Genomic DNA, 57,671 nt, shown 5'->3' with positions numbered 1-57,671 from the left:
ATGGTTACTTTATTTGGATGTTCTTTCTCCGATACGGCATACAGTGTAAGAACACCCGGCTCTAGACGCATGGAAGCCTCGATCTCTTCTTTCAGAAAGGCGTTATAACGCTCCAACTGGGCGGGATCGACCGTGATCTTGGATAGGCGGACTAAGTTCTTCTCTGGGGCGGGTTGAGAAATATCTTGTGCGAAGGCTGGTATGAAGCCTAGCAGGAAGAGTGCGATTGCTTTTGTTTTCATGAGGATATCGTTATTGTTTGACATCACAAAGATATTCGGATTTATCTCAAGTATATGTATATATATTACGGATCTTTGTATCAAAATTACCGTTCGTAAACGGAGCTGATCCGGATGACAGCTGGGGTTGAGCAAACGAATAAAGCGCCTGCGATTCCCTTGCGGGAGACACAGACGCTTTCGTTCAAATAAATATTCTTATAAAGTACGATCCGGATATAAGGCTTTCCACCATTCCGGCTCGTCTTTCAGCCATTTGGCGAACCATGCGTAGATGGTATTTTGCCAGCCTATACGCTTCTGATAACCTACGATACCATGATTCTCGCCATCCACCTGCACGAATTCCACGGTTTTCCCTAGGATCTTCAAGGCGGCGAACATCTGGATACTTTCCCCGATGGGTACGTTCGTATCGGCGTTGCCGTGAAGCAACAGGAGCGGGGTCTTGATCTTATCGGCGTTGAACAACGGGCTTTGCTTGGTAAAGAACTCCGGGGCGTTCCAAGGATAAGTGCCGGCATTCGCTACGGAGCAATAGCCATATCCCCAATAACCTTCTCCCCAATAGCTACTCAACGCGCTAATACCGGCATGGCTGATAGCGGCGGCGAAAATGTCCGTACGGGTTTGTAGGTATTGTGTCATGAATCCGCCGTAGCTGGCACCGATGCAACCGATCTTCTTCTCGTTCACGAAAGAATGCTCCTTGCAGAACAGCTTGGTGCCTTGGATGATCTCATCGGCGGTCTTCAGGCCCCATGCGTTCACGTGGCGGGCGGCGAATTCCTGTCCGAAGCCCGTTGTTCCACTCGGATTCAAGGTGTAGACCACGTATCCGAGAGCGGCGTACATATGCATGGAATAACGCATCTCCAGCGCACGGTTCGTCGGGGAAGTACCGCCATAGTAATAAACGATCATCGGATATTTCTTATTCGGATCGAAATGAGGCGGTAGGTAATAACGACCTTGGATCGTCGTACCGTCATCCGACTTGAAGTTCCAGTCGTGTACCTCGCCTAAGGCGATATCTTTTAATTTATCTTGCGAGAGATCATACACCAAGCGGTTCTTTCCTCCTTTCAGGTCGTAAGCGTAAAGGCGGTTGGCGTTGGACGCGCTCTGTCCGTAATAGAAGAGAACCGGAGCGTTGTCGGCCAACGCATACGACATGATAATATCCTCGGAGGCGGCTACTTGCTTGATCTTTCCATTTGCCGGGTCGCACGTATAGATCCGTTGGTAATCCTCATCCTCACAGAGGATATAGATTTGCCCGTTGAAGCGGTTCCATACGGCATCGATCACGTTCGGATTGAAGTCCTTGGTGAGCGGGGAGGCTTTACGGCTTGCCAGATCGTATAGGAATAACTGCCCGTCGTACGAGTTGGAGATCTGTCCTTGCTTGATATTTCGTCCGATCCCGTCGAAAGCGTCGCCTGCCCCGGCTACCAATAACTGTTTACCGTCGGGCGAGAAGGCGGCTTGGTTTACGTACGGGGCTTTTTCCCAGATCGTATCGATCGCCATGGTCTGCAAATCCAATTTATAAAGGGAGCCCAGGGAGTGCGGCAAGGAGGTGTACACCCGGTCGCTGGTACTGAACAATAGATAGCGGCTATCAGCGCTGATATCATTGATATAAGTGTCCGTATGCCCGAAAGTAAGTTGCTCGTACAAACCTGTTTTTAAGTCATACCGCCAGATAAAGGAGCGGTCACGGAAACCCGGGATGCGGTCTGCCGGCTCTAATACACGGATCAAGTCCGTCCCTTCCTTTGGACCTTCCTCTTCTACGGTATAGAGAAGCGTGGACTCATCGGGGGTGAATACGAACCGCCCTTTCGGAAGGTTCGGGACTAATACTGTTTGTTGGTAGGTCGCCGGATCTACGGTTACCAACTCCGTACCGTCCAGACCGGTGCGGGTGTAATACAATCGATTGCTTTTAGGCATCCATTTGGCGGTTGTCAAGAAACCTCCGTCTTGCAATAAGACCCGTCCCGTAGCGGCATCCATCAATTGCCCGTACGATTCGCTCTTGCCCTCCGGGAATCGGTTGACGTATTTTACCAAGGCATACTTCCCGTTCGGGGAGACACTTACGCCTTGGAAATCCTTTCCTTCTAGGATATTCAGAAGGGTGTAGCGTTTCTCCGGGTTCAAGGAAGCTACGACTTTCGCTTCCGCCTCGCTCTTGAAGGTAGCCTTTAGGCTGGGAGGACAAGTGTCTGTTTCCGCTGTCAGGTATTTAACGACTACTTGATAGCGGCGGGGGTCCATCACCAACTCGGAAGAGGCTCCTACCGGTTTATCATTGACGAATACTTCGAACGCCCCGGGACCCGATATATCGAGCGTACCTTTTACGTACCGGTCGCTGTTCAAGAAGAAAGAGAATAGATGCAAGGCATATCCCTTTTGCGGGGCGGCGAAGGTGATCGCGCCTGCCGTGTCAGCGTCGAGTACCGTGGCGTTCGCAAGCGTTTGCTCGAACGGTAAGGTCGCTTTTAATAGATTCTTTGCCTCGAAAGGCTTGCCGTTTACGTTGAGGCTGTCCGCTAGGATCGGCTTGTTGACCGTGAACGGGCCTGCGTGCTGGAATTGCGTTACTTTCACGTCTTCCATGGCGTAAAGCGAAAGGGCGGAAAGAAGCAATGCCGGAATTAAGTTAGTTTTTCTGTTCATATATAATTAGTTTAGGATAAACGTTTTCCGCAAACGATGTAAAGCTGTTCGGTATCCTCTACGACGAGCGGAAGAAGATAAGGCTCCATCAATGCCGCCACCTCTCGGGCCGGGGGCAAGGGCAGCGATAATCGATCGGCGTGCCGATGGTGGTGCGTATTGATCTTTTCCTTGCTCTCGCTGTGGCAGATAACCAATTTACCGCCGGGCACGAGCAAGTCGCTCATATGCTTGATCAACCGTTCCGGCCGCATGAAATGCGGGTAGGCGCTATACAGGATAATATAGTCGAATCCTTTCCCCTTGTAGCTCATAGCGTCCTCTTGGAGGAACTCGATGAGCGGATGATCCGGATATTTCACGCGTGCTTTCTCGATCATTTGGCCCGCTATATCGATAGCTACGATTTGGCGGGGTTCGTACGGCAGCAGGTAACTTTCCAATATCCCCGTGCCGCAACCGACATCGAGGATGCGAGCGTTCCGCCGCAGGTTGGTACGATCCAATATCGTCCGGATTTTTTCCGGATCATGTACGCAGACAGCGTCCCAGCGTTCCGCCATCGTATCAAAAAAAGTCTCTATTTGATTCATGACAATTGTCCTTCCCATAGAAAACAATCGCTGAACAGGGATTGTTCCTTGAAATGGGTTGGTTTTTCGAACAAACCGAACACGGACGATCCGGAGCCGGACATGGCGGCATATAAGGCGCCTCCCTCGTATAAGGTATCCTTGATCCGCTCGATCACGGGATGTTTCGGGAATACGCTCCGCTCGAAATCGTTCACCATCCGCTCTTTCCATTCGGATACCGGTAGCCGGATGATCTCTTTCAAGGAGGTCTCGGGCGTGGCGGGTGTTACCATCGAATAGGCTTCGGGGGTGGAGACGGCTACATCCGGTTTAATTAAGCATAGATAATAATCCTTTAAGGACAAGTCCACGGGCTCGAATTGGTTTCCCGTGCCGGTCGCGAATACCGGCGTGTTACGGATAAAGAACGGGCAATCGGCTCCGATGGTGGACGCTATCGCCTCCAACTCATCCGGGTGAATATCCAAACCGCAGAAATCATTGACCAGCTTCAACATAAAAGCGGCATCGGCGGAACCTCCTCCAAGCCCGGCGCCAAAAGGTATCGCTTTCAACAAATGGATCTCTAGCGGGGGAATCTCGTATCTCGTCTTTAGGGCGTTCAGCGCTTTTATGACGAGGTTCTTCTCTTGGGGAGCGTCTACCGGGATTCCGGTCCCGGTGAAACTGGGCTGATCCGAGGCGACGATCTCGAGGGCATCCTTCACGGGGATCGGATAGAAGATGGTCTCTATATTATGATAACCGTCCGGACGTTTGCTTACCACGTTCAGACCTAGGTTTATCTTGGCATTCGGGAAACAGATCATAGTATTTAATGTTTGTTTTATATGATACGCGAAGATAATGTTTACCGATCAGAATTACCTTAATCTGATGGGCAAATAGGATAATCACACCAAAATTTCTCCATAAGTGTCATACCGCCAGCGACCTGTTTCTCCATATCCATTAGGATGCCCATAATTAAATGCCTGCTTAAAAGAAAATCCCTCCGACCCGCCCTCATTCTCTTTATAGTCAGTATGCGGTAGTAACAATGCAACCTGTGGCTTGAGCTTGTAACAATACTGAGCATTACGATTCTTTTTGCGCTATGCTCCGCTCTCGCTTCCATTCGCAGTAAGTTCGACAATTCATTCTCAATTGCCAGAGATATACTCGCCCTATTTAAAAAGAACTACCTGAATTATGCTTTATATCAGTTCCGTCAACCAATTTAGCTGTTGGATCTTCACGTCCAATTCACGTAATTGCTTGGAATATGAATCTATTTCTTTTTGTAAATCTGCCACATTTATTGTGCGGACATAACGGATTTCATTTGCCGAATAACGTTCTAAACTGCCCGTTGCCGATTGTGTGACGGAACGAAGGACGGAGATGCGCAATGCTAAGATATCTTTCTTTGCGATCATTTCCGTAAGGCTTGTACCTTCTGCAAGGGTAGCCATGTTGGTTCGGTTGATTCTGAAAATCAGTGTCTCCAAATCATTCAGATTATTATTCAACTCATCCATAAGCCCCCGTGGATCTTCTGCGGGCTCTTCACCTTCTTGAATCCGGGCATTGTTTTTTAGCCGGACTTCCAGTTGTGATATTCTTTTTTGTAAATCAGCTCGTAAGCTGAGAGCTTCTGCTAATTTCATAATTCGGTATGTTTTTAATGTTTGCTGTTCTTGCTCTTTTGGAATTGCATACCCGATCATGAAGAGGGCTGCTTCCAGAGAACGCATGTCTTTAAATTGGCATTTTGGGAAGTTTAATACTTCTTTTAATAGCCAATTGGCTTTAAGGTTGCATTCAATATGGATTTTTCCTCGATCAAGTTTAGAGAATTTGTAAATGTCGCTGTTAGGATTCCGATTAACCTCCGGATTTCGGGCATCACCATAGGCGAATTTTAATAAAGAAGGGACACCGCCTTGTTTCTGCTCTATACAATATAGTTTCACCAAATAGCATAAAGCGGCTCCTACACGACTATCGTAGATGATAAAATCATTTATATATAAAGAATAAATCTTGGTGAATCCTGAGTTCATAATAATTATCTCATCCTTTATATCTAAAGAGTCACGGGTTAAGACCCCTTCTGCCTTCATTAGATAATTCACAAGGTTGGTTTGTGCCTTGATCCTTTCTTGATTTTCCCGTATAACGCCTCCCCATTTTAATATATCGAGGCAAGCATCTTGGCAAGCTTCGTTGTCATTATTTCGGATACTCGCTTTAAGTCGTTTGGCATAACTTTCCAATAAGGCATTGTTTTCCTCCCAATTTAGACCTCCCCATTTATATTTGTGGCAAGCATCATAAAAAGAGGTACATTGCCATTCCTCCTTCTCTTTCTGATTGTAATATGAATGGGTGAAATTAGATAGTTTATCACGAAGCCACTGGATAAATCCAGATACATACTGATCGTTTAGGAATTGTTCTTTTGTCATAACAACAGATTTTGTGTAAAAATAAATATTTTATTGTATATAATAATGTTGTAAGTATATTTTTGAGTTTAATTTTAGTTTTCTTCTTGCGGGCATAGCTGTAGGCATCACGCGTAAAAGAGTAGGTTTGACGTTTTGACATTCTGTAATCTAAACTTCCGGAGAAGCGTTTTTTCCGGGCTAAGGTACGCCTTGCTTCCGAAAATGGCATAGAATAATAGCATCTGGTTGTCTTGTAGTGTTTTATGGAAATAGGCCTTTTTATTCTAGCGAGATTAATTCATCGTATCTCATATTTTTAGGTGAAAATAGCCATTTTATACGGGTGTATCGATCAATTCTATAGGATGCGAGGGCTGTTTCTTCCGTATGTATCGCCTAATACATACGGTTGCGTTACCTAATACATACGGTCGTGTTGCCTAATACAGCCTTTTGTGTTACCTAACTCTATTACTTTTGAGTCCAAACAGGGGTATTTAGGCAAGAAAAAGAGGGAAAACGTATGATTTCATCATAGGTCTCTCCCTCTTTTTCTCTATTTGTAAAAAGGTCTTGACATCGTTATTCTGTTATTTCGATCATAATGTCAAGATTATCTCATTTTCGCTTACGGTCTCTATAATCGATACTTATTTATCCTTTATGATTTCATGGAGCATGGCAACCTTTTCTTGCTCGGCCTTTAATAATCGTTCGTAAAGCTCGACTATTTTATCGATGGGATTGAAAGTTTGATTTTGAATGCTTCCGGCTGCAGTTGCGTTATCTTGCCATGTGCCAGAATAAATATTGATAAGCGCTCCTTCATTAAGCTCCGTGATCGCCTCTGTCGGAATATCCAAAGCTTTAGTTATCTTTTCCAATACTTCAGGTTCCAATTCGTCTTTTTTCTCGTAGCCGGATAAGGTGGCTTGTGATACCCCTATTTTGTCGGCGAGCACTTCTTGTTTGATGCCTCTCCATTCTCTCCAACGTTTTAAGTTGGCTCCATGACTATTTCTTCTGGTAAATGTTGTTTCCATGTCAGTTCTTATTGATCCTGTCACAAAAATAAGTATTAAATCTGAGTTATCTTACTATTGTATCAGATATCCAGAGCAACCGCACCTAATTTTATTTATAACTACAAATTACGATGGGCATTGTTACCGACCGTAAATACGTAGTCAGATATATCATTTATCTCTGTCATCTGATAATATTAGTCGTGACATTGATATTTTATCAAGGGGATTGATGGTATATCAGCAGGCGGTAAGCTTATTTTGTCTGCGAATGATAAACACAGAAATCAATGGAAACTCAAAATCAATATCCTCAAAAAGATTATTCCGAGATGATTAGCTTAGCCCATCAAGTAATTGATCTGCCGGTAAGAAAGGCGCAGATGTTATTGAAGGATCTGGATTTATGTACGATCACTTATACGTGGAATGACGTAAGTCAGATTACATTGGAAGTCCTATTCAAGACCTCCACGCTCACTTGCCTTTTTAATCAAAACGACATTTGTGAAGCTGTATATCTATTCTTAACTGATAATAAGGATCTAATGAAATATATAAGCCACTGCGTTAAGACCTATACATATGATTTCCTTTTGGATGGCTGGACCACGGATAAATGCCACATTTCAATATGCCGTTCCGAAAATCAAGGGTGCTTTTTATTAATATTACCGCTAAAAAAGATTTTATGAATAAGGCATATTGTAGTTGTTTCGCTACTCCTCTTTTTCAAACGAACTTTTTGTGTGTTCCAATGACGATGGTTTTCAGTCATCAAAAAGACAGGCGCGGTAAATCAAGTTTACAGCGCCTTCCATTTATTTAGGGTTATGAGCTTTATTAAGGCTCCGCGATCATCTCTTTAGCGATTATCTCGGCCTCGGCTTTATCGGCGTCCTTTTGGATGTTCGGCAATTCAAGGCCGTAGCCTTTGATCCGGTCCTCACGTTTCAACATCAAGGCGATGAAGAGGGCGAGTACACCGAAGCAGGTGAAGACTGCCATCGGTATCGTATAGTCGTAAGCCGGTTTGCCCGTACCATTGTCTATTTTACAATACGTATCCAATATCCAGCCGATTAATAAGGGAACCATACTCAGACCGATATTCTGTACCCAGAAAATCAAGGCATAAGCCGTGCCTAATTGCTTCTCCGGGATAATCTTCGGAACAGATGGCCACATCGCCGATGGAACCAAGGAGAAAGCGATACCCAATACGATCATCACGATTGTCGCGAACCACCACTGATTCAAGATCGGAAGTGTGAATAATAAATGCACGCCGATCAACATCAAGGCACCATAGATCATGATCGTCGCCCCTTTACCCTTGCGGTCGTATAAGTTACCGAAGAACGGAGTCAGAAGAATCGTGCCGAAAGGTAAGATAGCCGGGATGTTTCCCGCCAACTCCGGATCTACGTTATATTTATTGACCATCAAGTCCGTAGCGTATTTCAAGAAGGGGAATACGGCCGAATAGAATAATACGCAAAGCAGAGCGATCAACCAGAAACCCTTATTGGTAACGATCAATAAGATATCTTTCAAACGGAAAGGCTCTTCCTCCTCGGCTTGCTCGATAGCGTCCATCGAAGCGTCCAGCTTGCGATCCATCACGCAAAATACGAGGAAGGCGATCAAACCGATACACAACATACAAAGACAAAGCAAGATAGGAGCGGAGATACTACCGAAGTACTTGGCGGCGGGAACCGTGATAGATAAAGCCAAGGCCGTACCCAAACGAGCCGTAGCCATCTCCAAGCCCATAGCCAACGCCATCTCTTTTCCCTTGAACCACCGTACGATAATCTTAGATACCGTGATACCGGCGGTCTCCACGCCGACACCGAAGATCGCGTATCCGAGGGCGGCCACCATCACTTGCGCTTTCCATCCGAAAAGCTCTCCTTCCATCGTAAACGCGTCCGAGATGGCGTAATATTTAATGGAACAACCGATAATCATCAAGATACAGGAAGCGACACCCGTGAAACGGACACCCATCTTATCCAGAACGATACCACCAATAATCAACATGAAAAGAAATACGTTGAACCAACCGTAAGCGCTGGTGAACCAACCATATTCCGTACTCGTCCAGCTTAGCTGTTCTTCCAACATCGGTTTAAGCGGAGCCATTACATCCGTAAGGAAGTATCCGCAAAGCATCGTGAATGCCGCCAAAGCGAGTACACTCCAGCGTGCGACTTTCGAGTCACTTAGTTTCTGATGAATTTTTTCTATCATGATATTTGTTTTATAGAGTTATATTATTTGTATTCGTCTTCTTTCATGAACAAGGGGAGAGCGTCCGCTACGATAAAGGTGCTTCCGCCGATAAAGATCAAGTCATCCTTGCCGGCACTTTTTAACGCTTTCTCGACCGCCTCTTCCACCGTTTCGCAAAGGACTCCGGGCAGTCCCTTCCGCATGGCTTTCATGGCGAAATCCTTTACGGGCATCGCTCTCTCCACGGAGGCTTGCGTGAAGAAATAAGAAGCATCTGGTGGCATCAAGGATAATACGCCGTCGATATCCTTGTCGTTCACCATACCGACGATCATATAAATTTCGCGGAAACGGCTTCTCATGGCATTCAGGTGTTCCGCTATGTGTTTCCATCCACCCACGTTGTGCCCGGTGTCGCAAATGACGGTCGGTTTTGTCCGCAAGGTTTGCCAGCGGCCCATCAAACCCGTCAGTTGGGTCACGTGCCCGAACCCTTCATGGACGGCCTCGGGCAGGATGTCAACGCCGCACTTCTCGCGGAGCAGGTGCAGGGCGGAGAACACCGTGATGGCGTTGGCTTGTTGTACCTCTCCGGCAAGCTCGCCGATCACCTCGCCGTATTCTACGGAGGGGAACTTCCAGTGTACCATCGACAACCCTCCGGTCCCCTCCAGCATTCCCATGCTCAAGGCGTAGTGGAAAGGTGCTCCTGCCTTTCTCGCCTCGTTCTGGAAGAGGTCGAAAACGGAGCGTTTCTCTGCCTCCCCCAGAAGGACGGGTACGCCTTTTTTGATAATGCCGGCTTTCTCCGCCGCTATCTTCTCCTCCGTATCTCCCAAGAATTGCGTATGATCCAGACTGATATTCGTGATGATACTCAAGATCGGAGTGATAATGTTCGTACTGTCCAAACGACCGCCAAGCCCGACCTCGATAACCGCGTAATCTACCTGCTGGTCGCGGAAATACTCAAAAGCCATACTGGACGTCAGCTCGAAGAAAGAAGGATGGAGAGGCTCGAAGAAAGAACGATGACGCTCGACGAAATCGACCACGTAATCTTGGGAGATCTTTTTCCCGTTCACCCGGATGCGTTCCCGGAAGTCCACTAAGTGGGGAGAGGTATAAAGCCCGACCTTGAAACCGGATTGCCGGAGAATGGCCGCCAATAGATGGCTGACCGAGCCTTTGCCGTTTGTCCCGGCTACATGGATGGTCTTATAGGCTTTATGCGGATTTCCCAGATAATCATCTAGGGCGATACTTGTACCAAGACCGGGTTTGTAAGCGGAAGCTCCGCTGTGTTGGAAGACCGGGATGCTGGTATATAGATAGTGTAGCGTTTCCTCGTATGTCATGTTTTTGTAAATTAGATGCTACAAATGTAGTTAAATTTATTTATACCTTTGCGACTCGTTTATAAAAAGGAGAGAAAAAGAAAATGGAAACACGACGTATAACCTATACGCCTCAAGGAGGCGTTTGTTCTAAGTTGATGGTGATCGACGCGAAGGAGGACGTGATCGAGAATGTGCAGATTGTAGGAGGTTGCCACGGTAACGGGCAAGGCATGTGCGCCTTATTGAAAGGTATGCGCATCGAAGACGCTATCGGCCGTTTGTCTGGCATCGATTGTCATGGAAGGGGAACTTCATGCCCGGACCAGATGGCACAGGCATTGAAGCAATTCAATCGATGATCAGCTTATATCCGATTCCCCGGATATTCAAAATCTTGATAGACTCGTCTTTCGATAACTTATGACGTAGCTTGGTGATAAAGACATGCAGGCTGCGTGCGTTGAAGAAAGAATCATCTCCCCAAAGGTCTATCAAGATCTCTTTCATCGGTAATACTTGGTCCTTATTGTCGCAAAGGCGCTTCAATATCTCGGATTCCCGGTTGCTGAGGAGTTGTTTCTCTCCCCGGTAGACCAATGTCTGCGTGATGGAATCGAACGTATAAAGCCCGATACGGAAAGAGGTGGCTTCCGGTCTTTGGACGGACACCTTATGCAGTAACGCCTTGATGCGCACGATCAATTCCGCCATGCCGAAAGGCTTTTTCAGGTAATCGTTGCCGCCTGTCTCGAAGCCCTCTACCACGTCGTTGGCCGCGGAACGGGCCGATAGGAATAGGACAGGGGTGTGCGTATCCGTCTTACGGATCAATTTGACCATCGTGAAACCATCCATCTTGGGCATCATGATATCCGCTACGATAATGTCCGGGTTGATCTCCGCATAACGGGAGAGGCCCTCCTCGCCATTCGCCGCTAGGGTGATATCGAACTCGTTCCCATCCAGCGTATCCTTGATGATCATGGCCAATGTAGGCTCGTCTTCTACTAGTAGTACTTTTATCTTTTCCATATTTGATACTTGATTTTCGGATTATTATTTAAAATGCAGGGTAAAGGTGGAGCCTTTGCCGGGGACGCTTTCCACACGGGCTGTTCCTCCATGTTTACCCATCATGTCTTTTACGTAATATAATCCTAGGCCATAACCTTTCACGTTGTGGATATTCCCGCTGGGAACCCGGAAGAACTTGTCGAATATCTGCCGCTGGTTGGCTTCGCTGATACCCGGGCCGTTATCGGTTATGGAGATTGTCGTTTCGTGATCGTCTTGCCGGGCTGTCGCTTCGATGCGGCAAGGTTCCTTGTCGGCGTATTTGATTGCGTTATCGATAAGGTTGCTCAACATATTATATAGGTGGGTACGATCGGCCACCAATTCTATATCCTCGGGGATGGAGTAAGTAAACTCCACGGGTTTGCTCGCTTTCAGTTTGTATTGCTCGATGAGGGAGTTCACCAACTCGTTTAATGAGATGGTTTCGGGGCGCAAGCGGAAGGTACTGCGGTTCTCTACGGCGAGTGTCAAGATTTGTTCCACCAATCCGGTAAGATGGATAAGTTGGTCTTTAACGATCGTCAGGTATTTCTTCTGTTTCTCGTTGACGGGATCGCTAAAGTTCAATAATGCGTCTACGGCGGCATAGCTGACGCTGATCGGGGTTTTCAGCTCATGCGTCATATTGTTGGTGAAATCGGTCTTCAATTCTTCCACGGTCTTTTGCTTTAAGATGGTGCGGAGTAAGTATATGAAAGCGCAAATGATCAGCAAAAGTAATAGGAAGGAGGAGATCAGGATGCCTTTCATCTGGGTGAGTATCACGCTAGCCGGCGATTTAAGGAACAGGCGATATTGTAACGTGCTCTCGTTATGGAGCGGGTAATCGAAATGCACGGGGTTTTTCCACGTAGTGAATCGTTCCGGCTTGTCCAGATGCATCCAACCCTTCTCGTCCCCGTTGTTTGGTTTATAAATCGTTACCAGCTCATGTTCCGTTACGATGTTTCTTGCCTCCAGCTCCGAGGTTAATAATTTGTTGTAGGTCTTGAAATCAATTGGTTTTATAGAATCTATATTCGCGTGCATCGCTTGCTGCACCATGTCCTCCACCTCGCCGATTACATATAGGTAATCCGTTAGGGTAGAGTCTATCGAGCTAAAGTCCTCCTCATCCCCGTAATCGATATGTAATTTCATGTGTGAGTCGGGATTTGCCGTCTTGAAGATATCTTCCCGGTTAAGGTCAGGATCTTCTTTCTGCGGATGGATCGAAGCTTTTGCGTCCATCTTCTGCTTATTAGACGGATCTAGCTCTGAGCTGAAGTACACATCTTGGGTTTGAGGTCCCAGCGCTCCCTGTTCTTTTTTGATAGATCGGATGCGCAGGAACAACTCCTTATAGTCGGCGATCTTCATCGCTTCCTCTATATTGATCTCCATCTGTTTATATAATGTATCATATAAACCTTTCAGCCAGTATCCTTGGAAAACCAAAAGCCCGGCCAGCGATAGGACGATCAACAAAGCGATTAACTTAAAACGAAGTCTGATGTTCATGAAGTCTCTTTATGCTTATAATCGAATTGATCGCTAAAAATAGACAATTTTATTACATGAACTTTTAATACGCAAGATAAACTTTATGCGGGCGCTTGTAAATATTTACTAAGGATGCCCATCAACGCCCCAATATCAATCGGTTTAGCCAAATGATAATTCATGCCCGCTTTGATAGCGTTTGTCACGTCTTCGGAAAAAGCGTTGGCGGTCATGGCTATAATTGGCATATGTGCGATATCCCTTCGTTGGAGGGAACGAATCTGCCGGGTCGCCTCATAACCGTCCATGATAGGCATCTGGATATCCATCAGTATTATCTGGTAAAATCCTTCTTCCGATTGGGAGACTTTATGTACGGCGTCGAGCCCATTTATCGCCGTATCGATAGTGATACCGGTGCTGCCGATGATCTCTACGGCGATCTCACGATTTAACTCGTTATCCTCCACCAGCAAGATGCGCTTGCCGGAATAATCGACGTTTGATAACTTGAATGGGCGGATCGGTTCCGGCTGGTCTCCTTCGTCAAGGAAAGATCTCAATACTTGGAGTAGCTTGGACTTATAGAGAGGCTTGGTGATGAATCCATTGGCCTTAACCTCCTTAGCCTCTGCCTCATATTCCTCAAGATCGTATGCGGAGAGAATGATGATCGGTACGTCCGCTCCCACGAAACGTCTGATTTGCCGGGTTGTTTCAATGCCGTTCATTTGAGGCATCTTCAAGTCAATGATCACGGCGAAATACTCTTTCTCCGCTAAATGATGCTGTCGTACTTTTTCTATAGCTTCTCTACCTGAATATACGCATTCACTGTTTATCCCGATCTCTCGCAAACAGCTAGACGTGTTTAGACAAGCGATCTTATCATCATCTACCACAAGAACCTCTAAACCTTCTACCTCTATCTTATCATCGGGCTTCTGATCCCGGCAAACCAATGGCATGTCGATGGTGAAGCGGGAACCTTTGCCATATTCACTCTCCACCTTGATATCTCCTCCCATCATCTGAATGATCTTATGGCTGATCGACATCCCGAGGCCAGTACCTTGTATCCTCTTGATCTCATCATCGCTCGCACGCTCGAAAGGCTCGAAAATCTTATCCAGAAACTCCGGTTTCATACCTCTTCCGTTATCCTCAAACACGAATTGATAATTTCCGATGCCATTATGAGGGGCCTTCTCGTAGATCTCTATCGTGATTCGCCCATTCTCCGGCGTATACTTAATTGCGTTCGAGAGGATATTCATCAATACCTGCTTGATACGCTGCGTATCGCCTTTTACATTCTCATGCCTCAGGTTCTTGACGTGTATATTTAAAGTTTGTTGTTTGTTTTTGATCTCCGGTTGCATCATAACGACCAAGTCTTGCAAGAGCTCACCCACATTGAACTCATCCTCCGAAAGAATTAACCTGCCACTCTCGATCTTGGACATATCGAGAACCTCATTAATCAGACTCAATAATAATTTAGAGGCTCCATTGATTTTTTCCATACAATCTAGTATTCTTTCATGTTCATCTACATGGGCTTTGGCTATAGTCGCCATTCCCATGATGGCGTTCATGGGTGTACGGATATCGTGGCTCATGCGGGCGAGAAAATCAGATTTGGCTTGGTTGGCTTGTTCCGCCGACTTTAGTGCTTCTTTAAGTTGCTTTGACTGTTTCTCCAGTTTCTTTTGCAACTCCCTCTGTTCGGTAATGTCGGTGATATTGATGTAAACGATAAGATAGATAGGCTCGTCACCTTCCCAGCCAATACATTCCCCGTTCAACTGTAGCCAAGCGTCGTTTCCGTTTTTGTCTTTCGACTGGATAACGAAATGTACAGGTTCCCCTTTTAGCATACAGGAGATATGTGCGTTCATCGTATTACGGCTTGTTTCATCTAAACGGGAGAAAGGACTGAAAGATAAAAAAGAATTTTTATCGATACCAGAGAAGTCCATATATTTATCATTTGCCTCCAGCAATGTAAAACTGCCGTCTTTATGTACTTTATGCTTGGATATGAAGCCGGGGATATTATCATAAGTGATCGTTTGCTCGATCCGCCTTCGCATTACGTCCTCTACATCGGTCATTACCGTATAGGAGATAGGGATGCCGTCTTGTAGTTGGTCGGTAAACGTTGAGGTGATTTTAGTCCATCTTTTTCCTTTTCTCGTTGGCATCTGGATAACGGTTTCGTAACCGCTGGCTTTATTAGCTATCGTCTCGTAAACATTCTTGGATAATATATTCCAAGCTTCATCATAACCTTTAAAATACAAATCGGGTTTATTGTGGAAAAGAGCTTCATATTCTTCTTTGGGGTAACCTATCATATCGTAATAGAAGTCATTTGCCCATAAAAGTGTGAAATGCTCATCCAATAAATGTTTGCTAACGCTAGCTCCCGTAAGCCCCATCAATAAGTTGTATTCTAGATCCGTCTCTCGCCCTTCCATCGTATGTCTTTTTATATTATCCTACAAAAGTAAAAATTATAAAAGGTACCCTTGAAATTCTTCTTTTTGATAATATGTTCCGTTTTTGCTTTCGGCTAGTCGGATGTTTTCTGGTAACAAGAATAGGTATACGATTTACCCCTGTATTCTTGTGGAGTCATGCCTACATTTCGACGGAAGAACTTATTAAAGAACGATAGATTATTAAAACCGAGGTCCATCGCTATGTTCTTGATTTCTCGGTTGGTCCCTTTCAACTGAGCCTTAGCGTCTATGATTATTGTTTGCGTGAGGATCTCTTGAGGAGTCTCTCCGATCGCTTTTTTGATGGATGTCGAGAAATAAGAGAACGTGAGGCCCAACTTCTCGGCATAAAACGATACGTTATGCTCTTTCGTATAGTATCTCAATACCATATTTAGGAACTCTTGATAGATTTGTAACGGACGTGTAAGTTCCTGTTTCTCTAATGGGTAAATTTTACTGTATATTTCTATGATACCTTGACTACACATCATGAAAATGGCCTTTATCATCTCTTTATTGTTCAAGATATCGGGATATACGGCATATTGATAGAGAAGCTCGTAGAAGTTCGTGATCAGGTTGGCCCTGTTTTGGGATATTTTTATAATCGGATACCTGTAAATCATCAGTAGATAACCCATCGTGCTCTTGATAAAATTGGTGTAACACATAAAATCGAAAGAGAACGCTATGAAATAGATCAAGATGTCGGGGGATATCTCATGTATTTGTATGCGACTATTGGGCAATAGCGTTACAACATTGAGTTTCGAAGTGGTCAATTCTGACATATTGATAGTTGAGCGTATTTGCCCTTCCATGCAAAGGATAAAGACCCCAGCTTTTATCTTACAAGGAATATTTATAAACTCCTTGAGTTCGTCGGCGGATATGTATTTACCAACCATAAAGTCCGTAGGTGAATCAAGGCAGAGGAACTGTTTATCCATATTGTAAGATTTTTGACGTCAAATATAAATATTAATTGAAACTCAAATGTTGTAAAAGGAAATATGGAACATATTATCCCAAAAAATAGTTAGCCAAGACTAAATAAGATCCTTTACACCCATAAACTTGAACGGTTGCGCCGGCTTAAAGTCTTGTGCGACCAGTCGCTACCATCCCGTTTGTTCCCGAATAAACTACTCTTGTACACATGATTTTCAACTTTTAATAGGTTATCTTCAAATATTTGATTGATATATCAACAGTTAGAACCTCTTAATGTTCAGTTTACGTTTTCGCGTCAAAGAGTACGGCGGCCTTGAAACCTTTTTCCTGCAATTCCCTTAGGTGAGATTTAGCATAAAGGATACCACTCATACTACTTTTCCGAAGGTGTTTTCCAGATTACCTTGTTCCTCTTTGTTGGGTTTGATAAATGGCGATAAGACTAAATAACATTCCTGATAAGACAAGGTAAGACTTCGTAAGTGAGTGGTAACATAGTTTCTTTTAAGAATACGTTTCTTTTGTATGAACGAAAAATGATAAAAACAAACCGATATGAAACGTACTATTTACTACATGATTTTATGCTTGCTGATGAGTCTCGGTGAGATTATGGCACAAGGTATTTCCGGGAAGGTGATGGATGGCAAGGAACAGCCGGTAGATGGAGTGGCGGTGATTTTACAGACCCTCGACTCTGTATATGTGGATGCCGTGGTTACCGATACGCTTGGGGATTTTCGATTGAATCATCCGCTAGACCAGTCGTATCGACTTATTTTCCAACACATCTTATATAATATGGTAGAGAAAGAGATAACTACCGCCAACGTAGGTACGGTGGTGCTGGAGGAGAAAGATTATCAGTTGGCCGAGATTACCGTAAAGGGAGAACGCCCGCAAGTGAAACTGGAGGGAGGCAAGCTGACGTATGATGTCCCTCAACTGATGAAGGATAAGACTGCCACGAACGCTTTTGAGATCATCAAGGACTTACCGGGGCTTATCGAGCGGAATGATAATCTGGAGCTGGTAGGGGCCAGTCGTTTGAATATAATCTTGAATGGGCAGTTGACGACAATGTCGGCAGATCAATTAATCCAGTTACTGAAAACTATGCCGGCCTCAAGGGTCGAAAAGGCTGAGGTGATGTATAACGCTCCAGCTAAATATAATGTCAAGGGGGCGTTACTCAATGTCGTATTGAGTAAGAATGAGTCCGAGACTCCTTCTTGGCAAGGTGAAACGGGTGTGGATTACACCCAATATCGCCATGCGGGGGGAGATGCGCATGTGAATTTACTTTATACGAATAAGGGCTTTAGCATAGATTTCCTGTTGAATGGTAATAAGAGACGGGATGTGATGGGGGAGGATATGTTGGCCCGCCATACATTAAATAGTGGTATGACGGAAATAAGCCAACATAATCGGGCCCTTGTCCATGTAAATAGAGGAACGGTTCGTCTGGGAATGGATTATACGTTCGCGAATGAGGATAAACTCTCTTTGGCATATTATCTGAAGGGAGATAAAGTCTTATCGGACCGTGATGCCTTTACCTCATATCTGGATCTGTCGAAGCCGGAAAATAAAAGTGAGAGTACGAGCTTGGTCCGTGATGACGGGCACTCCGCTATTCATAATATACGTTTACAATATGACGGACATGCCGGGATATCGGCAGGAGCGGATTTCACCCGTTATCATTCGCCCTCGGTACTTGATTACCAGGATACGAATACGAATGGTTCCCGGACTGATATGATAAATAATACGAGACAGGATGTATCCCGCTGGTCCGTATTCCTAAATAAGACACATAGTTTCGCTTCCGGGTGGGGATTGAATTACGGCGTGCATGGAGGTTACGCCTCGTCGAAAAACTATTCGGAGTATTTATATGAGCAAGGTGCTGGCTATGAGATGGACGAGGAAGCGTTGGAGGATAATACACAAAAGGAATACATCGCTGATATTTTCGCCGAGGTATCGAAAAGCTTCGGAGAGCGTTTCTCTGCTACGGTCGGGCTGAAAGGGGAGTATTTTAAGTCTGACTACGCCTCTAGCCGGGAAAATATGAACCTATGGAATGAGGGGGCGTTGTTTCCCACCGTATCCCTGAGCTATACGTTTTCTCCCCGACATATTTTACAATTCGATATAAGTAGCGATAAGACCTATCCCGGTTATTGGCAAGTCTCCCCGCAAGTAACGCCTCTAAACTCTTACTCGGAGGTGGCGGGAAATCCCTTGTTGAAACCTTATCGCACGTATGAGGGGCAGATAGTCTATATCTTCCGCCAAAAGTATATGCTGGTAGCGTTCTGTGAATACACGCCGGATTATTTCGCCCAACTTCCTTATCAAAGCGATACGGAACTGAAGACCGTTTTTCGTTTCGAGAATATGGATTATAGTCTGGAAGCGGGATTGGCGGTGATCATTCCTTTTAATGTGGGTCGTTTTTGGAATAGCCGCATCACACTGCGAGGTTGGAGGATGCAAGAGAAGAATGATAACTTCCACGGCATCTCATATAACCGTGAGGCTTATCTAGGATTAGCGCATATGAGTAACACATTTAACCTATGTGATAAACCGAATTTAAAAATGACGATAGACGGCCAATACGTGACTCCCGGTGCCATCCAAGGTATATACGACTTGGGTTCCATGTATGAGATATCCGCTGGATTAAAATGGACTTTCTTGAATGACCGTGCCAGCTTGACACTTAAAGGAGACGATATTTTCGCCAGCAGCATTCCACGTACCATCAAGATAAACCAAGGCAATCAATGGAGCCGGATGAGGAAATTGAATGATGAGAGATGTCTGAAATTATCTTTTGTCTGGAAGTTTGGTGGTTACAAGGAGAGGGAACATGATTCGATAGACACATCCCGTTTCGGAAAATAATAGATGCCTTGTAGTTTCATCCTAATGAACTCTTTGTTTCAATAGGATGAAACTGGATACTCTTCTAAAGGAAATCCTATATTGCTTTCGTACTCGCTTCTATCTGTTCCATTAGCAGGGTGATATTGCTCATGAATAATTTTACGGATATCGCCAATAAAATGATACCGAAGAATTTACGGATCAAGTAAATACCGCCTTTTCCTAAAACCCTTTCCACCTTCCGTGTCATACGAACCACGAAATATACCCATAGCATATTCAGTATTAACGCCACGATAATATTCACGCTGGCATATTCCGCACGGAGCGATAATAAAGTGGTGAACGATCCCGCTCCGGCTAGCAACGGGAATACCAGCGGCACCAACGTAGCCTCCTTGATTGGCCCTTGATTCTTGAAAATCTCTATGTCGAGAATCATCTCTAAAGATAGGAGGAAGATCACAAAAGCGCCGGCCACGGCAAACGACTCGATGTCCACATGGAAAAGCCTGAGCAATATATCCCCGGCGTAGAAGAACCCTAATAACAATAGAAAAGAGATTAGGGTTGCCTTCAACGCATTGACATCCTTGCCTTTATCCTTTAGGTCTATGATGATGGGAATAGCTCCGATTATATCGATAACAGCGAATAATACGATAAAGGCGCTAAGTATTTGCTGGAAATTGAAATTTGTGAACATGATGTTATCCTCCTGTGTTTTTTAATCCTCGTAAAGATACATATTTTCTTTGAATTGGTCAATATGACGAAATTATTGGTGTGTGTAACTAATTTTAGCAGGCCTGAACTATCAACGTGTCAGAATTGTTCTTATATTAGAAGCAATAATCATTAAATCGAAAGGCCATGGGAGCAAAGAAGAATTTTGTGTTGGACACGAATGTCATATTACATGACTATAAGTGCATCGAGAACTTTCAGGAAAATGATATCTATCTACCCATCGTGGTATTAGAAGAGTTGGACAAGTTCAAGAAGGGGAGTGAGCAGATCAATTATAATGCCCGTGAGTTTGTTCGGGAGCTAGACTTATTGACCAGTAATGACCTGTTCTTGAAAGGCGCCTCACTAGGACCGGGAAAAGGTACACTCTATATCGTGACCGGTGATAAGTACAAGGAGAAAATAGCGCATTCTTTTCCGGATAAAACGCCAGATCACCGTATTTTGTCTTGTGCGTTGACGATCGCCGAGAAGAATCCGAAGATCAAGACAACCTTGGTCAGCAAGGATGTGAACCTTCGTATGAAGGCTCGTTCTTTGGGTATTCCCGTTGAGGATTATATCACGGATAAGGTCGTGAATGTAGATATTTTCGAGCGTGCGCAAGAGACCTATGAGAATATAGACCCCGATTTGATCGACAAGATCTACAGCTCTCCGGAAGGCGTGGACGCAGATTCGTTGGATATCAAGTCTAAGCTCGACCCGAACGAATGCTTTATCTTGAAAAGCGTACGTAATAGTGTATTGGCTCGCTACAATCCGTTTACGGATAAGATCAAGAAGGTGGATAAAGGCACGAACTTTGGTATCCAGCCCCGTAATGCCGAGCAGAGTTTCGCTTTCGAGGTGTTGAACGATCCGAATATCAAGCTGGTGGGGCTGACCGGAAAGGCCGGTACCGGAAAGACGTTGTTGGCGTTGGCCTCTGCCTTGAAACAAGCCGGCACGTATAAACAGATACTTTTGGCCCGTCCGATCGTCGCTTTGGCGAATAAGGATCTCGGTTTCCTTCCGGGTGACGAGAAGCAAAAGGTCGCTCCTTATATGCAACCTCTATTCGATAACCTGAACGTGATCAAGACTCAGTTTGCCCCGGGTAATCCCGATGTCCGTAAGATCGACGATATGCAGAAGAACAATCAGTTGGTGATCGAGGCGTTGGCCTTTATCCGGGGTCGTAGCTTGTCCGAGACTTATTGTATCATCGATGAGGCCCAGAACCTCACGCCGCATGAGATCAAGACGATTATCACCCGTGCGGGAGAGGGAACGAAGATGGTCTTCACGGGAGATATCCAACAGATTGACTCCCCGTATCTAGACGCCCAAAGTAATGGCTTGGTCTATATGATCGACAAGATGAAAGGACAGGACTTGTTCGCCCATATCAACTTGATAAAAGGCGAGCGAAGCGAGTTATCTGAGTTAGCGTCAGATCTTTTGTAATTAATATAGGGAATTGAAGATTGAAAATAAACGCTTATGTGAAGCTTGATTTTTAATCTTCAATTCTTAATGATTAGTCATTTACACTCGGGCAGACATAAATTTTCCGGAAACTACCTTTATAGGAAGGGTCTCCCATATCTTTGATCTCATTCAGATGTTGTTTAAGATGGGCGGTTTCGCCGTGCTTTTGTAATTCCCCGTCGTTTTTCCAAGTCTCGGCGATAAAGAATTCGGTGCTATCGGTGAGGGACTGGTACATGCCGTAGTCGATACATCCCGGTTCTAGCAACGTGCTTTCCTTGCATTTCAAGAATGATTCCTTTAAGGCGGAGACACATTCGGGTTTTACTTTCCGTTTGATATTCAGTACGACTTCCATGGATTCTTTATTGCTTCCTCCATTCGTGCAACCGGATAGAGCGATTAATACGCAGGCCATTGAGATAAACACTTTCTTCATGATAGATTGTTTTTAAGTATTTGATACGACAAAAGTAGTGAATTTTTGATCTAAACACAGGAATCGAACATCTGATATTAAATTATTGTTGTTAGTGGAAGTTGGAATGGATATATTTGTGATAATATTAATAGCTATTTATGTTAAATTTAAAACAAGAGTCATGAGAAAGAGTTTGTTGTATGTATTTGCCGTGATTTGCACGATGGGTTTTTTTACGGCATGTGGTGATGATGACGATTCAAGTTCTTCCGGTAACTGGCAAGATCTGTCGAAAACGTACGAGGGTAAGAGCGTTAATCTGGTAATGGGTGAAGTGACAATCCTTGTTGACGGTAAATCGGTCGTGATTGCCGCTTCTTCTGCGGAGAAGGCATCAGTAACCTTGAACAATATCATCCCCGAAAATAAGTCGGTCGCTATTGATGCCGCATTGAAGGAAGCGGACGGCACTTATACGTTTACCGGCGAGAGTACGGTTGGCGATTGCGTGGTATCGGTAAATGGTACGGTGAAAGGGGGCGTAGCTTCTGTTGTTTATACTCGTAAATTAACTTCTTCTATCGTAGGTAATTGGAGCTTGAAAGCGGGCGTGGAAGCTATCTATGCGAATATCGTTACCGGAAATTCTACGATCGATGATCTCGTGCGTATGATAAAGCCAGTTATCAGTAACTTGATTTGGGGCAAAGTAAGCGTTGTAAATGTTAACTTACCGGAAGATGGAATCTTCGATGTTTCTTGGAGACCTATAGGGGCTTCTGAGGATAAAGGAATCGGTGAGATCACGAAAATGGCAAGTATCCAATATTGTGTGGTAGACGGGAAATTTATGGTGGCTGTGGATAAAAATTATGTGACAGTCTTGACTACTTTATTACAACAGGCTGCTGGTGACAAATTGGAGGCCGCTGGTATCTCTATTGACGAGATCATGAAGCTTTTGGTTGATTTAGGAGGTTATTATGGTCTACCTCTTAACATGAAGGTGGATGGAAGTAAGGCTACTTTTTATGCGGATAAGGATTTAATCGTACCGGTTTTGACCATGATAGCTCCTATCTTGAAACCGATGGTTCCGGAGAATTATCAGCAAATGGTAGATATGGTATTGCAACTACTTCCGAACGCAAAAACGTTAGAGTTTGGACTTAATTTCACGAAATAATTGAAAATCCTAGGTTGTAGAGACGGGGCACACCCCGTCTCTACAACTGGATGAAATTTGGCAGAGTTATACCAATATAGGAGTTAATCAATTACCTTGGTGCTTTCTGATATAAGAATATCGCTATAAATGTATAAACTATATTCGGTATCCAGGCCGCTACGGCAGGACTCACATAACCATTAATAGCGAAGGTGGAAGTAACCGTCATAAACAGGATGTAAGAAAAACTCAACGCCAATCCGATACCAATATTCATACCCATACCTCCCTTTATTTTCCGGGAAGACAACGACGCTCCGATAGAAGTCAAGATAAACGCCGCCATGATCGTGGCGAAGCGCTTATGATACTCGATCTGGAAGGTCTGTATATTCCCGATACCTCTTTTTTTCTGTCGGTTGATATACGTATTTAGCTCGGGCGTTGTCATCGTCTCGCAATCATTCACGGAAATCAGGAAGTCCGAGGGCACGATGGTCAAGGTCGTATCCTTACGGGAGCCTTGGGAAATATGTTCCCGCATGCCATCGAAATCACGGATCATATAATCGATAACGGTCCATTGATAAAGCGAGTCGTATTTGATTGACTTGGCGGTCAGACGGGAGATCAATTTCTTATCCTCGAAATGCTCCAGAGAGAAACGGTATCCCATGTTCGAGCGAGCGTCATAGCTATCGAAATAAGCGATAATACCCGGCTCGATCTCCAATTGGGCGTTCTTTACGTAGTCCACCTTCTTGTTGCGGATATACTTGTTCTGGAAATCGATACGAGTCTCATTCGCCGGGGGAATGATGTAAGCGTTCAGGATAAACGTCACGATAGCGATAATCGTAGCCGAGACCGCGTAAGGAAGCATTAACCTACGGAAACTCATACCGCTGGCAAGCATCGCTATGATCTCCGAACGATCCGCTAGCTTCGACGTGAAGAAGATCACGGCGATAAATGTGAATAACGGACTGAACAAATTGGCGAAGTAGGGGATAAAGTTCAAGTAATAATCCACGATGATCGCCTTCAAGGGGACATCCGGATTCAAGAACTTATCGATCTTCTCGTTTATATCGAAAACGACGGAGATAGAGATAATCAAGGCGATAGCGAACACGTACGTGCCCAGAAACTGCTTGATGATATACCAATCGATCCGTTTTAGTTTAAATTTCATCTGTCTCGTTTTTTATAACCGGTTCGCTAATTGACGGACCATACCACTTTTCCATGTAGTAAAATCGCCAGCGATGATATGTGCCCTCGCTTCTTTCACCAACCATAGGTAGAAAGCGAGGTTATGGATAGAAGCGATCTGTAAGCCAAGCATTTCTTTCGCCTTGATCAAGTGGTGCAGATAAGCCTTGCTATATAAGGTATCCACGTAGGAATGTCCGTCCGGATCGACTGGCGAGAAATCGTTCTCCCATTTCTTGTTACGCATATTGATAGTACCGAAGCGGGTGAACAGTTGGCCGTTGCGTCCGTTACGGGTCGGCATGATACAGTCGAACATATCGATGCCTCGTTCGATCCCTTCCAGCAGATTGATCGGGGTACCTACGCCCATCAAGTAACGAGGCTTATCTTTCGGCAAGATCTCGTTCACGACCTCGATCATCTCGTACATCTTATCGGTAGGCTCGCCAACGGCCAATCCCCCGATAGCGTTTCCGTCGGCGTCTTTTCGGGCCACGTTCTCCGCCGCCCTCTGCCGCAAGTCCGTATAGACGCATCCCTGTACGATCGGGAAGAGACTTTGCCCGTAGCCGTATTTCGGCTCCGTGCTGTTGAAGCGGGCGAAACAACGATCCAGCCAACGCTCGGTTAGGCCCAGTGATTGCTTGGCGTAATTGTAGTCGGCATCTCCCGGGCAACACTCATCGAAGGCCATGATGATATCCGCGCCGATAGAGCGTTCGATATCCATCACCTTCTCCGGCGTGAACATATGCTTGGAGCCGTCGAGATGCGAGCGGAACTCGGCTCCCTCTTCATGCAGCTTACGATTGTCGGAAAGGGAGAATACCTGAAACCCCCCGCTATCGGTCAATATCGGGCGATCCCATGTATTAAACTTATGCAAGCCTCCGGCCTGCTCCAAGATCTGGATACCGGGACGAAGATACAGATGGTACGTATTCCCCAAGATGATTTGTGCTTTGGTATCTTCCTTTAGCTCGGTCATATGTACACCCTTTACCGTACCTTGCGTACCCACGGGCATAAAAATAGGCGTCTCGATTACCCCGTGATCGGTGGTAATCAAGCCCGCCCTAGCGTTCGATTTCGTATCGTTATACTGTAATTCAAATGTCATGTATCAAAAATTTGTGACAAAGGTAGCATTTTTCTCTTAGAATCCGAAGTCATCTATTTCTACCTTTTTCACCTCTTCCTCTTTGGGCTTCTCCACGAACTTGTGTACCTCGTTTGCCTTGATGATGATCGCTCTCATCGGGCGTACGGGACAGATCGATTCGCAGCCGCCACAACCGATGCAAAGATCGGGGTTTACTTGCGGGATGGTAAGCGTGCCCTCGTAAGGAACCATATGCACGGCTTGGGTAGGGCAGTGCTCCGAGCAGGCCCCGCAGTCCGTCCCCTCCGTCTTTACGATACAGCGGTTGATGAAGAAGGTGGCGATGCCCACTTGCGTAGTAGCTTTCTCCTCCTTGGTAAGCGGTTTTATAGCGTGCGTGGGGCAAACCTCCGAGCAGACCGTGCATTCGTAATTGCAATAACTGTCGATGTAAGCGACACGGGGTTTCAGCATATAATCAAAGCCGTACTCCAGTCCCGTGGGACGTAGTACATGACTCGGGCATTGGGTCACGCAAATCTGGCATCCGGTACATACATCCTTGAAACGTTCTAAGCTGATCGCTCCCGGCGGTACGATAGGGGGCCATTTCTTGCCGTGCTTACCTTGCCCGTGCTGCCCTTTGCCATGCCCTTTTTCCATTCCTTGGGCAATGGTGGATACGATCGGGAGGGAGACCGCAATGGTAGCCCCTGCCGAGAGAAATGTACGGCGGCTGTTCGGAGCGGTAGCCTGTTGGATCACGTCCGTTTGTACGCGAGCTGTTTCGGCTTCTTTCTTGAAGGAAGGCTTGAAACGATATTGCAATCCTCCTTTAGCGCACGAGGACACGCAGTTGAAGCAATCTACGCAACGGGAGGTATCTACGGTGAGGTTCTTGCTGTCGATCGCCTCCGCCTTACAAGTATGCTCGCAATTACCACAATGCGTACAGGCTTCTTTGTCAAAGGAGATCCGGAAAAACGAATACCGGGAGATCAGGCTCAACAGCGTTCCTACCGGGCAAAGCGTATTGCAGAACAACCTTCCCCGGAATACGACCATGATGATGAATACGAGCAACGCGACCAAAGCGGATACCACGCCGAATACCGTCACGTTGCTGATCGTGACGTGATAAAGCGTATAGTTATCCATCCGTGTCAATCCGTCGGCCAGCAGGTTATTGACCCACATGACGACCGGACGGAACAGGTTGCTCGCTATACGGCCGAAGTTACTGTACGGATCTAGCAACGTACATAATTCGATCATCCCGAAAACAGCCAGTACGAATGTAAGCCCGAGAATAGAGTACCGTAAGATATTCATTGGCTTATGATAGCTGAACCTGCGTACTCCTTTCTTTTTCTTCTTTCCGATACAGAAAACTCGGTTGATAATATCTTGCAATACGCCCGCCGGGCAAATAACCGAGCAATAGATCCGGCCGAGCAATAAAGCCAATACGAATTGGAAGACTACCAACCCCGCCATTCCCCCTAAAATAGCGGGCATGATCTGGAGATGCAACAACGTGTGCAGGTTGTCCGGCAATACATCGGCGAAATCAACGAAGAATAAAAGTATGGGTACGAAAATGAGGATCGCGAGTACGACCCGCAATCCTTTTAAGTAATTAGGCTTCTTCATCCTCGATTATATCTTAATACGTTTGATCGTGACATTATCCAGATTCGTCGTACCCAGCTTTAAAGCCTCGCCTTTACCGATATGACCTACGGCGGCCATATCCAGCTTCTTCACTTGGTTGAACAGGCGAAGGGCGGCGGTGTCTATAGCGACGATATTGGTGGAGGCGATCAAGGATTTCAAGGTAGCCACATCGGCCGCGCTCTTTCCTTGCGGGCCGTTTTGGTGCATGATACGATAAGCGTCCACGATGTTCAATACCGGATTCTTTTGCCAAGTGCAAATATCGGCGATGCATTGTTGCAAATCATTTTGATGGAAGAAACGGCGATCCCATACGATTCCCATATAGTTCTTCATGGCGCAAGTCATCTTCGCCCCACCATGGTTCTTCAATACGGGGACGTTGATCCATGCGTCCGCCTCGATCAGGGCCTCATGGATCTTGGCGCTTTTCAGGTTCACGCCACCCGGGATGGATACTTCCTTGAAATATTTCTCATCGTTGGCAGGCATGATGATACCTCCGGCCTCTTTTACGGCCTCTGCGATCCCGCTCGTCTCATAGCATTTCTGCCAGTTATCGCAGGTGTGGTCGAATACGGTCACTTTAGAGGCGCCGGCCTCCAAGCATTTCTTGACCAAGGCTTTCACTAATTTGGGGTTCGTATTACCGGCCAATTCAGGAGAGCGGTCCCAACCGATATTCGGCTTGATCACGATCTTTTGTCCTTTTTTTACGAAGTTTCCGATACCGCCAAGGGCTTCCAAGGCTTTATCTAGCATCACCTCCGGCTCTCCACCCATAACGGCTACCATATCGGGAGCCTTCTCTACGGCTACGGTGTTCGTGGAAAGGGCCGCTTGCAGACCTTCAAAATTTAAGGATAGAGCCGCGCTAGCGATGACACTGGTCTTTAAAAAATCACGACGTTTCATAATTGTATACTATATTGGTTTATACTTGATTTACGGTACGGTCTTTTTTTACTCGCTTGTTATTCCGAACAAAGATAATGATTATTTTGATATGCGAGTCAACTCCTTTTACAAAGTAGAACTGCTTTTTACTGCAACCCGGGTTGCAGTGATCTTGCGTAATAAGATAAATTCTTGTCGGAAGGCATATCGGTTCTGATAATATTTTTCTACCTTGCGGGGCAAAAAACAGATTGTATGGTTTTATATTGTAGAGTATCATTGAACGCTTTTGTCGAAAGCTTTCGGACTACCTCGGGGCCTGATTCCTTTTTCACGCTTCCGGCGAAGGGGTTGATGCATATCGTGCCGCAAGAGGAGATCGAGTATGGGCTTTCCTTGCTTAGGGAGTCTATCGGCTTGTATGAGGAACGCAAAGGGATACCTGTGGAAAAGAGCAAGAAGGCGATGCCCTTTTTCAGACAGGACAGCCGGATGCTGGTGGGGCCGGAGATAGGCATGTACGTGATCCCTTTGTATGAGAAACCCGGTGAGCCGGCCCGCTCTGCCGAGCCTTCTCTGGTCCTTGAGCTGGACTATCAGTCGTTGGGCGAGCTTTGCCTGTTCGAGAATTATTCCCTGTTGTCCTGCAAGTATGAGAAGGAGCCTATCTTGAACCATTTTACGGCACAATTGGAAAAGGAATACGATACCTTCTTTTTTGATGAGGAGCACACGGGCTTTACGCCTGATTCCCGCTTTTTCTCGATGCTGTGTAACGCCTGTCTGGAGGTGAAGCAGCCTTCCTCGGTGGGGGATAAGGAATGGCGGTTGGCCTCGCTGCAAGCTACGGACGAGGTGCTCTATCGTTATGAGCATGGAAACTTGATCCCATACGTTCCGGTATCGATGCCGGTAGACTGCCTGAAACGGGTTTATCTGGAAGATTTCCGGCGGCAGCCCTTATTATTCGGGACTTTGAACGGTTTCTTGAAAAGCAAGGGACTTCCCGCCGAACAATTACTAAACTTATCATAATGAAGACAGTATCAAATCAAGAACTAACGATCCGTGTCTCCGAACATGGAGCGGAGTTGAGTAGTATCGTGGCGAACGCTACGGGAAAGGAGTATCTCTGGCAAGCGGACCCCGCTTTCTGGAAACGTCATTCCCCGGTATTGTTCCCGATCGTCGGGAGCGTATGGAAGGCCGAGTATCGGAACGAGGGAACCGTGTATCCGCTGTCGCAGCACGGCTTTGCACGGGATATGGATTTTACGTTGATCGATGAGGCGGAGAACGAGTTGCGTTTCGCGCTGGAAAGTACCCCGGACACGCTGAGAGCCTATCCGTTCCCTTTCCTTCTGGAGATCGGGTATCGTTTGGAGGGCAATAAGGTGGAGGTGCTTTGGCGTGTGAAGAATACGGGAGATAAGACGATGCATTTCCAGATCGGCGCTCATCCGGCTTTCCTGTACCCGAATTATGAGGTGGATCAACCGGATCGGGGGTATTTCGCTTTCGATGTGAAAAAAGAGCTCGTATACCGTGCGCTGGTGGAGAAAGGGTGCGTAGGGGACGTGGTTCGTCCGGTACCTTTGGATGCGGACGGGTTGCTGCCGTTGAATATCCATACGTTCGATATCGATACGTTTATCTTGGAGGACAGCCAGATTAAGCGGGTGGACTTATTGGATGTGGAGAAACATCCGTACCTTTCGCTAACCTTTACGGCTCCGGTGGTAGGCTTATGGTCTCCGCCTACGAGAAACGCTCCGTTTGTCTGTATCGAACCTTGGTATGGGCGTTGCGACCGGGTGGATTATACGGGTGAGTATAAAGACCGGGATTGGGTATGGCATTTGGAACCGGGAGAGGTCTTCGATGCCTCCTATACGATAGAGATAGCGGGGGCTTGATCGCTTCGTTGATATTTGCCGTAGGCAGACGACGCTGATTATATCGTGATCGTCTGCCTATGTTTTGTTTTAGATGTTGGCTATTTTATTCAATAGCTCCATCTTTCCGAATAAGATCAGCAGATCATCCGTCTCGATCATCAATTCCTCGGTGATACGGCTGATAACCTTGTATTCTGTCTGTGTGAGCCCGATCAGGTTCTTTTTCTCGTAAGGACGTTCGATCGCTACCAGATGGATGCCGAAATTCTCCTCGAAATCGATGTTCTTGATGGTTTGCCCGACAAGAGTGGCCGGTGTCTTGATCTTATAGAGATGTTCCGTGTCGGTTACTTTATACCAATGCCGGAACAGGCCGCCTAAAGAGGCTTGGGAGGTGTACATCGTAGAGAAATCCTTTTCCGGGGTAATAATCTCGCTTACCCCGATCGCACGGATCACCGTCTCATGGATCGAGGAGATCGCCCGCACGATCAGTTTGCCCGCATCCAGACTTTTCAATAAAGCGACGGTCTGAACGGAAGTCCCGAAATCCTTACCGAATGTTACGATAATGGCATCCATCTCACTCAATGGCAGGGTGCTCAATGCCTCTTTGTCCGTAGAGTCCAAGGCGACCGCCCCCGCTATGTCGTTCTTCAGCATATCGACACGATGCAGATCCATGTCTACGCCGATCACCTCATTGCCGACACGTGTCAAGTCTTTCGCTATCGCACGTCCTAAATTCCCTAATCCGATTACTAAATATTTCATGCTATCTTATTTTTACATTAATATATTTTCTTGTGGATATGTGTAGTTCTTTTTCGTGTATTCCTTGCAGAAACTTACGAGGAAGGCCAATACCCCGATACGTCCGACCAGCATCGTGCTGATAATGATGATTTTCCCGATAGGGGTGAGGTGAGGGGTATAATCGATGCTCAAGCCTACGGTACTCAAGGCGGAAACAACCTCGAACAATAGGGAGAACAGCGGCGCCCCTTTTTCCGTATAGGATAATACCCACGTAGCGATCGCCACCCACATGAAGTACATCATGATGATAGCGAATGCCCGGCGGATGGCGAATGGGGCGATCTCCCGTTTTCTCACTTCCACTTTATCTTTCTCACGTGCGGCGTTCAAGGTCGTAACCAGAGCTACGAAAACGGTGGTCACTTTCAATCCGCCGCCGGTGGACATAGGGGCGGCTCCGATTACCATAAGGATCAACGTCAGCATTAAGGTCGGAGGGGCCAATGTAGCCATATCCGCTACGTTGAATCCTGCCGTTCTAGGCGTGACGGCGCCTAAGAACGCATTTGCCAGTTTCCCCCGCAGGGGAAGGTCGCCCAAGGTATTGTCATACTCGAAAAAGAGGTAGAAAGCCGTTCCGGTAATTAACAGGATCAAGGTAGATATAACAACAATGTACGTATGTACATTAATAATACGGGGCGTATGGATATAATGCTTTTGCTTACCGATCAATATCTTGATACCATTCATCAGCAAGTGATGCAAGAGTTTCAGGTAATTGAAGACGATCGGGAAGCCCAAGCCTCCGAATATAATCAGCATGGCTATCCAGAAATGGAGGTTGTACTTATCCGCCACTAACGGATCGTACATATTGCCGCTCAAGGTAGAGATCCCTGCGTTACAAAAAGCGGACACGGCATGAAACATTGCGTAGAATAATTCCTGCTGCGTACCTCCCGGCAGGCTTCCCCGTACGTCCATATAAATAAAATAGGCGCCGATCCCCTCGATAAACAAGGTCACGAAAAGAATGTTTAAGATGACCCGGAACAACCCTCCCGTCCGATCCTCGTTCAGCATATCTTTCAGCATCATCTTGCTCGTAAAAGAGGATTTCCCCATAAAGGAGAGGGCGAAGAAAGAGGTAAATGTCATGACCCCGATACCGCCGATCTGTATCAAAATCAGGATGATAATATGTCCGATATGCGTGAAACTGGTGGCTACGTCGACGGTGGTTAGTCCGGTTACGCATACCGAGGTCGTGGAGATAAACAAAGCGTCGATAAACGGAATCCGGTGCGTAGTGGCGTTCGGCAACGATAGCAACCCGGCCCCGACCAATATCACGAACACGAAACTGAGCAAGAAAAGCAACGAGGGCTTGATCCGTGTCTGCATCAGCGTGAACGTCTGCCGGGATAAGTGAATCGTGCTAAGCAGCAATAATAAGACATATACGAAGAGAGGTTTCGTAAGGAAAGACAAATAAGGCAAAGAGTGCGCTATGGCATCCTTGAAAAATATCTTGCTGGATAATACGGCGAATAAAAGGAAATAGATGCTGATATCGAGATACAACATTTTCTCCTGTATGATTTCTTGGAACCTCACCACGTACCGGAGTGTTATGCCCGTGAAAAAAGCTAGCAGGATGAATGGGCGGGAGCGCTCTAAGATATGGACGGAATCGGGAGTCTGTACAAAGCCGAATTGGTAGATCAATACGAAGAAAGAGGCTAAGGAGGCGAGTAGGATAATCGCTTCCGCTATCCCGTTCAATAATCCCTTCATTTTACCCCAATAAATCAGCCAAGAGAAGTATATGTTTTTTAGATTCATGTCCGATGTTTTATAAATATAACAAATGTAGGAAATAAAAGTTAGAGGTACGTGAAAGCGCCTTCATTATTTGTTCTCATACTAATTGTTTTACTTACATTATGTGTTGTATAGCATATTGTATGATGTACAATACTGAAATATCAGAAAAATAATCAATTAGGAGGTGCAAAAAAGACCTTTTGTAATTGCTTTGTTTAGAAAAATACTTATATTTGCGCAAATCTAATTACTGATATCATGGATACACAAAACGAGAATAGAGAGATGCTGTCCCCTTATGTTTCCGTAGACTGTGTTCTTCTCGGCATCAATGATGACAAGCTCACCGTGCTGTTGGCGGAGCGAAAAAGTGAGGAAGGCGAGTTGATCGGCTATAAATTACCCGGCAGCCTGATCTATGAGAACGAGGATTTAGATGACGCCGCCTATCGGATACTGAATGATTCGACCGGCTTGAAGCGTGTCCAATTGAAACAATTCCGTTGTTTCGGTTCCCCCGCCCGTACCTCGAACCGGTTGGACGTGATGTGGCTGGAGGCGACTTCCAAGGTGAAGATCGGACGGTTGATCACGGTCGCTTATCTCGCCTTGTGCAAGAATAGCAGGAAGACGTGTCCGGCCGATAAATCCGACTCGATCCGTTGGTGCCCTATCGACGATCTTCCTCGCTTGCCATTCGATCATAAAGAGATTATCGAGGCTGCCATACAGGAGATCCGTAATTGGGTAGAGAAGGAGCCCGCCATCATTTTCGACTATATGCCGATGAAGTTCACGGCGTTCCAGCTTAGGCGCACGTACGAGGTGATCTATAACCGTGAGATGGACGTGCGCAATTTTCATAAGAAGATGAATTCCTTGGATTACGTGGTGCCCACGGACGATATGCAAGATGGGGTCGCCCATCGTGCCGCCCGGTATTATCGGTTTGATAAGGTGAAATATAATCAACAACGTTCGAAGTTTAATAAGATATAAAACCATACGATTATGTGTCTGTTAGGATGTGACATTGGAAGTTCTTCCATCAAGGTCTCTATCGTCGATGAGGAGACCGGGTTAACAATAGGTGCGGATTTTTATCCCAAAGAAGAGGCCCCGATCAAGGCGTTGCGCCCGGGGTGGGCGGAGCAAAATCCGGAGGATTGGTGGTCGTACGTGAAGATCGCTATGAAAGGTGCCATGAGCAAGGCGAAGGTGAAAGGCGAGGATATCAAGGCGATCGGTATCTCGTACCAGATGCATGGCTTGGTGGTGGTGGACAAGAAGATGGAGGTGCTTCGTCCATCTATTATCTGGTGCGATAGCCGTGCCGTTCCTTATGGCGAGCGTGCGTTTAAGAATATAGGCGAGAAGCGATGCCTTTCCCACCTATTGAACTCGCCGGGTAATTTTACCGCTTCCAAGCTGGCTTGGATCAAGGAGTACGAGCCGGATATTTACGACCGCATTCATAAGATTATGTTGCCGGGAGATTTCATCGCTATGCGCCTGACGGGGGATATCGTGACTACGGTTTCCGGTTTGTCGGAGGGGATTTTCTGGGACTTCAAGAATAATGCCTTATCGGAGGATTTGATGAATTATTATGGATTCAGTAAGGATCTGATCGCCGATATCCGTCCGACGTTCGGTTTGCAGGGCGAGGTTACCGCCTCGGTCGCGGCCGAGTTGGGACTGAAGAAAGGTACGCCGGTTACCTATCGTGCGGGTGATCAGCCGAATAACGCTTTATCATTGAATGTATTGAATCCGGGCGAGATAGCGGCTACCGGCGGGACTTCCGGAGTGGTGTATGGCGTGAACGGCAAGGTGAATTACGATACGCTTTCCCGTGTGAATACGTTCGCCCACGTGAACCATACGACGGAGCAGACCCGCTTGGGTGTCTTGTTGTGCATCAACGGGGTCGGTATCCTTAATTCTTGGATCAAACGGAATATAGCGCCGGAAGGTATCAACTATAATGAGTTGAATGATTTGGCGGCTACGGTTCCCATCGGCTGCGATGGCCTTTCGATCTTGCCGTTCGGAAACGGGGCGGAGCGTATGTTGCAGAATAAGCAGATCGATTGCTCGGTGCATGGATTGAACTTCAACATACATACCAAGGCCCATATGGCTAGGGCGGCGCAAGAAGGTATCGTGTTCGCCTTTAAATACGGTATGGATATCATGAATGAGATGGGGATCGATATTCAGGTAATCCGTGCGGGGAACGCGAACTTGTTCTTAAGCCCGATCTTCCGGGATGCCTTGGCGGGCGTGACGGGTACGGTGATCGAATTGTATGATACGAATGGCGCGGTAGGCGCGGCCAAGGGTGCCGGTATTGGCGCCGGTATCTACAAGAACGCGGAAGAAGCGTTCGCTTCCTTGAAGAAGATCAACGTGATCGAGCCGGACGGTTTCAAGGCGAATGCTTATTGCGGGGCGTTCGAGATTTGGAAGGAACGATTGGAACAATCTATTTAACGGCTGAATTATTTACATTTTTAATATATATTATTATGAGTTACTTTAAAGGAGAGAAAGAATTTTTCCCGGGAATCGGACAGATTCAGTTTGAGGGACGTGAGTCAAAAAATCCGTTGGCATTTCATTATTATGACGCGGATAAGGTAGTAATGGGTAAGACACTAAAGGATCATTTACGCTTCGCTATGGCTTATTGGCATACCTTATGTGCTGAGGGAGGTGATCAGTTTGGTGGTGGAACGAAGACATTCCCTTGGAACGACAGCACGGACGCTATCACCCGCGCGAAGTACAAGATGGACGCCGCTTTCGAGTTTATGACCAAATGTAATATTCCTTACTATTGCTTCCACGACGTGGACGTGGTGGACGAGGCTCCTACGCTGGGCGAGTTCGAGAAACGTTTGCAGACGATGGTGGAACATGCCAAGGAGCATCAAGCCGCTACCGGAAAGAAGCTTCTATGGTCTACCGCGAACGTCTTCAGCAATAAGCGTTATATGAACGGCGCCGCTACGAACCCTTATTTCCCGACCGTGGCATGCGCTGGCACGCAGATCAAGAACGCTATCGACGCTTGTATCGCTTTAGGGGGCGAGAACTATGTATTCTGGGGCGGCCGTGAGGGTTATATGAGCCTATTGAACACGAACATGAAACGAGAGAAGGATCATTTAGCCATGATGTTGACGATGGCCCGTGATTATGGCCGTAAGAACGGTTTCAAGGGTACGTTCCTGATCGAGCCGAAACCGATGGAACCGACGAAACATCAATATGACGTGGATTCGGAGACCGTGATCGGCTTCCTTCGCCATTATGGATTGGACAAGGATTTCGCCTTGAATATCGAGGTAAACCACGCTACCTTGGCCGGACATACATTCGAGCATGAGTTGCAAGCCGCCGCCGACGCCGGCATGTTGTGCAGTATTGACGCAAACCGTGGCGATTACCAGAATGGTTGGGATACGGATCAATTCCCGATGGATATCTATGAGCTGGCACAGGCTTGGCTGGTTATCCTTGAGGGAGGTGGCCTAACTACCGGAGGTACGAACTTCGACGCCAAGACCCGCCGTAATTCTACGGACTTGGAGGATATCTTCATCGCTCATATCGGTGGTATGGACGCTTTCGCCCGTGCCTTGATGATCGCCGCCGATATCCTTGAGAACTCAGACTACCGCAAGATGCGTGCCGAGCGTTACGCTAGTTTCGATGCCGGCGAGGGCAAGGCATTCGAGGATGGCAAGCTTACGCTGGAAGATCTTCGTACGATCGCTTTGCGTGACGGCGAGCCGAAACAGATCAGCGGTAAGCAGGAATTATACGAGATGATTGTAAATCTGCATATCTAAATAATTGAAAATCGAGAATTGGGAATTGAAAATTATCGTGCGTAAGCCCTAGTTTTCAGCTCTCAATTCTCAGTTTTTAATTAATAAATCTATTCCATGAAAAGTAACAACACTTATATTTTCGCTCTTACCTTGGTCGCTACCTTGGGAGGTCTGCTGTTCGGGTATGACACGGCGGTGATCTCCGGTACGGTAGAGTCTTTGCGTAAGTTCTTCATCGAGCCGCAAGGGCTTCCGTTGGATCAGGCGAACGCCTTGGAGGGCTTCGTGGTAAGTAGCGCGTTGATCGGATGTATCCTCGGCGCCTCGTTCGCCGGGTGGATCAGCCAGCGTTACGGCAGGAAGCCTACATTGATACTGGCCGCTATCCTTTTCTTGCTTTCCGCTATCGGCTCGGCTTGGCCGGAGCTGTTTATCGGCATGCCCGGAAGTGGCGATCATACGTTTATGTATGCGTTCGTGGCTTATCGTATTCTGGGAGGTATCGGCGTGGGGCTGGCCTCCATGGTATCGCCGATGTATATCGCCGAGGTGGCTCCGGCCGATCGCCGGGGGAATCTGGTGGCATGGAACCAGTTTGCCATTATCTTTGGTATGCTGGTGGTATATTTCGTGAATTATACGATCGCCCTTCAAGGAGATGCCGCTTGGCTGAATACGATCGGCTGGCGTTGGATGTTCGCTTCCGAGATTATTCCGGCGGTATTGTTCCTCTCGTTCTTGATGTTCGTGCCGGAGACGCCTCGTTACCTCGTGATGCGTGGGCGTACGGAGAAGGCGTTGGGCGTCTTGAGTCATTTGATGGATCGGGCGGACGCTGGCCGTGAGCTGGAGGACATACGGAATAGTTTCAAGGAGAAAGCTCCGTCGATGAAGCCTTACTTCCGGTTTATGGGGACTTGGCTGGCGCTGTTCTTGGCCGGCTACGGGTTGTTGTCGTGGGCAGGTAATACGAACGCGTTGGAGATCGCCTTGTTGGCTAGCTTCTGTATCGCCTTGTTGTTCCCGATCCGGTCGTTTGGCGTGCTGATCATCTTGGTGGGCGTGCTGCTCTCCGGTTTCCAGCAATTCGTGGGGATCAACGTGGTGCTTTACTATGCCCCGGAGATCTTCAAGACGATGGGAGCGGCCACGGACGCCGCCCTTTTGCAACAGATCGTGGTAGGGGCGGTGAACCTGTCGTTTACCGTATTGGCTATTTTCACGGTGGATAAGTTCGGACGCCGTCCGTTGATGATTATCGGGGCGCTCGTCATGGCGGTATCTATGTTGATCTTGGGAACTACTTTCTATACCCATTCGGTGGGTATGGGATCATTGGTCTGCATGCTGGTTTATACGGCGGGATTCGCTATGTCGTGGGGCCCGGTCTGCTGGGTGCTGCTGGCCGAGATCTTCCCGAACTCGATCCGCTCCACGGTGATGAGTATCGCCGTAGCCGCGCAGTGGATCGCCAACTTCTTGGTATCATGGACATTCCCAATGCTGGATAAGAATCAATACTTGACCGATACGTTCAATCACGGTATGGCCTATTGGATCTATGGCGTGATGGGTATATTGGCGGCGTTGTTCATCTGGAAATTTGTCCCCGAGACGAAAGGAAAGACGCTGGAGGAGATGGAAGGTTATTGGAAACGGTAACCAAACCTGAGACAAGATAATATATGAGTAAAAAAGGACGGATCAATCTACCCGTCCTTTTTTCGTAATGAACCTTAATGCCCCAATTTAGACGCCGGATTTGCCATCGCCGCCCGATAACTCTGGAAAGTAACCGTAGATACGGTCAGTGTCATTATGATTACCAAAGCCACTAAAAATACCCATACGTAGATCGGCGTTTTATAAGCGAAACTTCGTAACCAAATATGCACCCCGTAGTAAGCAAGCGGGATCGAGATAATAAAACAGACGAGCGTGATCCGGAGGAAAGACGAGTTCAGCATCCAAAGGATCTGCCGGACCGTGGACCCATGTACTTTCCGCACGGCTATCTCCTTTTCCCGTCCCTGTAGCTCAAAGATAACCAGTCCGAATACTCCCACGAGGGATAAAAAGACGGCCATCAGGCAAAGGGCGGTAATCAGCGCTCCCTGCCGCACACTTTTACTGTAAAGCTCCTCCAGCGCCGTATCAAAGAAATGGATATCGGCCGGATAACCCGGGATCAATTCATCCGTTACCTTCCGGATGTGCTCGATAGCCGTCCGGGGATTTCCGCCGGCGATCTTGACATAAGCGTATCTTTCCGGCACCGAACGGCGGTAATGATTCTTAGCCGAGGTCCAAAGTCCCATCGGGCGTAACTCTTTATACAGGGATTCATAATGGACATCCTCAAAGATACCGACAATCCGTACCGGTATATCATTATCCGTGATGCTTGTCCCTACCAAGTCCGATAGGTCGTCCGGTTTCTCGGGGGAAACACCCGAGGCGATCTCCCTCGCTGCCGTCTCGCTAAGGAGGCAAACGGCCTGCGTGTTATCCGCCGCCTCATCCGTCGGCCGGAACTTCCTTCCGGCGATCATCTTTACATCCATTAGCTCCGGGAAATTGGCGGATACTCCCAGCCAGCTCATATAGTAATGTTGGCCTTTGTAATTATACCCGATGAAAGAACGTGATTCGTCCGAGACAAATTTGAACTCACTAAAGGAAACATCACGGATAGCGGGGCTTTCCAAGAGACGTGCCTTGAACAATTCGCCCTTTTTCAAGGCCGCCCCCATGCTTAGTCTTACCTCCAGTACGTTTTCTTTATTGAATCCCAAGTCCACGTTCCCTATATATCTGTTTTGCAAGGAGACGAACAACGCTCCGACAATCAGCGTGATCGAGATAACGAACTGGAACCCTATAAGTAACTTGCGAGTGTTCTTGGCCCGGTCGCTAAGGGTAAAAGACTTATTCAGCGCTATGACAGGAGGAAACGAGGTGATATAGAAAGCGGGATACAAACCGGCCAGTATACCGCCGCCTGCGACAAGGAAGAATGTGTACGCCGGAATCTTCCAGTTGGCATACAGATCCAACGGATGCCCCACCATATTCGTGACCCATTGCACGTTATTCAAAAATAACAGGAAAAGCAAGGCGAGGAAGAAGGCGACAACCGAGATTCCCAAGGACTCCAAGACCAGATACTTCCGTAGCGTGGCGTCCGAGCTTCCCAGCACTTTCTGGATGGTGATCGACTTGGTGCGTATCGGCGCCAAGGCTATCGACAGGTTGATATAATTGACCAAGGCGATACCTATGATCAGGATGGCGATAAAGAATAACATATTCGTCCGTAGCTTATTACCGATGGGAGCGGCGTCCGCTCGGACCGGCTGGCCGAAATAGAGATCTGACAAGGGCCGGAGGCGCATATCCTCGATCGTGAAACTTTTCAGGAAAGCCCGGCTATCGGCCATATAGGTCTCGGTAGTGACAGAGGCGGATTCCGGCGTCGACATCAGCAGATAACAATAGTAAAGGCCGGTATGCCAGTTTTCCATCATCTCTTTCTCCATGATCGGGATATACAGGGCATTCTTCACCCGGGTGTTTTCCGGGAAATCGCGAAAGACGCCTCCCACGATATATGCCGGCTCAAAACTAAGCCCATATATAATCGAGCCTTCGGCCCCGGCGAACTCCGACAGATAAACCGGCTTCCCGATAGGATTTGCCTCGCCGAAGAGTTTCCGGGCCATGCTCTCCGGGATCAGCGTCCCTTCCGGACGTTTCAGGCAATCCGTATCGCCGGCCACCAGCTCGAAGCCAAAGACCTTGGTATATCCCGGGGTGATCCGTTCCACCTGCTCCATATAGCTCCGTGCGTCGGGTCCTTCACTGGCTGATATCCCAAAACGTACGGAGGAGTAAACAAGGTTGTTTGTGATAGCGGCCGCTTCTATATAAGGGGAGGCGGCGATGAAACGCTCGAGTTGTGGACGTGCGAAATTAGCCTCCCATATCCCGTCATCCCGCTTGTTTTCTAACTGAAAAATCCTTTCCCTGTTCAAGAGGGAAGCGTCGAAGCTATATTCATGACCGACATGTATGCTTATTAGCATGAATAACAGGAAAGCGAAGCTAAGTCCTAAAAGATTAGTGACCGTCGCTAATTTATAATGTCTCAAGACATAAAGCAGGTTCTTGAATGTACTTTGCATGGTATAAGTTCTTTTAATTTTAAACCCTTTGATCTGGAAATACAAAGCAAAGCTATTCCTTTATTTACGTTCCCGTGTTATTTTTTTGACAAACGGTTACTTTCTGTTGATGAATTGTGATATTATCAATAATTTCCTTATTTTTGCCATCATACTTCAAAAAGAAACAAGCGCTATGTTACACAAAGGCTATCGGATGCTTTTCAACTGCCTGATGTTTTATCTCTAGCAGATACTCTCCCTATATAAACTCATGGGGGCGGGGATGCCCGTCCTGTGTAACAATAAAAAATAACCTTGATGAGGGCGGATAGATCCTACCTCTACGATAAAACATATAATTTTATGAATACAACCCATCACACACATTCATGCGTACATGATACCGTCTCTTCCGTAGGAGCGAACAATTTCGGGATGAACGACCGTATCAAACGTCTGCGCCGGCAGACCTTCGAGGCCCAACCTTCCCTCTCCATCGAGCGGGCCTTGATCGAGACCCGTTTCTATCAGGAGAATTACGGGAAGTATCCGATCCCTATCCTGCGTGCCCTGAACTTCCTTGAGATCTGCAAGCGGAAGACGATCTATATCGGCGAGGACGAGTTGATCGTCGGCGAGCGGGGGCCCCGCCCCAAAGCCGTGCCTACCTTCCCGGAACTTACCTGCCATAGCGTGGAGGACTTGCATATATTGAATACCCGGGAGCTGCAACGTTACACCATCAGTCAAGAAGATATCGATACCTACGAGCGGGAGGTGATCCCGTACTGGAAAGGCCGTACCCAGCGGGAGCGCATCTTCAGCCACGTCCCCAAGGAATGGAAAGAGGCGTACGAGGTGGGTATGTTCACCGAGTTCATGGAGCAACGTGCCCCCGGGCATACCGCTTTGGACGGCAAGGTCTACCAATATGGCCTGCTGGACTTGAAGAAACGTATCGAGGGGGAACTAAGCGCCTTGGATTTCATGAACGACCCCGAGGCCACGGACAAGCAGGAGGAACTGACGGCCATGTCTATCTCCTGCGACGCCGCTATCCTGCTGGCCGAGCGACACGCGGACTTGGCCGACGAGATGTCTCTCACCGAAAAAGATCCTCGTCGTGCCGCTGAGCTGAGGAAGATCGCCGAGGTATGCCGCTGGGTTCCCGCCCACGCTCCCCGTACCTATTGGGAAGCGATCCAGATGTACTGGTTTGTCCATCTAGGTACGATCACGGAGCTGAATGGTTGGGATGCCATGAACCCTGGCCATTTCGACCAGCATCTGGCGCCTTTTTACGAGAAAGAGATCGCCGCCGGAACCTTGACCCGTGACGAGGCGAAAGAGTTGATGTCTTGCTTCTTCATCAAGGTAAACAATCATACCGCCCCGCCGAAAGTGGGTATCACGGCGAAGGAGAGCGGGACCTATAACGATTTCACGAACCTGAACATCGGCGGCATCCGGGCGGACGGCAGCGACGGCGTAAGCGAGGTCTCCTATATCATGTTGGAGACGATCGAGGAGCTGCATATCCTCCAGCCCGGCAGCGCCATCCACGTCAGTGCCCGTACGCCGGAGCGTTTCCTTCGTGCCGGGTGCCGGGTGATCCGCCAAGGCCATGGCTACCCGTCGGTATTCAACCCGGATGTGTACGTGCAGGAGTTGATGCGGCAAGGCAAGTCGCTGCGTGACGCCCGCGAGGGAGGTTGCAGCGGTTGCATCGAGGTGGGCGCTTTCGGGAAGGAGGCGTACGTGTTGACCGGTTATCTGAACGTGCCGAAGATATTGGAGGTGACCCTGCATAACGGCGTAGATCCGGTAAGCGGTCGCAAGGTCGGTCTGGAGACCGGCGATCCCCGTGGTTTCCGGACGTATGAGGAGCTTTACGCGGCATTCATGCGCCAGATCCATTATTTCGTGGACATGAAGGTGCGGGTCAGCAACTATATCGACCGCATGTTCGCCAAGTACGCCCCCGCCACGTTCCTCTCCCTGTTTATCGATGATTGTATAGCGAAGGGTAAGGATTACTACAATTGCGGGCCTCGTTACAACACCACTTATATCCAGTGTACCGGATTAGGCACGATAACCGATAGCCTTTCCTCTTTGCGGAAACACGTCTTCGAGGATAAGACCTTCACGATGGAAGCCTTGTTGGATGCGATGGCGGATAATTTCGAGGGACATGAACCGATGCGCCAAATGATCCTGAACCGTACGCCTTTCTTTGGCAACGATGATCCGTACGCCGACCAGATCGCCGTCCGTGTCTTCGACGATTTATATGACGCGATCGAGGGCAAGCCGAATACGAAAGGGGAGTGTTTCCATTTGAATATGCTATCCACCACTTGCCACGTCTACTTCGGCAAGGTGATGGGAGCCACCCCGAACGGCCGCTTGGCCGGGCGTGCCATCTCCGACGGTACCTCGCCCTCACACGGAGCCGATACCCACGGGCCGTCCGCCGTTGTCAAGTCCCTCGGCAAGCTGGATCAGGTGAAGAGCGGCGGCACGCTGCTGAACCAACGCTTCCTGCCCAGCCTACTCCGGCGGGAGGAGGATATCTCGAAGCTGGCCTCCTTGATCCGTAGCTACTTCGCCTTGGGTGGCCATCATATCCAATTCAATATTGTGGATACGGAAACGCTTTACGCCGCCCAGAAGTGTCCGGAGGACTACCGGGATCTGCTGGTCCGTGTAGCGGGCTATAGCGACTATTTCAACGATATGAACGCCGATTTGCAAGCGGACGTGATCGCACGGACGGAGCAAGAGACTTTCTGAGCCATGCTGTTATTCGATATCAAACGATACGCCATAAACGACGGGCCGGGCATCCGTGTCACGATCTTCATGAAAGGATGCCCGCTTGCCTGCGTATGGTGCCATAACCCGGAAGGCATCTCGCCCCGGGCGGAGAAGCTGTATACGAGAAAGAAGTGCATAGGTTGCGGGACCTGCGTGAATGCCTGCCCTGTCGGGGCGTTGACCTTGACGCAAGCGGGTATCGTCACGGATGGGTCTCTGTGCCGCACATGCGGTAGATGCGCCGAGGTTTGTCCTACCTTGGCGATGGAGATGTCTGGCCGTGAGTATTCTCTGGATGAGGTCATGCGTGAGATCGAGAAAGAAACGGTCTTTATGGATCGTTCCGAGGGAGGCGTTACCTTCTGCGGGGGAGAGCCGTTGTCGCATCCATCGGACTTGGTTGCCCTGCTGGATCGTTGCGGAGCGTTGGGAATCCATCGTGCGGTGGATACGACCTTGTTCGCCTCGCCGGATACCGTCCGGAGCGTAATGGAGCGCACGGATCTTTTTCTGGTGGATTTAAAGCATATGGATTCCGGTAGCCATCGTCGTTTCACGGGTGTCCCGAACGAGCGTATCCTCTCCAATCTTCGGATGATCGCCGAGGCCGGCATAGACTTCCTCATTCGCGTCCCCTTGATCGAGGGCGTCAATGCGGACGAGGAGAATATATTCCGCTCTGCCACCTTCCTAGCCTCCTTGCCGTGGGAGCGGAAAGTCGTCAATCTCCTCCCGTACCACGACATCGGAAAAGGTAAGCACGATAAGCGAGGAACCCTCTACAATCCCGGGCATCTTCCGCTATCCACCCCTTCCGAGGCAGTCCTGCAAAGGTGTATCGATCAATTCGCCTCTTGCGGGATAACTGCGTTGATCGGAGGATAGTTCTCTTTGGGAACTATTCTTCTTTCAATAATTGGTTGATTGTATGAATGAATAATTCGGCTTGTGGATATAAGTTATCCAACATTTCCTTATCACAATAAACAAAATCGTCATAATCTCCACTATGTCTTTTCTCAAATAAAGTCGAGAATATTTTCCCGATTTTTATAGGAAGCTTTCCGGTAGAGATAAAATGTAATCCAAGCATAGTCTTAACTCCATTATGTGTTTGTGGTTGGTGATCATATTTTAATAGCAGGGAAACCGCTGCGTAATAGCATGCATAATAGAGGCGATTAACAGCAGCATTATAGAAAGACTCACGCATCATCACTTGAGCTTCTTTCAATGTCTCATAAGCACGTTGGATTCGATAGTTGATCAATGCGTTCTTACTTTCTTCATCTAGGATCTCTTTCATAATACAATACCTTCGTTTATAACATTAATATAGAAAGGAGTTTTAAAGGGACGGTTTTCCCAGAGTTTTCTTAACATGACGATGGGGCTGATATTTACGCCAGTCTTTAGTTCCAGCTCATACAAGGGTAAAGTAATTTCTTCCTCTCGTTCCAAAGTCATTTTCTCTCCGTCTATCAAGATGAGTAAGTCGATATCGCTATCAATCCGAGCGTCTCCACGTGCTTCCGAACCGAATAAGATAGTTTGTGCCGTGGGAGCTATCCGGCGCATGATATCTTTTATCTGATCTATAATTTCTGTTCGTTTCATTTTATCTTTTCATTAAATGACTTCTGTCGTGAGACAAAGATAATTATTTTTCTGATTATTACCATTTCTTCCGATACTCCGTAGGCGATATCCCGACGTGTTGCTTGAAGTATTTACCGAAGAAGGATTGGTTGGCGAAGTTTAGCCGGTCTGATATCTCTTGGATGGAAAGGGTGGAGGAGGATAATAACGCCTTCGCCTCCAAGACAACGTAATTATCGATCCATTCCCCGGCCGTACGGTTGCTGACGTTCTTTACCAAAAGAGATAAATATTTGGGAGTCACACATAATTTCCCGGCGTAGAAAGCTACCGATCGTTCCTGCTTATGATGTAAGGCGAGCGTTTGTATGAACGCCGCGAACAACTCCTCTTGCCGGCTCTTCTTCACCTCGATCGGCATATGATTCTTAAACATGCCGTAAACCTCGTGGAATACCGCCAACAATAAGCTCTGGGCAATCTCTTTCCGGTAAGGATGCCCTTTCGCTTTCACTTTCTTCCAGAGGAAAGAATGATATTCCTTGATACAACCTATCTCCTTGGTATTCAACTCGGTGACCGGATGCTCCTTGATGTAGAAGAACGCCGGCAAGGTATTCTGTATATGAGGAATGATCTCCTCCATGAAATTCTTGGAGATGACGATGAAGATCCCGGCCACGTCCTCGCTACGTTCCACGTGTTGGATGATCTGATCAGGCAAGGACAATACGAGATGGTTTTCCCCTACGACATATTCCTCCATATTGATCCGTATACGCATGAAGCCTTTCGTGCAAAGCGCGAATACGACGGCGTCTATTCGCATCGGATGGTCGAGCGAGGGAATATCGTCGATGTTATCGAATATGGCGAAATCCTCGTCGATAAAGTCTATGCCGGGTACGTTCTCGATAAGAGAGATACAAGCTTGAGGTAGATCTGTTACGTTCATAATTTATTCTTGTTTGGGCGATAAAATTAGTGAAATAATAGAATAATCCAATTGAAATGTGTCAAATAGGACAATTTGGTTGCAAAACGGAACTTCTTTGGAGTGGATAAACTCATCATCTTCGCGGTATAATAAATCATAGGATATGAAAAGGATGAAAGGCATTGTTTATGGAGGATTATTATCCGTCGTGTTCGTGATGTCCGGATGCTCGGGCAGTCAAAAAGAGGGACGGGATAGCAAAGAGATCCCGGTGGAGATCGTGAAGGTAGCGAAGACCGTTCCGGCGGATACAAGGAATTACGTGGGAACGGTAGAGGAGGTCGTATCCTCCTCGATTAGTTTTCAGGTGATGGGTAATGTAGAGCGAGTATTGGTGGGCGAGGGGCAGAAGGTCCGTGAGGGCCAACTACTAGCGGTGTTAGACAAGGCTACGCTGGAAAACGCCTATAACGCCTCGGCCGCTTCCTTGCGACAAGCGGAGGACGCCTATGCCCGCATGAGAACCTTGCACGAGAATAAGAGCCTGCCGGATATGAAATGGGTAGAGGTGGAGAGCAAATTGGAACAGGCCCGTTCCATGGAGCGAATCTCGAGGAAAAACCTTGAGGACCGGAACCTGTATGCCCCGTTCGGCGGCGTTATCGGCAAGCGCATGGTTGAGGCGGGAGAGAACGTGCAGCCCGGGCAACCGGTTTTCTCCTTGTTAAGGATAGAGACGGTAAACGTGAAGATCGCCGTCCCGGAGAATGAGGTCGCCACGCTCGGCGATCAAGCCGCTATGATAAAGGTAGCCGCTCTGGGCGGACAATGTTTTGAGGGGAAAGTGACGGAGAAAGGTATCGTGGCCAACCCTATCTCCCATACTTACGAGGCGAAGATCCGGCTGGAGAACCCGTCCGGCGCTTTGTTGCCCGGCATGGTTTGCGATGTACGCCTGTCGGGAGAGGAATCCGTGCCGGCTATCGCCTTGCCGAACAACGCCGTGCTGATAGCGAACGACGGGGGGCGTTTCGTCTGGAAGATCGTAGACGGAGAGGCGAAAGCTACGCCCGTACGGACGGGCGACTTGACGGAGCAAGGCTTGTTTATTCTGGAAGGGTTGAACGAGGGGGATATCGTCGTGATAGGCGGTTACCAGAAAATCAGTGAGGGCATGAGAGTGCGTGCGTTATGAGAGAACGTAAAAACGGAGTGATCGAATGGACCATGCGTCATTACCAGATCACGTTGCTGGTGATTACCGTGCTGGTCGGGTTGGGTATTTGGGGTTTGGTGGACATGCCGAAACAGGAATTCCCGGAGTTCACCATCCCCCAAGGCGTGGTCGTGGGTGTTTACCCCGGGGCGACTTCCGGAGAGGTGGAGGAGCAGTTGGCCAAGCCTTTGGAGAGATACCTGTTTACCTTCAAGGAGGTAAGGAAGAAAAAGACGTACTCCATGTCAAGGGATGGAATGGTGTACGTGATGGTGGAGCTGAACGACGACGTGAACAATAAAGACGAGGTCTGGTCGAAGATCAAGCTCGGCTTGCAGAACTTCAAGTCGCAACTGCCCTCGGGCGTACTCGCCGTCATCGCGAATGATGATTTCGGCGATACTTCCGCCTTATTGATCACCTTGGAATCGGAAGACAAGACCTACCGGGAATTGCAGCGATACATGGAGACGCTGGAAGACCGCCTGCGCCGGATCGAGTCCGTATCCAACCTGCGCCGTTACGGGGTACAAAACGAGCAGATCTCGGTCTACTTGGATCCAGACAAGCTAGCCGCTTACGGCCTAGACACCCGTATGCTGATGACAACCTTGTTCACCCAAGGCTTTACCACCGCCTCCGGCTCCTTGGAGAATGGCGGCTTGGACATTCCCATCCACCTTTCCGTGACCTATCCCTCGGAGCGGGAAGTAGGCGAGCAGATCCTGCTGGCCGATGCCGACGGGCATATGATCCGCTTGAAAGACGTGGCACGTATCGTACGGGAATATCCCGAGCCGGATAGCTATATAACGAACAACGGCAAGAAAGCGATCATCCTTTCCATGGAGATGCGTGAGGGCCATAATATCGTACGATACGGAAAGGAGGTAGACGAGGTATTGCACGCTTTCGAGCGGGATCTTCCCGAGAGTGTCTCGATCCGCCGGATCGCCGACCAGCCGAAGGTGGTGGGAGACTCGGTAAGTTCCTTCGTGCGGGATTTGTTCGTGTCCATCGTGGTCGTGATCTTGGTGATGATGGTATTGTTCCCGTTCCGCTCGGCATTGGTGGCGGCTACCTCCATCCCGATCAGTGTCTTTATCTCGATCGGTGTCATGTACGCTTGCGGCATCCCGCTGAATACGGTGACGCTGGCCGCCTTGATCGTGGTATTGGGCATGATCGTGGATAACTCCATCATCGTGATAGACGCCTATCTGGAATATCTGGACAAGGGCTATTCCCGTTGGTACGCCGCCGTCTATAGCGCCAAGAACTATTTCAGCTCGATCTTGTTGGCTACGCTGTGTATCTGCGTGATCTTTTTCCCGTTGCTTTTCACGATGACGGGGCAGATGTTGGATTTCGTGACCTTCTTCCCTTGGACGCTTTCCATCTCCCTCATGGTGTCGCTGGCGGTGGCGATGGTCTTTATCCCGCTGCTGGAGCGGGTCTTGATCAAGAAGGGATTGAAGTCCGGGCGGGAGAATACGGGCAAGAAGAGGTTCAATCTGCTGGATACCGTACAGGCCGTCTATACGAGGGCACTGACGTGGACTTTCCGTTTCCCGAAAACCACGATCGGTCTGGGCGTCTTGACGGTTGCCTTGGCGATCCTGATGATCACCCAACTGAGCCAGCGTATGATGCCGATAGCCGACCGGGATCAGTTCGCCGTCGAGATCTATCTCCCGCAGGGAACCTCGCTGGACCGTACCGCCGCCGTGAGCGATAGCCTCTATAAACTGTTGTCGGAAGATGAGCGCATCCTGTCCGTCACCTCCTTTATCGGAACTTCCTCGCCCCGTTTCCAAGCTACCTACGCCCCGAACTTGGCCGGGAAGAATTACGCCCAGTTCATTGTCAACACCGCCTCGATAGAGGCCACCCGTAGCGTGTTGGATGATTATACGGACCGGTACGCCGATTATTTCCCCGACGCCTACGTGAAGTTTAAGCAACTGGATTACCAAAACGTATCCTCTCCTTTAGAGATCCGTTTCATGGGAGACGATATCGCCCGGTTGAAGCAGGCCGGGGATTCCTTGATGGCCGTGTTGCGTGAGATGGACGGCTTGGTCTGGGTACACACCAATTACGAGGAGGCCTTACCCGACGTACGGGTTCGATTGGACCCGGTGGAAGCCTCCCGCCTCGGGATCACGAAGGCGATGGCCTCGGCCGATCTGGCGATCCGTTACGACGGCCTCTCGGTTGGCTCCCTCTGGGAAGGCGATTACGCTTTGCCGATCCAGCTGAGATCCGATAAGAAAGGGGAGGGTGACGCGTTCGATAAGGTCGGCGACCAGTATCTTCCCACCATCGTCCCCGGCGTGAGCGTCCCGCTCCGGCAAGTCTCCACGATCGAGGGAGGCTGGAATGAGGGGCAGATCGTCCGTCGCAACGGCGTGCGTACCTTGAGCGTCTTCGCCGAGGTAACCCGGGGGACCAACCAGAACGCTATGCAGAAACGGATCGAGCGAGTCATGGAAAGCCGTATTATCCCGACCTTGCCCGAGGGCGTGACGTACGAGTACGGTGGAGCCAAGGAGCTGGATTTCGAGACGATGAACCCGCTGATGCAGGGCTTGGCGATCGCCGTGATCATTGTTTTCTTCTTCCTGTTGGTCAATTTCAAGAAGATCGGCTTGGCGTTGGCGGCCCTGTCCTCGTTGCTGCTCACCTTGTTCGGGGCGGCGCTGGGCTTGTGGGCGTTCCATATCGATTTCAGCTTGACGTGCGTCTTGGGCGTTATCAGCTTGATCGGTATCGTGGTGCGAAACGCTATCTTGATATTCGAGCATGCGCAAGACTTGCGGCTTCATAAGCATTATAGCCCGAGGGATGCCGCCTTCGACGCCGGCCGGCGACGCATGCTCCCGATCTTCCTGACCTCGGCTACAACGGCCGTGGGCGTGGTGCCCATGATCATCAGCGGCAGTTCCCTTTGGATGCCGATGGGTGTGGTGATCTGCTCGGGAACGGTCTTCTCGATGATCTTGGCGGTCATCATCCTGCCTGTTTTCTATTGGAAGATATTCGGGAGTAAATGAATGATACGGATGTGGATTAGGATATAATATAGGAATGAATATATGCGGAAAAAAGAGATGATAAAAAGATGGATATATGGCATCGTCGGTTCCCTCGTCTTATGCGTGGGGACCGTGAGCGCCCAGCGGACATTATCGCTGGAAGAATGCCGGGAAATGGCTTTGGAGAATAACGCGAAGATGAAGAACGCCCGTTTGGACGTAGAAGGGGCGAGGGAAGGAAAAAAGGAGGCCTTTACGAAATACTTCCCGAATGTCAGCGCCGTGGGAACGGCATTCAAGGCGAACCACGGGATGATGGATATGAGCGTGATACCGGGCCTTCTCGAGTTGTCGATGATGGATGACGGCTTGCTGGGTGGGGTGACCGCTATCCAGCCCGTGTTCGCCGGCGGACAGATCGTGAACGGCAATAAGCTGGCCGACTTGGCGCTCGAGGTGAGCCGTTACCAGATGCGCCAATCCGAGGATGAGGTAGCCCTGACGGTGGAGCGGTATTACTGGCAATGGATCTCCCTTCACGAGAAATTAAGGACGATCGAGATCGTGGAATCCTTGGTGGGGAGTCTTTATAAGGATGTGGAGGTAGCGGTCGGCGCCGGCGTGACGACTCGTAATGACCTACTGCAAGTCCAGTTGAAAAAGAACGGCGTGGCGAGCGACCGCCTGCGGGTGGAGAACGGCTTGCGCCTCTCCAAGATGGTGCTGGCTCAATATATCGGTATCGGGGAAGATGATTTCGAGATCGATTTCACGCTGCCCGCCGAGGTGCCCTCCCCGGAGCTTTACCGGGTGAGCCATGAGGAGGCGCTCCCTACGACACTCTCTTATAAATTGCTGGAGAAGAACGTGGAGGCCGCCCGTCTTCAACAAAAGCTGAAGGTTGGGCAATACTTGCCCACCGTGGGGATCGGAGCCGGGTATATGTATCACGACTTACTGGATAAGGACCGTCCGTTCGGCATGGTTTTCGCTACCGTAGCGATTCCGATCAGTGATTGGTGGGGCGGCTCGCACGCCATCCGGAAGCAAAAGCTTCAGGTGAAGGCGGCCGAGTATTCCCGCCAAAACGCCAATGAGCTTCTGTTGGTGCAAATGCGGAAGCTCTGGAACGAGCTGGAGGAGTCTTATAAGCAAGTCAAGCTCTCGGAGGAGTCCATAGCGACGGCCGAGGAGAATGTCCGCCTTAATACGGACTATTATAAGGCGGGCACGGTAACGCTGAGCGATCTTCTGGACGCCCAATCGCTCCTCCAGCAAAGCCGTGACCAGTATACGGGTGATTATACGGCTTATTTGATCAAACGTACGGAATATTTACAGGCGACAGGGCGTTAATTTGTTTTTTTTCCATATATTTGCTTATTAACAAATAATAAAACGAGAAGTGATGATGAGCTACGCCAATTATCTTTACATAGCGATCCGTGCTGCGGTAGACGCAGGCAAGTCGATCATGGATATCTATAACGACCCCGAATCAGACTTCGGGATAGAGAGAAAAGCAGACAACTCGCCGTTGACAAAGGCGGATAAGGCGGCCCATCGATTGATAACAAACGCTTTGTCCGTTACCCCGTTTCCGGTCTTAAGCGAGGAAGGAAAGGAGATCCCGTTCAAGGAGCGCTCCAAATGGGAGACGCTGTGGATCGTGGACCCGCTGGACGGTACCAAAGAGTTTATCAAGAAAAACGGCGAGTTTACCGTGAATATCGCCTTGGTGGAGAAAGGTGTGCCCGTGTTGGGCGTCATTTATGTGCCCGTCCGGAAGGAGTTGTATTTCGCCTCCTCCTCTGTGGGTGCTTATAAGTTTACGGGAATCGATAGCAGTAGCCAGCCCTCGATGGACGAGATGAAGCAGCGGGCGATACATTTGCCGATGGCGCTGGCGCATCAAGGAGTCGTGGTAGTGGCGTCCCGGTCTCACCAAACGGAGGAGACCACCGCTTTCATCGATAATCTCCGCAAGCAGGGAAAGCCCGTTACGTTGATCAGTAGCGGCAGCAGCCTGAAGATTTGTCTGGTAGCGGAAGGCTCGGCCGATATCTATCCCCGTTTCGCCCCGACGATGGAGTGGGATACCGCCGCCGGCCACGCCATCGCCAAGTCTGCCGGTTGCGACATATATCATATCGACGGCAAGACCCCGCTTCGCTATAACAAGGAAGATTTGCATAATCCGTGGTTTATCGTGAAGTGAGGGAGGTGAAATAAGAGAGTATGTGCTTACGCTCTCTTATTTCTTCTTTTCGATGTCGGTATTATCCCAAGTATCGGCACTGCCCATGCTACTAGTTCTTATGCTTTTTCTTCTGTTATCAGCCCATCGAAATACCTCCGCAGCAACCACGCCATCGCCTGCTGTCGCACCATCGTCAGCCGGTAGTCCTCGCTGATGGGCAGGTGGCCCGGCGGTCGCCAATGGGTGAAGAGGCTCATGGCGTGGCGTTTCTCCTCCGGCCCGCCCATCCCGCTAAATTCAAGGGAACAGTCGATAAGATATTGGAGGCAGCTATCGCTTATTGGCACAAGTCTACCACCAATAGGAAGACCAAAGCTCGTAGCCTATAATACCCACGATAACGGCAAAGACACATGCCGCCGTATGGATGACGGAATAAAAGACCGCCTGCATTTCCTCGAAGGATAATTGCTGGAGAAAGTCGTAAAAATAAATGGAATTATCTATTTTAGGCTTGTTGTAATATAGCAGACCATTAGTGTTCCGTTAAAATGGGACACTAATGGAATAGATTATTAAAAAATATAGACACCTTCATATAAGAAAATGTCGACATGATTTGTAAAAGTTTACGAAGTTTGAAATTAGCAATTGACGATATGTATAATTCAATTATCTATATGAGTTTTATTATGTGCTTCAATAGCAATTAATAAATACAACTCATTTAATTTTGCCAATATTTTATCTATAAGTACTTTATTGTCATAATTTTTATGAGCCTTTTTTGATAATGAAACAATAGCTTTATGGGTATTATTGGTTGAATCATATTTGGGTATATATATTCGGGGACGTATAGGAAAGGAACGTGAATCAGAAGAATTAATTATGTATTCAGAAGCAATTGGCGTATTTAAAATACCACAAATATAATGTGCTTCATTTAAACTAATAAAATTTCCTTCTGAATCTTCACAGATAGTTACTGCGTGATTCTGGAATTGTGGTCGAACTTTACCACCCCATTTTGTCTCAATATCAGAAACAACAGCAGCACCCCATTTAGAATTATCTCTGAATGCGACATAGTAACGAGCAAAGCTGTAAGCTCCAACACGCGCTAATGCATAAAATTCACCTTTACGACCAATAATTCGCTCATTATAATTAGTTTGGCTACATATCAATTTCTTAAATTGATTATAGAATTTAGCTAGCTTTGGTGCATCTTTTACTAATTTATCCATTGGAATAGGCAATCTGTCACTGACTTTTTTATCATACGGGAATGGAACTATATAACCAGAAACCTCTATATGAAATGGTGTAATATCAGTACCTTGTATGAGTGGATGCAAATATTTAGTTTCCAAAAGACGATAAGTCTGTGGTACATTATATTTTGACTTTTTAACTTGAATATTTCTAAGGCTAGTACATTCTTTAGTTGGAGGCATCTCTGTTTGTTCAAAGATTATCATTTCTTGCGGATAAAATTCTATTCCTTCTCTTCCTATATAGCTTGATTCTCCAGCCACTGACTTCATATCGTTAATTAAAGCCTTATTTCGAATATATGTAAACATATTTCTAAAACTATGACATGTAGCTGCATATTGAGTTGAAATATTGAAATTTTCCAAAACAGAAAGATTTTCAATATTATCTATATTCTTGTTAGTCTTTTTTACATACCAATCAACTTCTATTCCATTGCTATATTCCACCTCTCTTCGTGAAATAAAGAATGTCAAGAACTTTTGAGTCACAGGATAAAACGGATGTCCTGCCTTATTCCAATTAGAGAGTTTCTTTATATATAAACGACTTCCATCTGATAACAAAAGGTTTCTAAATCCTTCATAAGAAGGTTGAAAAATTAAAGGCTCTGGCATTAAGAATCCAATAATTCCATCGTCTCCAAGCCAATTTTCAGCAACAACGTTTGTTATTAATGCACATATATTTAGATTAATTCCTCCAGTTACTCTATCTCCAGAAAAAAGATTTCTAGAAATACACAATGAAATTATTCTATCACGATATCCAGATGGCAAACTTTTCCAATCCACCCATGGTGGATTTCCAACAATAACATCAAATTTTCCCAAATTTGCTGTTGTAAGAAAGTTAGTAATTATTCTCGCCCAGATGCCATCCCAATTTTTTCTTTCTAATTCAACAAGTGAAGAGGTCAGTTTATGAATTTGAGATTGAATTTCATTTGTCAATTCTTTCTTTGGTACAAGTGATGATATGCAGTTATATGCGCCTTCTTCATTAAAGGCTTTAATATAAGGCTCTATATCTGTCATTGCTTTGGAAAATGCATAAGAATCCTCAACCATACTACATGGAACCACAATTTCAATTGGATCCATGAGAGTATTGATACTATATTCATAACATTTTATACCATCACATAATACTGATTTAGGTACATAAGATGAATCACCCAAGAAAATAGGTATTTCAATCTCATTTGTATTATCAAGCAGGTGCGAAATATTAATAAAGTAATTAACTCTAGCGGAAAGAACTGCAACAGGATTCAAATCAATGCCTTTGACACGATTCAAAATTTCCTTAAGTTGTTCTTCTTTTGATAAAGATTTTGTTTCGTAAAGAACCTGCCCAATCATAGCTGTTACAAATGTTCCAGAACCACAACAAGGGTCAACACCTTTCCATTTTGAAACACCACATAACTCAATAGCCTCTTTTACAACATGATGAGCTAACCACTGTTTGGTATAATATTCACCTAAAGAATGTCGAACCTCTGCTGGCATCATACCTTGATATAGCTCCTTAAAGAAATCACGTGATTCTGATGATTGGTTTAATACAGGACGACTTGAATATTTACTTAATACTTTAAAAACAGAATTCAAAGATTCTGCAATGGTTGAGTTCCATTGTTCATTAAAAGCATACCAAGAAAAGAAATCACCCTCTAATAAATTTAACATTCCGTAATCACGAAAAATTGCACCTTCCTCTAGACTAGCCAATTGTGACCTGAGAGACTCTATTGGCGTGTTTGATATCGCTTCAAAATCAATAAATGATGAATTATATCTTATTAGGCTTATGATTCTATATGCTACAATCTTTACTATAATAACATACGCTGTTTGTAATGCAAACAATGCTTTGTATTCCTCATCTTTTTTAGTAAACTCAACTTGAAATACATTTTGCAATGCAATCTTTCTATCTATTATAGCTTGTTGCTTTGATATGTCATCATGAGATAGGTTAAATAGTTCCTTCCACTCATTGAAGAGCATTACTGTTCTATCTGTCATATTCGTTGACAGAGTGCTGTACAAAGAGTTAGCAAGTTTTATACCTGTACTAGAATGCCCTGAGCAACAAAAATCCTTAACGAGGCTTTTTGATGATAGTGCTGTCTTGCTTAATTTTACTATTGATTGAATTAATCTATCCATAACTGAAGCGTTCAACTCACTGAATGCTTCAAGTATAATTCCAGAAGAATCTCTAGTAACAAAACAACCTTTTGTTCCGTCAGTTACAAAGCCTACTAATTCAGATTCTAAAGTCAAGCCAAGCATATAATCAGATATTTGACTTACTGCTTTATTCTGTTTTTCTATAGTATTTAGTGTTTTCGGTTGCTTAAACTCAATGATTAATGCACCAATAGCAGTATCAGCTCTACCTTTTGTTATATGTCTAGACGTTTCTATTGTTACTTCTTTTAATGGATGATATTCGTAACCTAACCGCCCAAAAACCTCCTTGAAAAAGTGAAAGAGAACACAATCGAAATAACTCTCAATTGTTGCTTCGTTTTGAGCAAGACGAGAATAATTTACTATCTCTTTACTTTTTTTTTCTAAGATATTTCTATATTCAGGAGAATGAATTATTGCCGAAAATTGCTTTTGTTTTAATATTTCTAATTCATTATTATTTTCTATTGCCTTCTTTGACATAACTTTTCTTATTATTGTATTTAGAATTGGGCCGAAAGTTCTAATAAATCCTCGGAGTTTACTTTATATTACTGCAAGTTTAACAAGTGAAGCAAACGCTTCGTTACTATCTCTATGATTAAGACGGTAGCAGAACTCGTTCACATACTTCTGCATATACTTAACCGACACGTTGTGAAACACACCATACATGCCACGTTTGAGTATTGCCCAAAAACTTTCTATACCGTTGGTATGGATTCCATCACCAAGTGAAAATGCAACAGTGGATCCACTTTCAACCGTACAAAGTTACAATCATTTTCCTTGTCGAGGATATTGTACCCTGCAAATTGATCGGTCATGACAGTTGTATTTTTCTTACATCCCTTTTTAAGTACATTGAAAAGTTGTTTGCCGCTTAACTGTTTTCCTTCTTCGTTATAATTAGCAACAACAGCATGAACCCTACCTGTATTACGTTCTTTTACTCCGATTACAGGAGTTTTAGAAGTACCACGACCTCTTTTAGGTTTGCTATCATTATCTTTATCATCGTCTGAATGATCATTGTTCTTACGAGGTTTGCCACCTACATAAGTTTCGTCAATCTCAACTATGGCTTCAAATGTTTCTTTATATTCTTCTTTTTCCATTGCCTTACGGATTTGATGGAGCATACGCCATGCAGACTGGTAAGAACCCATACTCAACTCTCTTTTTAGTTGCAATGCTGATATTCCTTTCCGGGATATGATAACAAGGTTCATTGCATACAACCACATGCGAATATCAAGATGCGTGTTTTCAAATATTGTTCCTTTTAATGCGGAAAATTCAGATTTGCAATTGTTACAATATAATTTTCTTCTATCATAGTTTTGATGGTATATGCCTTTATGAACACAACCACATTTAGGACAAACATAACCATCTTTGTATTTTGCAGCTACAATAAAATCTATTGCACTGTTTTCGGTAGGGAATCTCTTTGTAAACTCGAAGTATGTCATAATTTTCTTATTTTTACACTGCAAATTTACAAAGAGATTTTTAATTAGACAAGCCCAAAGTAGATAATTCCGAAAATAAAAGCCTGCCGCAATCAAGGCGGGCAAGCTGATAATCATTAATAAAGCTCCAAGGATCACGTAAAAACGTTCTTTGTCCATGTACATAATGTGTGCGCATTAAAAAGGTTAAACAATAGTGAGCTACC

General features: G+C 46.9%; 45 protein-coding genes and 1 pseudogene (1 of these 46 cut by a window edge). 18 read left to right on the top strand and 28 right to left on the bottom strand.

The window, feature by feature from the left end; genetic code table 11:
• The 6 genes from DWY79_RS12085 to DWY79_RS12055 all read right to left on the bottom strand — a co-directional run.
• Positions 1-242, bottom strand: partial view of a putative quinol monooxygenase gene (locus DWY79_RS12085; RefSeq protein WP_005862897.1) — the 5' portion only. The gene continues 148 nt to the left of window position 1, outside the view; the window shows 242 of its 390 coding nt (coding positions 1-242); its start codon is at positions 240-242; its stop codon lies off the left edge, out of view.
• A gap of 198 nt (positions 243-440) precedes the next feature.
• A complete protein-coding gene (locus tag DWY79_RS12080; RefSeq protein WP_122369396.1) occupies positions 441-2,933 on the bottom strand; it encodes a prolyl oligopeptidase family serine peptidase in 2,493 nt (830 codons plus the stop codon).
• An 11-nt stretch (positions 2,934-2,944) separates the two neighbouring features.
• Entirely contained in the window at positions 2,945-3,526 is a 582-nt protein-coding gene (locus DWY79_RS12075) for a class I SAM-dependent methyltransferase (RefSeq protein WP_005862893.1), read from the bottom strand.
• On the bottom strand, positions 3,523-4,338 hold the full coding sequence (gene ispE, locus DWY79_RS12070) for a 4-(cytidine 5'-diphospho)-2-C-methyl-D-erythritol kinase (RefSeq protein ID WP_005862891.1): 816 nt from the start codon (positions 4,336-4,338) through the stop codon (positions 3,523-3,525). Before ispE ends, DWY79_RS12075 begins: the two co-directional genes overlap by 4 nt.
• Before the next feature lie 387 nt (positions 4,339-4,725).
• The gene (locus DWY79_RS23390) at positions 4,726-5,979 is read right to left on the bottom strand and encodes a DIP1984 family protein (RefSeq protein WP_370449964.1); all 1,254 of its coding nucleotides are present in this window, start codon (positions 5,977-5,979) and stop codon (positions 4,726-4,728) included.
• A 632-nt stretch (positions 5,980-6,611) separates the two neighbouring features.
• Entirely contained in the window at positions 6,612-7,004 is a 393-nt protein-coding gene (locus DWY79_RS12055; RefSeq protein ID WP_005862887.1) for a helix-turn-helix domain-containing protein, read from the bottom strand.
• Between the two features lie 272 nt (positions 7,005-7,276).
• Here DWY79_RS12055 and DWY79_RS12050 point away from each other — a divergent pair, with 272 nt between their 5' ends.
• On the top strand, positions 7,277-7,681 hold the full coding sequence (locus DWY79_RS12050) for a hypothetical protein (RefSeq protein WP_122369395.1): 405 nt from the start codon (positions 7,277-7,279) through the stop codon (positions 7,679-7,681).
• A 148-nt stretch (positions 7,682-7,829) separates the two neighbouring features.
• On the opposite strand, the gene DWY79_RS12045 is transcribed toward DWY79_RS12050, so the two are convergent.
• Positions 7,830-9,245: an MFS transporter gene (locus DWY79_RS12045; protein ID WP_005862883.1), complete on the bottom strand. Its 1,416-nt coding sequence runs from the start codon at positions 9,243-9,245 to the stop codon at positions 7,830-7,832.
• Between the two features lie 23 nt (positions 9,246-9,268).
• Positions 9,269-10,585: a folylpolyglutamate synthase/dihydrofolate synthase family protein gene (locus DWY79_RS12040; RefSeq protein ID WP_122369394.1), complete on the bottom strand. Its 1,317-nt coding sequence runs from the start codon at positions 10,583-10,585 to the stop codon at positions 9,269-9,271.
• Between the two features lie 83 nt (positions 10,586-10,668).
• Here DWY79_RS12040 and DWY79_RS12035 point away from each other — a divergent pair, with 83 nt between their 5' ends.
• Complete coding sequence (locus DWY79_RS12035) at positions 10,669-10,926, top strand: TIGR03905 family TSCPD domain-containing protein (protein WP_005862879.1); 258 nt, start codon at positions 10,669-10,671, stop codon at positions 10,924-10,926.
• Here the strand turns inward: DWY79_RS12035 and DWY79_RS12030 are convergent.
• The 5 genes and pseudogenes from DWY79_RS12030 to DWY79_RS23385 form a co-directional block, all read right to left on the bottom strand.
• On the bottom strand, positions 10,916-11,599 hold the full coding sequence (locus tag DWY79_RS12030) for a response regulator transcription factor (protein WP_005862877.1): 684 nt from the start codon (positions 11,597-11,599) through the stop codon (positions 10,916-10,918). The two genes, DWY79_RS12035 and DWY79_RS12030, sit on opposite strands and share 11 nt — an antisense overlap.
• Before the next feature lie 24 nt (positions 11,600-11,623).
• On the bottom strand, positions 11,624-13,144 hold the full coding sequence (locus DWY79_RS12025; protein WP_005862875.1) for a sensor histidine kinase KdpD: 1,521 nt from the start codon (positions 13,142-13,144) through the stop codon (positions 11,624-11,626).
• 83 nt (positions 13,145-13,227) lie between these two features.
• Positions 13,228-15,609 carry a response regulator gene (locus tag DWY79_RS12020; protein WP_121960740.1) on the bottom strand — a complete coding sequence of 794 codons (2,382 nt, stop codon included), beginning with the start codon at positions 15,607-15,609 and terminating at the stop codon, positions 13,228-13,230.
• Between the two features lie 95 nt (positions 15,610-15,704).
• The gene (locus DWY79_RS12015; protein WP_005862871.1) at positions 15,705-16,586 is read right to left on the bottom strand and encodes an AraC family transcriptional regulator; all 882 of its coding nucleotides are present in this window, start codon (positions 16,584-16,586) and stop codon (positions 15,705-15,707) included.
• A gap of 295 nt (positions 16,587-16,881) precedes the next feature.
• Positions 16,882-16,962 (bottom strand): annotated as a pseudogene (locus DWY79_RS23385) (cysteine hydrolase); the annotation flags it as partial.
• Between the two features lie 183 nt (positions 16,963-17,145).
• Between DWY79_RS23385 and DWY79_RS12005 the strand changes: the two are divergent.
• Positions 17,146-19,512: an outer membrane beta-barrel family protein gene (locus tag DWY79_RS12005; RefSeq protein WP_122369393.1), complete on the top strand. Its 2,367-nt coding sequence runs from the start codon at positions 17,146-17,148 to the stop codon at positions 19,510-19,512.
• Positions 19,513-19,588: 76 nt separating this feature from the next.
• On the opposite strand, the gene DWY79_RS12000 is transcribed toward DWY79_RS12005, so the two are convergent.
• The gene (locus DWY79_RS12000) at positions 19,589-20,200 is read right to left on the bottom strand and encodes a MarC family protein (protein ID WP_005857556.1); all 612 of its coding nucleotides are present in this window, start codon (positions 20,198-20,200) and stop codon (positions 19,589-19,591) included.
• A gap of 167 nt (positions 20,201-20,367) precedes the next feature.
• Between DWY79_RS12000 and DWY79_RS11995 the strand changes: the two genes are divergently transcribed.
• Positions 20,368-21,693 carry a PhoH family protein gene (locus DWY79_RS11995; protein ID WP_122369392.1) on the top strand — a complete coding sequence of 442 codons (1,326 nt, stop codon included), beginning with the start codon at positions 20,368-20,370 and terminating at the stop codon, positions 21,691-21,693.
• A 73-nt stretch (positions 21,694-21,766) separates the two neighbouring features.
• On the opposite strand, the gene DWY79_RS11990 is transcribed toward DWY79_RS11995, so the two are convergent.
• Entirely contained in the window at positions 21,767-22,156 is a 390-nt protein-coding gene (locus tag DWY79_RS11990; protein WP_005857478.1) for a putative quinol monooxygenase, read from the bottom strand.
• Between the two features lie 163 nt (positions 22,157-22,319).
• Here DWY79_RS11990 and DWY79_RS11985 point away from each other — a divergent pair, with 163 nt between their 5' ends.
• Complete coding sequence (locus DWY79_RS11985; protein WP_122369391.1) at positions 22,320-23,324, top strand: DUF4925 domain-containing protein; 1,005 nt, start codon at positions 22,320-22,322, stop codon at positions 23,322-23,324.
• Positions 23,325-23,415: 91 nt separating this feature from the next.
• Here DWY79_RS11985 and DWY79_RS11980 read toward each other — a convergent pair whose 3' ends face one another.
• Genes DWY79_RS11980 through DWY79_RS11965 form a run of 4 tightly spaced genes read right to left on the bottom strand, consistent with a single transcriptional unit; the run spans position 23,416 to position 28,218 of the window.
• Positions 23,416-24,501, bottom strand: coding sequence for an LptF/LptG family permease (locus DWY79_RS11980; RefSeq protein ID WP_022192194.1), 1,086 nt, complete (start codon positions 24,499-24,501; stop codon positions 23,416-23,418).
• 12 nt (positions 24,502-24,513) lie between these two features.
• Positions 24,514-25,644, bottom strand: coding sequence for a tRNA guanosine(34) transglycosylase Tgt (tgt, locus tag DWY79_RS11975; protein WP_122369390.1), 1,131 nt, complete (start codon positions 25,642-25,644; stop codon positions 24,514-24,516).
• 36 nt (positions 25,645-25,680) lie between these two features.
• Positions 25,681-27,279: a 4Fe-4S dicluster domain-containing protein gene (locus DWY79_RS11970; RefSeq protein WP_122369389.1), complete on the bottom strand. Its 1,599-nt coding sequence runs from the start codon at positions 27,277-27,279 to the stop codon at positions 25,681-25,683.
• 6 nt (positions 27,280-27,285) lie between these two features.
• Positions 27,286-28,218: a DUF362 domain-containing protein gene (locus DWY79_RS11965; protein ID WP_122369388.1), complete on the bottom strand. Its 933-nt coding sequence runs from the start codon at positions 28,216-28,218 to the stop codon at positions 27,286-27,288.
• Positions 28,219-28,455: 237 nt separating this feature from the next.
• Here DWY79_RS11965 and DWY79_RS11960 point away from each other — a divergent pair, with 237 nt between their 5' ends.
• Positions 28,456-29,235, top strand: coding sequence for a hypothetical protein (locus DWY79_RS11960; RefSeq protein WP_048928408.1), 780 nt, complete (start codon positions 28,456-28,458; stop codon positions 29,233-29,235).
• Positions 29,235-30,116, top strand: coding sequence for an aldose 1-epimerase family protein (locus tag DWY79_RS11955; protein ID WP_048928409.1), 882 nt, complete (start codon positions 29,235-29,237; stop codon positions 30,114-30,116). Before DWY79_RS11960 ends, DWY79_RS11955 begins: the two co-directional genes overlap by 1 nt.
• 69 nt (positions 30,117-30,185) lie before the next feature.
• Here the strand turns inward: DWY79_RS11955 and DWY79_RS11950 are convergent, their stop codons facing one another.
• Together DWY79_RS11950 and DWY79_RS11945 are read right to left on the bottom strand one after the other, a co-directional pair.
• The gene (locus tag DWY79_RS11950; RefSeq protein WP_122369387.1) at positions 30,186-30,872 is read right to left on the bottom strand and encodes a TrkA family potassium uptake protein; all 687 of its coding nucleotides are present in this window, start codon (positions 30,870-30,872) and stop codon (positions 30,186-30,188) included.
• 12 nt (positions 30,873-30,884) lie between these two features.
• On the bottom strand, positions 30,885-32,705 hold the full coding sequence (locus DWY79_RS11945; protein WP_122369386.1) for a TrkH family potassium uptake protein: 1,821 nt from the start codon (positions 32,703-32,705) through the stop codon (positions 30,885-30,887).
• 240 nt (positions 32,706-32,945) lie between these two features.
• Here DWY79_RS11945 and DWY79_RS11940 point away from each other — a divergent pair, with 240 nt between their 5' ends.
• The 4 genes from DWY79_RS11940 to xylE all read left to right on the top strand — a co-directional run bounded on the left by DWY79_RS11940 (position 32,946) and on the right by xylE (position 38,191).
• On the top strand, positions 32,946-33,686 hold the full coding sequence (locus DWY79_RS11940) for an NUDIX domain-containing protein (protein ID WP_008772361.1): 741 nt from the start codon (positions 32,946-32,948) through the stop codon (positions 33,684-33,686).
• A 12-nt stretch (positions 33,687-33,698) separates the two neighbouring features.
• A complete protein-coding gene (locus DWY79_RS11935) occupies positions 33,699-35,183 on the top strand; it encodes a xylulokinase (RefSeq protein WP_008779753.1) in 1,485 nt (494 codons plus the stop codon).
• Positions 35,184-35,218: 35 nt separating this feature from the next.
• Positions 35,219-36,547, top strand: a complete 1,329-nt coding sequence (gene xylA / locus DWY79_RS11930; RefSeq protein WP_036612660.1) for a xylose isomerase — start codon at positions 35,219-35,221, stop codon at positions 36,545-36,547.
• Between the two features lie 96 nt (positions 36,548-36,643).
• Positions 36,644-38,191 carry a D-xylose transporter XylE gene (gene xylE, locus DWY79_RS11925; protein WP_122369385.1) on the top strand — a complete coding sequence of 516 codons (1,548 nt, stop codon included), beginning with the start codon at positions 36,644-36,646 and terminating at the stop codon, positions 38,189-38,191.
• Between the two features lie 74 nt (positions 38,192-38,265).
• On the opposite strand, the gene DWY79_RS11920 is transcribed toward xylE, so the two are convergent.
• The gene (locus DWY79_RS11920; RefSeq protein ID WP_122369384.1) at positions 38,266-40,713 is read right to left on the bottom strand and encodes an ABC transporter permease; all 2,448 of its coding nucleotides are present in this window, start codon (positions 40,711-40,713) and stop codon (positions 38,266-38,268) included.
• A gap of 345 nt (positions 40,714-41,058) precedes the next feature.
• On the opposite strand from DWY79_RS11920, the gene hypD reads away from it, so the two are divergent.
• Both hypD and DWY79_RS11910 read left to right on the top strand, forming a co-directional pair.
• Complete coding sequence (gene hypD / locus DWY79_RS11915; RefSeq protein ID WP_122144253.1) at positions 41,059-43,491, top strand: trans-4-hydroxy-L-proline dehydratase; 2,433 nt, start codon at positions 41,059-41,061, stop codon at positions 43,489-43,491.
• 3 nt (positions 43,492-43,494) lie between these two features.
• Positions 43,495-44,400: a glycyl-radical enzyme activating protein gene (locus tag DWY79_RS11910; protein ID WP_122144235.1), complete on the top strand. Its 906-nt coding sequence runs from the start codon at positions 43,495-43,497 to the stop codon at positions 44,398-44,400.
• Between the two features lie 13 nt (positions 44,401-44,413).
• Here the strand turns inward: DWY79_RS11910 and DWY79_RS11905 are convergent, their stop codons facing one another.
• From DWY79_RS11905 to DWY79_RS11895, 3 genes are read right to left on the bottom strand one after another with little or no spacing between them, the layout of a single operon-like run.
• Positions 44,414-44,821, bottom strand: coding sequence for a HEPN domain-containing protein (locus DWY79_RS11905; RefSeq protein ID WP_005862800.1), 408 nt, complete (start codon positions 44,819-44,821; stop codon positions 44,414-44,416).
• Entirely contained in the window at positions 44,818-45,132 is a 315-nt protein-coding gene (locus DWY79_RS11900; protein WP_122144236.1) for a nucleotidyltransferase domain-containing protein, read from the bottom strand. Before DWY79_RS11900 ends, DWY79_RS11905 begins: the two co-directional genes overlap by 4 nt.
• Before the next feature lie 58 nt (positions 45,133-45,190).
• Positions 45,191-46,069 (bottom strand): AraC family transcriptional regulator, encoded by an 879-nt coding sequence (locus DWY79_RS11895; RefSeq protein ID WP_122144237.1) that lies wholly within the window; start codon positions 46,067-46,069, stop codon positions 45,191-45,193.
• Between the two features lie 145 nt (positions 46,070-46,214).
• On the opposite strand from DWY79_RS11895, the gene DWY79_RS11890 reads away from it, so the two are divergent.
• From DWY79_RS11890 to DWY79_RS22770, 5 genes are all read left to right on the top strand, one after another.
• Positions 46,215-47,246, top strand: a complete 1,032-nt coding sequence (locus DWY79_RS11890) for an efflux RND transporter periplasmic adaptor subunit (RefSeq protein WP_121962091.1) — start codon at positions 46,215-46,217, stop codon at positions 47,244-47,246.
• A complete protein-coding gene (locus tag DWY79_RS11885) occupies positions 47,243-50,323 on the top strand; it encodes an efflux RND transporter permease subunit (RefSeq protein ID WP_122369383.1) in 3,081 nt (1,026 codons plus the stop codon). Before DWY79_RS11890 ends, DWY79_RS11885 begins: the two co-directional genes overlap by 4 nt.
• A gap of 42 nt (positions 50,324-50,365) precedes the next feature.
• Positions 50,366-51,661: a TolC family protein gene (locus tag DWY79_RS11880; protein WP_087344961.1), complete on the top strand. Its 1,296-nt coding sequence runs from the start codon at positions 50,366-50,368 to the stop codon at positions 51,659-51,661.
• A 52-nt stretch (positions 51,662-51,713) separates the two neighbouring features.
• Complete coding sequence (cysQ, locus tag DWY79_RS11875) at positions 51,714-52,523, top strand: 3'(2'),5'-bisphosphate nucleotidase CysQ (protein ID WP_036612678.1); 810 nt, start codon at positions 51,714-51,716, stop codon at positions 52,521-52,523.
• Positions 52,524-52,744: 221 nt separating this feature from the next.
• Positions 52,745-52,894 carry a hypothetical protein gene (locus DWY79_RS22770; protein ID WP_008772348.1) on the top strand — a complete coding sequence of 50 codons (150 nt, stop codon included), beginning with the start codon at positions 52,745-52,747 and terminating at the stop codon, positions 52,892-52,894.
• 279 nt (positions 52,895-53,173) lie between these two features.
• On the opposite strand, the gene DWY79_RS11865 is transcribed toward DWY79_RS22770, so the two are convergent.
• The 3 genes from DWY79_RS11865 to DWY79_RS11860 all read right to left on the bottom strand — a co-directional run bounded on the left by DWY79_RS11865 (position 53,174) and on the right by DWY79_RS11860 (position 57,465).
• Positions 53,174-56,473 (bottom strand): hypothetical protein, encoded by a 3,300-nt coding sequence (locus tag DWY79_RS11865; protein WP_122369382.1) that lies wholly within the window; start codon positions 56,471-56,473, stop codon positions 53,174-53,176.
• Positions 56,474-56,536: 63 nt separating this feature from the next.
• On the bottom strand, positions 56,537-56,665 hold the full coding sequence (locus DWY79_RS23380) for a hypothetical protein (protein WP_369974953.1): 129 nt from the start codon (positions 56,663-56,665) through the stop codon (positions 56,537-56,539).
• A 29-nt stretch (positions 56,666-56,694) separates the two neighbouring features.
• On the bottom strand, positions 56,695-57,465 hold the full coding sequence (locus DWY79_RS11860) for an IS1595 family transposase (protein ID WP_233563972.1): 771 nt from the start codon (positions 57,463-57,465) through the stop codon (positions 56,695-56,697).
• Between the last annotated feature and the right edge of the window lie 206 nt (positions 57,466-57,671).

The sequence above is a fragment of the Parabacteroides sp. AF27-14 genome, assembly GCF_003635425.1.
Taxonomy (GTDB): domain Bacteria; phylum Bacteroidota; class Bacteroidia; order Bacteroidales; family Tannerellaceae; genus Parabacteroides; species Parabacteroides distasonis.
This window is presented reverse-complemented; position numbering and strand designations above follow the sequence as displayed.

Coding starts and splice junctions, on each gene's coding strand:
- DWY79_RS11965 (WP_122369388.1), bottom strand. CDS start 28,218: ATGAAACGTCGTGATTTTTTAAAGACCAGTGTCATCGCTAGCGCGGCT.
- xylE (WP_122369385.1), top strand. CDS start 36,644: ATGAAAAGTAACAACACTTATATTTTCGCTCTTACCTTGGTCGCTACC.
- DWY79_RS12080 (WP_122369396.1), bottom strand. CDS start 2,933: ATGAACAGAAAAACTAACTTAATTCCGGCATTGCTTCTTTCCGCCCTT.
- DWY79_RS11885 (WP_122369383.1), top strand. CDS start 47,243: ATGAGAGAACGTAAAAACGGAGTGATCGAATGGACCATGCGTCATTAC.
- DWY79_RS23390 (WP_370449964.1), bottom strand. CDS start 5,979: ATGACAAAAGAACAATTCCTAAACGATCAGTATGTATCTGGATTTATC.
- DWY79_RS12045 (WP_005862883.1), bottom strand. CDS start 9,245: ATGATAGAAAAAATTCATCAGAAACTAAGTGACTCGAAAGTCGCACGC.
- DWY79_RS11990 (WP_005857478.1), bottom strand. CDS start 22,156: ATGAAGAAAGTGTTTATCTCAATGGCCTGCGTATTAATCGCTCTATCC.
- DWY79_RS11880 (WP_087344961.1), top strand. CDS start 50,366: ATGCGGAAAAAAGAGATGATAAAAAGATGGATATATGGCATCGTCGGT.
- DWY79_RS12015 (WP_005862871.1), bottom strand. CDS start 16,586: ATGGATAAACAGTTCCTCTGCCTTGATTCACCTACGGACTTTATGGTT.
- DWY79_RS12030 (WP_005862877.1), bottom strand. CDS start 11,599: ATGGAAAAGATAAAAGTACTACTAGTAGAAGACGAGCCTACATTGGCC.
- DWY79_RS11955 (WP_048928409.1), top strand. CDS start 29,235: ATGAAGACAGTATCAAATCAAGAACTAACGATCCGTGTCTCCGAACAT.
- DWY79_RS11860 (WP_233563972.1), bottom strand. CDS start 57,465: ATGACATACTTCGAGTTTACAAAGAGATTCCCTACCGAAAACAGTGCA.
- DWY79_RS11935 (WP_008779753.1), top strand. CDS start 33,699: ATGTGTCTGTTAGGATGTGACATTGGAAGTTCTTCCATCAAGGTCTCT.
- DWY79_RS11910 (WP_122144235.1), top strand. CDS start 43,495: ATGCTGTTATTCGATATCAAACGATACGCCATAAACGACGGGCCGGGC.
- DWY79_RS11865 (WP_122369382.1), bottom strand. CDS start 56,473: ATGTCAAAGAAGGCAATAGAAAATAATAATGAATTAGAAATATTAAAA.
- DWY79_RS12055 (WP_005862887.1), bottom strand. CDS start 7,004: ATGGAAACAACATTTACCAGAAGAAATAGTCATGGAGCCAACTTAAAA.
- DWY79_RS11895 (WP_122144237.1), bottom strand. CDS start 46,069: ATGAACGTAACAGATCTACCTCAAGCTTGTATCTCTCTTATCGAGAAC.
- DWY79_RS12005 (WP_122369393.1), top strand. CDS start 17,146: ATGAAACGTACTATTTACTACATGATTTTATGCTTGCTGATGAGTCTC.
- DWY79_RS12025 (WP_005862875.1), bottom strand. CDS start 13,144: ATGAACATCAGACTTCGTTTTAAGTTAATCGCTTTGTTGATCGTCCTA.
- DWY79_RS23380 (WP_369974953.1), bottom strand. CDS start 56,665: ATGTATGGTGTGTTTCACAACGTGTCGGTTAAGTATATGCAGAAGTAT.
- DWY79_RS22770 (WP_008772348.1), top strand. CDS start 52,745: ATGGGTGAAGAGGCTCATGGCGTGGCGTTTCTCCTCCGGCCCGCCCAT.
- DWY79_RS12040 (WP_122369394.1), bottom strand. CDS start 10,585: ATGACATACGAGGAAACGCTACACTATCTATATACCAGCATCCCGGTC.
- DWY79_RS11980 (WP_022192194.1), bottom strand. CDS start 24,501: ATGAAATTTAAACTAAAACGGATCGATTGGTATATCATCAAGCAGTTT.
- tgt (WP_122369390.1), bottom strand. CDS start 25,644: ATGACATTTGAATTACAGTATAACGATACGAAATCGAACGCTAGGGCG.
- DWY79_RS12035 (WP_005862879.1), top strand. CDS start 10,669: ATGGAAACACGACGTATAACCTATACGCCTCAAGGAGGCGTTTGTTCT.
- DWY79_RS12020 (WP_121960740.1), bottom strand. CDS start 15,609: ATGGAAGGGCGAGAGACGGATCTAGAATACAACTTATTGATGGGGCTT.
- DWY79_RS12075 (WP_005862893.1), bottom strand. CDS start 3,526: ATGAATCAAATAGAGACTTTTTTTGATACGATGGCGGAACGCTGGGAC.
- DWY79_RS12000 (WP_005857556.1), bottom strand. CDS start 20,200: ATGTTCACAAATTTCAATTTCCAGCAAATACTTAGCGCCTTTATCGTA.
- DWY79_RS11985 (WP_122369391.1), top strand. CDS start 22,320: ATGAGAAAGAGTTTGTTGTATGTATTTGCCGTGATTTGCACGATGGGT.
- DWY79_RS11905 (WP_005862800.1), bottom strand. CDS start 44,821: ATGAAAGAGATCCTAGATGAAGAAAGTAAGAACGCATTGATCAACTAT.
- ispE (WP_005862891.1), bottom strand. CDS start 4,338: ATGATCTGTTTCCCGAATGCCAAGATAAACCTAGGTCTGAACGTGGTA.
- DWY79_RS11920 (WP_122369384.1), bottom strand. CDS start 40,713: ATGCAAAGTACATTCAAGAACCTGCTTTATGTCTTGAGACATTATAAA.
- cysQ (WP_036612678.1), top strand. CDS start 51,714: ATGATGAGCTACGCCAATTATCTTTACATAGCGATCCGTGCTGCGGTA.
- DWY79_RS11890 (WP_121962091.1), top strand. CDS start 46,215: ATGAAAAGGATGAAAGGCATTGTTTATGGAGGATTATTATCCGTCGTG.
- DWY79_RS11950 (WP_122369387.1), bottom strand. CDS start 30,872: ATGAAATATTTAGTAATCGGATTAGGGAATTTAGGACGTGCGATAGCG.
- xylA (WP_036612660.1), top strand. CDS start 35,219: ATGAGTTACTTTAAAGGAGAGAAAGAATTTTTCCCGGGAATCGGACAG.
- DWY79_RS11945 (WP_122369386.1), bottom strand. CDS start 32,705: ATGAATCTAAAAAACATATACTTCTCTTGGCTGATTTATTGGGGTAAA.
- DWY79_RS11970 (WP_122369389.1), bottom strand. CDS start 27,279: ATGAAGAAGCCTAATTACTTAAAAGGATTGCGGGTCGTACTCGCGATC.
- DWY79_RS12050 (WP_122369395.1), top strand. CDS start 7,277: ATGGAAACTCAAAATCAATATCCTCAAAAAGATTATTCCGAGATGATT.
- DWY79_RS11995 (WP_122369392.1), top strand. CDS start 20,368: ATGGGAGCAAAGAAGAATTTTGTGTTGGACACGAATGTCATATTACAT.
- DWY79_RS11940 (WP_008772361.1), top strand. CDS start 32,946: ATGGATACACAAAACGAGAATAGAGAGATGCTGTCCCCTTATGTTTCC.
- DWY79_RS11900 (WP_122144236.1), bottom strand. CDS start 45,132: ATGAAACGAACAGAAATTATAGATCAGATAAAAGATATCATGCGCCGG.
- hypD (WP_122144253.1), top strand. CDS start 41,059: ATGAATACAACCCATCACACACATTCATGCGTACATGATACCGTCTCT.
- DWY79_RS11960 (WP_048928408.1), top strand. CDS start 28,456: ATGGTTTTATATTGTAGAGTATCATTGAACGCTTTTGTCGAAAGCTTT.